The 55242-nt window shown below is 61.0% G+C and carries 58 protein-coding genes and 1 tRNA gene (2 of these 59 only partly in view); 20 read left to right on the top strand and 39 right to left on the bottom strand.

The genetic code is table 11. From position 1 onward, the window contains the following. From P2W41_RS17695 to P2W41_RS17685, 3 genes are all read right to left on the bottom strand, one after another. Window positions 1-1378: the 5' portion of a dipeptidase gene (locus P2W41_RS17695; protein ID WP_404933928.1), read on the bottom strand. 5 nt of this gene lie to the left of the window's left edge; only the first 1378 of its 1383 coding nucleotides appear in the window; its start codon is at window positions 1376-1378; the stop codon falls past the left edge of the window. Window positions 1379-1505: 127 nt separating this feature from the next. Then, a complete protein-coding gene (locus P2W41_RS17690) occupies window positions 1506-2498 on the bottom strand; it encodes a BMP family protein (protein ID WP_292898658.1) in 993 nt (330 codons plus the stop codon). Window positions 2499-2774: 276 nt separating this feature from the next. Continuing rightward, window positions 2775-3086: a hypothetical protein gene (locus P2W41_RS17685; RefSeq protein ID WP_292898660.1), complete on the bottom strand. Its 312-nt coding sequence runs from the start codon at window positions 3084-3086 to the stop codon at window positions 2775-2777. A gap of 230 nt (window positions 3087-3316) precedes the next feature. Here P2W41_RS17685 and P2W41_RS17680 point away from each other — a divergent pair. Next, window positions 3317-3406: transfer RNA gene (locus tag P2W41_RS17680), tRNA-Ser, on the top strand. Window positions 3407-3537: 131 nt separating this feature from the next. Here P2W41_RS17680 and P2W41_RS17675 read toward each other — a convergent pair. From P2W41_RS17675 to P2W41_RS17625, 11 genes are all read right to left on the bottom strand, one after another. Continuing rightward, a complete protein-coding gene (locus P2W41_RS17675) occupies window positions 3538-4458 on the bottom strand; it encodes a DNA adenine methylase (RefSeq protein WP_404933927.1) in 921 nt (306 codons plus the stop codon). A 233-nt stretch (window positions 4459-4691) separates the two neighbouring features. Further along, the gene (locus P2W41_RS17670; protein ID WP_404933926.1) at window positions 4692-5012 is read right to left on the bottom strand and encodes a helix-turn-helix domain-containing protein; all 321 of its coding nucleotides are present in this window, start codon (window positions 5010-5012) and stop codon (window positions 4692-4694) included. Between the two features lie 189 nt (window positions 5013-5201). Continuing rightward, complete coding sequence (locus P2W41_RS17665) at window positions 5202-6404, bottom strand: hypothetical protein (protein WP_404933925.1); 1203 nt, start codon at window positions 6402-6404, stop codon at window positions 5202-5204. Between the two features lie 44 nt (window positions 6405-6448). Then, window positions 6449-7462, bottom strand: coding sequence for a succinylglutamate desuccinylase/aspartoacylase family protein (locus tag P2W41_RS17660; RefSeq protein ID WP_292898666.1), 1014 nt, complete (start codon window positions 7460-7462; stop codon window positions 6449-6451). Window positions 7463-7516: 54 nt separating this feature from the next. Beyond that, complete coding sequence (locus tag P2W41_RS17655) at window positions 7517-7861, bottom strand: RidA family protein (RefSeq protein WP_292898668.1); 345 nt, start codon at window positions 7859-7861, stop codon at window positions 7517-7519. 44 nt (window positions 7862-7905) lie between these two features. Then, entirely contained in the window at window positions 7906-9219 is a 1314-nt protein-coding gene (locus P2W41_RS17650; protein WP_292898670.1) for an alanine racemase, read from the bottom strand. Continuing rightward, complete coding sequence (locus P2W41_RS17645) at window positions 9212-10168, bottom strand: amidohydrolase family protein (protein WP_404933924.1); 957 nt, start codon at window positions 10166-10168, stop codon at window positions 9212-9214. Before P2W41_RS17645 ends, P2W41_RS17650 begins: the two co-directional genes overlap by 8 nt. Further along, window positions 10165-11106, bottom strand: coding sequence for an ABC transporter permease (locus P2W41_RS17640; RefSeq protein WP_404933923.1), 942 nt, complete (start codon window positions 11104-11106; stop codon window positions 10165-10167). The genes P2W41_RS17645 and P2W41_RS17640 overlap by 4 nt, the downstream gene beginning before the upstream one ends. Then, window positions 11103-12068, bottom strand: a complete 966-nt coding sequence (locus tag P2W41_RS17635; RefSeq protein ID WP_404933922.1) for an ABC transporter permease — start codon at window positions 12066-12068, stop codon at window positions 11103-11105. The genes P2W41_RS17640 and P2W41_RS17635 overlap by 4 nt, the downstream gene beginning before the upstream one ends. After that, window positions 12065-13573, bottom strand: a complete 1509-nt coding sequence (locus P2W41_RS17630) for a sugar ABC transporter ATP-binding protein (protein ID WP_292898677.1) — start codon at window positions 13571-13573, stop codon at window positions 12065-12067. Before P2W41_RS17630 ends, P2W41_RS17635 begins: the two co-directional genes overlap by 4 nt. 27 nt (window positions 13574-13600) lie before the next feature. After that, a complete protein-coding gene (locus P2W41_RS17625) occupies window positions 13601-14638 on the bottom strand; it encodes an ABC transporter substrate-binding protein (RefSeq protein WP_292899994.1) in 1038 nt (345 codons plus the stop codon). Window positions 14639-14895: 257 nt separating this feature from the next. On the opposite strand from P2W41_RS17625, the gene P2W41_RS17620 reads away from it, so the two are divergent. Next, window positions 14896-15669: an IclR family transcriptional regulator gene (locus P2W41_RS17620; RefSeq protein WP_404933921.1), complete on the top strand. Its 774-nt coding sequence runs from the start codon at window positions 14896-14898 to the stop codon at window positions 15667-15669. 438 nt (window positions 15670-16107) lie between these two features. Here P2W41_RS17620 and P2W41_RS17615 read toward each other — a convergent pair whose 3' ends face one another. The 7 genes from P2W41_RS17615 to dctP form a co-directional block, all read right to left on the bottom strand. Continuing rightward, the gene (locus tag P2W41_RS17615; RefSeq protein WP_404933920.1) at window positions 16108-16617 is read right to left on the bottom strand and encodes a TetR/AcrR family transcriptional regulator; all 510 of its coding nucleotides are present in this window, start codon (window positions 16615-16617) and stop codon (window positions 16108-16110) included. Window positions 16618-16688: 71 nt separating this feature from the next. After that, window positions 16689-17225, bottom strand: a complete 537-nt coding sequence (locus tag P2W41_RS17610; protein WP_292898680.1) for a dihydrofolate reductase family protein — start codon at window positions 17223-17225, stop codon at window positions 16689-16691. Window positions 17226-17312: 87 nt separating this feature from the next. Beyond that, complete coding sequence (locus P2W41_RS17605; protein ID WP_404933919.1) at window positions 17313-18212, bottom strand: hydroxymethylglutaryl-CoA lyase; 900 nt, start codon at window positions 18210-18212, stop codon at window positions 17313-17315. Continuing rightward, window positions 18209-19486, bottom strand: a complete 1278-nt coding sequence (locus P2W41_RS17600; RefSeq protein ID WP_404933918.1) for a hydroxymethylglutaryl-CoA reductase, degradative — start codon at window positions 19484-19486, stop codon at window positions 18209-18211. The genes P2W41_RS17605 and P2W41_RS17600 overlap by 4 nt, the downstream gene beginning before the upstream one ends. 14 nt (window positions 19487-19500) lie before the next feature. Next, window positions 19501-20814 (bottom strand): TRAP transporter large permease subunit, encoded by a 1314-nt coding sequence (locus tag P2W41_RS17595; RefSeq protein WP_404933917.1) that lies wholly within the window; start codon window positions 20812-20814, stop codon window positions 19501-19503. Beyond that, window positions 20811-21314 (bottom strand): TRAP transporter small permease subunit, encoded by a 504-nt coding sequence (locus P2W41_RS17590; protein ID WP_292898683.1) that lies wholly within the window; start codon window positions 21312-21314, stop codon window positions 20811-20813. The genes P2W41_RS17595 and P2W41_RS17590 overlap by 4 nt, the downstream gene beginning before the upstream one ends. A gap of 63 nt (window positions 21315-21377) precedes the next feature. Next, window positions 21378-22412, bottom strand: a complete 1035-nt coding sequence (dctP, locus tag P2W41_RS17585) for a TRAP transporter substrate-binding protein DctP (RefSeq protein ID WP_404933916.1) — start codon at window positions 22410-22412, stop codon at window positions 21378-21380. A gap of 128 nt (window positions 22413-22540) precedes the next feature. On the opposite strand from dctP, the gene P2W41_RS17580 reads away from it, so the two are divergent. Continuing rightward, window positions 22541-23947, top strand: a complete 1407-nt coding sequence (locus P2W41_RS17580) for a PLP-dependent aminotransferase family protein (RefSeq protein ID WP_404933915.1) — start codon at window positions 22541-22543, stop codon at window positions 23945-23947. Window positions 23948-23987: 40 nt separating this feature from the next. Here the strand turns inward: P2W41_RS17580 and P2W41_RS17575 are convergent, their stop codons facing one another. The 3 genes from P2W41_RS17575 to P2W41_RS17565 all read right to left on the bottom strand — a co-directional run bounded on the left by P2W41_RS17575 (window position 23988) and on the right by P2W41_RS17565 (window position 27451). Next, window positions 23988-25085, bottom strand: coding sequence for a M24 family metallopeptidase (locus P2W41_RS17575; RefSeq protein WP_404933914.1), 1098 nt, complete (start codon window positions 25083-25085; stop codon window positions 23988-23990). 91 nt (window positions 25086-25176) lie between these two features. Beyond that, window positions 25177-26763: an ABC transporter substrate-binding protein gene (locus P2W41_RS17570; protein WP_404935015.1), complete on the bottom strand. Its 1587-nt coding sequence runs from the start codon at window positions 26761-26763 to the stop codon at window positions 25177-25179. A gap of 22 nt (window positions 26764-26785) precedes the next feature. Continuing rightward, window positions 26786-27451, bottom strand: coding sequence for a helix-turn-helix domain-containing protein (locus tag P2W41_RS17565; protein ID WP_292898691.1), 666 nt, complete (start codon window positions 27449-27451; stop codon window positions 26786-26788). Between the two features lie 233 nt (window positions 27452-27684). Between P2W41_RS17565 and P2W41_RS17560 the strand changes: the two genes are divergently transcribed. From P2W41_RS17560 to P2W41_RS17525, 8 genes are all read left to right on the top strand, one after another. Beyond that, a complete protein-coding gene (locus tag P2W41_RS17560; protein ID WP_404933913.1) occupies window positions 27685-28761 on the top strand; it encodes an ABC transporter permease in 1077 nt (358 codons plus the stop codon). Next, complete coding sequence (locus tag P2W41_RS17555) at window positions 28758-29654, top strand: ABC transporter permease (protein WP_404933912.1); 897 nt, start codon at window positions 28758-28760, stop codon at window positions 29652-29654. Before P2W41_RS17560 ends, P2W41_RS17555 begins: the two co-directional genes overlap by 4 nt. Beyond that, the gene (locus tag P2W41_RS17550) at window positions 29651-30496 is read left to right on the top strand and encodes an ABC transporter ATP-binding protein (protein ID WP_404933911.1); all 846 of its coding nucleotides are present in this window, start codon (window positions 29651-29653) and stop codon (window positions 30494-30496) included. The genes P2W41_RS17555 and P2W41_RS17550 overlap by 4 nt, the downstream gene beginning before the upstream one ends. Beyond that, window positions 30493-31245, top strand: a complete 753-nt coding sequence (locus tag P2W41_RS17545; RefSeq protein ID WP_404933910.1) for an ABC transporter ATP-binding protein — start codon at window positions 30493-30495, stop codon at window positions 31243-31245. The genes P2W41_RS17550 and P2W41_RS17545 overlap by 4 nt, the downstream gene beginning before the upstream one ends. Window positions 31246-31257: 12 nt before the next feature. Next, window positions 31258-31755 (top strand): GAF domain-containing protein, encoded by a 498-nt coding sequence (locus P2W41_RS17540; protein ID WP_223004620.1) that lies wholly within the window; start codon window positions 31258-31260, stop codon window positions 31753-31755. A 90-nt stretch (window positions 31756-31845) separates the two neighbouring features. Then, window positions 31846-33177 carry a histidinol dehydrogenase gene (gene hisD, locus P2W41_RS17535; RefSeq protein ID WP_404933909.1) on the top strand — a complete coding sequence of 444 codons (1332 nt, stop codon included), beginning with the start codon at window positions 31846-31848 and terminating at the stop codon, window positions 33175-33177. A gap of 169 nt (window positions 33178-33346) precedes the next feature. Next, entirely contained in the window at window positions 33347-34519 is a 1173-nt protein-coding gene (locus P2W41_RS17530) for a transporter substrate-binding domain-containing protein (protein ID WP_404933908.1), read from the top strand. Between the two features lie 93 nt (window positions 34520-34612). Further along, window positions 34613-35191 carry an AAA family ATPase gene (locus P2W41_RS17525; RefSeq protein WP_292898708.1) on the top strand — a complete coding sequence of 193 codons (579 nt, stop codon included), beginning with the start codon at window positions 34613-34615 and terminating at the stop codon, window positions 35189-35191. Here the strand turns inward: P2W41_RS17525 and P2W41_RS17520 are convergent. The 6 genes from P2W41_RS17520 to P2W41_RS17495 all read right to left on the bottom strand — a co-directional run bounded on the left by P2W41_RS17520 (window position 35148) and on the right by P2W41_RS17495 (window position 39351). After that, window positions 35148-35837 carry a class I SAM-dependent methyltransferase gene (locus P2W41_RS17520; RefSeq protein WP_292898710.1) on the bottom strand — a complete coding sequence of 230 codons (690 nt, stop codon included), beginning with the start codon at window positions 35835-35837 and terminating at the stop codon, window positions 35148-35150. The two genes, P2W41_RS17525 and P2W41_RS17520, sit on opposite strands and share 44 nt — an antisense overlap. Window positions 35838-35844: 7 nt before the next feature. Beyond that, window positions 35845-36732 (bottom strand): NAD(P)/FAD-dependent oxidoreductase, encoded by an 888-nt coding sequence (locus P2W41_RS17515; RefSeq protein ID WP_404933907.1) that lies wholly within the window; start codon window positions 36730-36732, stop codon window positions 35845-35847. Between the two features lie 3 nt (window positions 36733-36735). Then, a complete protein-coding gene (locus P2W41_RS17510; RefSeq protein WP_292898714.1) occupies window positions 36736-37179 on the bottom strand; it encodes an Rrf2 family transcriptional regulator in 444 nt (147 codons plus the stop codon). Window positions 37180-37278: 99 nt separating this feature from the next. After that, the gene (locus tag P2W41_RS17505; protein ID WP_292898716.1) at window positions 37279-37674 is read right to left on the bottom strand and encodes a Fur family transcriptional regulator; all 396 of its coding nucleotides are present in this window, start codon (window positions 37672-37674) and stop codon (window positions 37279-37281) included. Next, window positions 37671-38492: a zinc ABC transporter permease subunit ZnuB gene (znuB, locus tag P2W41_RS17500; RefSeq protein WP_404933906.1), complete on the bottom strand. Its 822-nt coding sequence runs from the start codon at window positions 38490-38492 to the stop codon at window positions 37671-37673. Before znuB ends, P2W41_RS17505 begins: the two co-directional genes overlap by 4 nt. Beyond that, complete coding sequence (locus P2W41_RS17495; RefSeq protein ID WP_292898720.1) at window positions 38485-39351, bottom strand: metal ABC transporter ATP-binding protein; 867 nt, start codon at window positions 39349-39351, stop codon at window positions 38485-38487. Before P2W41_RS17495 ends, znuB begins: the two co-directional genes overlap by 8 nt. Before the next feature lie 154 nt (window positions 39352-39505). Between P2W41_RS17495 and znuA the strand changes: the two genes are divergently transcribed. Both znuA and aztD read left to right on the top strand, forming a co-directional pair. Then, a complete protein-coding gene (znuA, locus tag P2W41_RS17490) occupies window positions 39506-40561 on the top strand; it encodes a zinc ABC transporter substrate-binding protein ZnuA (RefSeq protein WP_404933905.1) in 1056 nt (351 codons plus the stop codon). 174 nt (window positions 40562-40735) lie between these two features. Next, window positions 40736-41959 carry a zinc metallochaperone AztD gene (aztD, locus tag P2W41_RS17485; protein ID WP_404933904.1) on the top strand — a complete coding sequence of 408 codons (1224 nt, stop codon included), beginning with the start codon at window positions 40736-40738 and terminating at the stop codon, window positions 41957-41959. A gap of 71 nt (window positions 41960-42030) precedes the next feature. Here the strand turns inward: aztD and P2W41_RS17480 are convergent, their stop codons facing one another. Next, complete coding sequence (locus P2W41_RS17480) at window positions 42031-42228, bottom strand: CsbD family protein (RefSeq protein ID WP_229450304.1); 198 nt, start codon at window positions 42226-42228, stop codon at window positions 42031-42033. 166 nt (window positions 42229-42394) lie between these two features. Here P2W41_RS17480 and P2W41_RS17475 point away from each other — a divergent pair, with 166 nt between their 5' ends. Next, on the top strand, window positions 42395-43768 hold the full coding sequence (locus tag P2W41_RS17475) for a cytochrome P450 (protein WP_404933903.1): 1374 nt from the start codon (window positions 42395-42397) through the stop codon (window positions 43766-43768). A 709-nt stretch (window positions 43769-44477) separates the two neighbouring features. Here P2W41_RS17475 and P2W41_RS17470 read toward each other — a convergent pair. Then, window positions 44478-44846, bottom strand: a complete 369-nt coding sequence (locus P2W41_RS17470) for a YraN family protein (protein ID WP_292898730.1) — start codon at window positions 44844-44846, stop codon at window positions 44478-44480. Beyond that, window positions 44836-45744, bottom strand: coding sequence for a 16S rRNA (cytidine(1402)-2'-O)-methyltransferase (gene rsmI / locus P2W41_RS17465; RefSeq protein ID WP_404933902.1), 909 nt, complete (start codon window positions 45742-45744; stop codon window positions 44836-44838). Before rsmI ends, P2W41_RS17470 begins: the two co-directional genes overlap by 11 nt. Before the next feature lie 88 nt (window positions 45745-45832). Here rsmI and P2W41_RS17460 point away from each other — a divergent pair, with 88 nt between their 5' ends. Beyond that, entirely contained in the window at window positions 45833-47050 is a 1218-nt protein-coding gene (locus P2W41_RS17460) for a penicillin-binding protein activator (protein ID WP_404933901.1), read from the top strand. A 3-nt stretch (window positions 47051-47053) separates the two neighbouring features. Here P2W41_RS17460 and hemW read toward each other — a convergent pair whose 3' ends face one another. From hemW to rph, 4 genes are read right to left on the bottom strand one after another with little or no spacing between them, the layout of a single operon-like run. Next, entirely contained in the window at window positions 47054-48217 is a 1164-nt protein-coding gene (hemW, locus tag P2W41_RS17455) for a radical SAM family heme chaperone HemW (RefSeq protein WP_292898736.1), read from the bottom strand. Next, window positions 48214-48861, bottom strand: a complete 648-nt coding sequence (gene rdgB, locus P2W41_RS17450) for an RdgB/HAM1 family non-canonical purine NTP pyrophosphatase (RefSeq protein WP_292898738.1) — start codon at window positions 48859-48861, stop codon at window positions 48214-48216. The genes hemW and rdgB overlap by 4 nt, the downstream gene beginning before the upstream one ends. Next, window positions 48858-49271: a VOC family protein gene (locus P2W41_RS17445; protein ID WP_404933900.1), complete on the bottom strand. Its 414-nt coding sequence runs from the start codon at window positions 49269-49271 to the stop codon at window positions 48858-48860. Before P2W41_RS17445 ends, rdgB begins: the two co-directional genes overlap by 4 nt. A gap of 18 nt (window positions 49272-49289) precedes the next feature. Continuing rightward, complete coding sequence (rph, locus tag P2W41_RS17440) at window positions 49290-50006, bottom strand: ribonuclease PH (protein WP_404935014.1); 717 nt, start codon at window positions 50004-50006, stop codon at window positions 49290-49292. 176 nt (window positions 50007-50182) lie between these two features. Between rph and hrcA the strand changes: the two genes are divergently transcribed. The 4 genes from hrcA to P2W41_RS17420 all read left to right on the top strand — a co-directional run bounded on the left by hrcA (window position 50183) and on the right by P2W41_RS17420 (window position 53054). Further along, window positions 50183-51268, top strand: a complete 1086-nt coding sequence (gene hrcA, locus P2W41_RS17435; RefSeq protein WP_292898742.1) for a heat-inducible transcriptional repressor HrcA — start codon at window positions 50183-50185, stop codon at window positions 51266-51268. Window positions 51269-51287: 19 nt separating this feature from the next. After that, window positions 51288-51578 carry a putative quinol monooxygenase gene (locus P2W41_RS17430; protein ID WP_292898744.1) on the top strand — a complete coding sequence of 97 codons (291 nt, stop codon included), beginning with the start codon at window positions 51288-51290 and terminating at the stop codon, window positions 51576-51578. A gap of 84 nt (window positions 51579-51662) precedes the next feature. Next, on the top strand, window positions 51663-52322 hold the full coding sequence (grpE, locus tag P2W41_RS17425) for a nucleotide exchange factor GrpE (RefSeq protein ID WP_292898746.1): 660 nt from the start codon (window positions 51663-51665) through the stop codon (window positions 52320-52322). A gap of 99 nt (window positions 52323-52421) precedes the next feature. Then, a complete protein-coding gene (locus P2W41_RS17420; RefSeq protein ID WP_292898748.1) occupies window positions 52422-53054 on the top strand; it encodes a trimeric intracellular cation channel family protein in 633 nt (210 codons plus the stop codon). On the opposite strand, the gene P2W41_RS17415 is transcribed toward P2W41_RS17420, so the two are convergent. After that, window positions 53046-54038 carry an adenosine kinase gene (locus P2W41_RS17415; RefSeq protein WP_292898750.1) on the bottom strand — a complete coding sequence of 331 codons (993 nt, stop codon included), beginning with the start codon at window positions 54036-54038 and terminating at the stop codon, window positions 53046-53048. The two genes, P2W41_RS17420 and P2W41_RS17415, sit on opposite strands and share 9 nt — an antisense overlap. 169 nt (window positions 54039-54207) lie before the next feature. On the opposite strand from P2W41_RS17415, the gene P2W41_RS17410 reads away from it, so the two are divergent. Beyond that, window positions 54208-54942, top strand: coding sequence for a sulfate transporter family protein (locus P2W41_RS17410; protein WP_404933899.1), 735 nt, complete (start codon window positions 54208-54210; stop codon window positions 54940-54942). Window positions 54943-54958: 16 nt separating this feature from the next. Here P2W41_RS17410 and nth read toward each other — a convergent pair whose 3' ends face one another. Beyond that, a protein-coding gene (gene nth, locus P2W41_RS17405) for an endonuclease III (RefSeq protein WP_404933898.1) crosses the window boundary here: on the bottom strand, window positions 54959-55242 show its final stretch. The gene runs 457 nt beyond the window's last position; 284 of the gene's 741 nt are visible here — the last part of the coding sequence; the start codon falls outside the window, past its right edge; it ends in the stop codon at window positions 54959-54961.

The following is a 55242-nucleotide window of genomic DNA, read 5'->3' as shown; positions in this document are numbered from 1 at the left end:
GCTTGCTCAGGGCGTCGAGAATGCGGACCCAGGAGCGCTGGCCGCGATGGAACGAATTCAAATCGTATTTCTCATTCGGCGAATGGATGCGGTCATCCTGAAGCCCGAAGCCGACCAGAAGCGTTTCCATATCGAGCATGCGGCGGAACTCGCCGGCAATCGGGATGGAGCCGCCCATGGCGATTGCCACTGCGGGCTTTGGCCATTCGTCGCTCAGCGCACCCTGCGCCTTCGTCACCAGCGGCATGTCATAGTCGAGCTGGAAGGCGGGCGAGCCGCCATGCGGATGAAATTCCACGCGGCAGTCGGCCGGCAGTCGCTCTTCGACAAAAGCGCGGAAGGCGGCGCGGATCTTGACCGGATCCTGCCTGTGAACCAGCCGGAACGAGACCTTGGCGGAAGCCTCAGCCGGAATGACAGTCTTGAAGCCTTCGCCGGTATAGCCGCCGGTAATGCCGTTCACTTCCGCCGTCGGACGGGCCCAGACAAGCTCCAGCGCCGAGCGGTCTTTTTCGCCAAAAAGCTTCGACAGGCCGATCGGACCGAGAAAGTTTTCGGTCGTCTCACCAAGACCTTCCCAGCTCTTCAGGATTTCCGCCGGTGTTTCCTCCACACCTTCATAGAAACCGGGCACGGTCACACGCCCGTTCTCATCATGCAGGTCGCCCAGAATGCGGGCGAGAACCGTGATCGGATTGGCCGCCGCTCCGCCGAAAAAGCCCGAATGCAGGTCGCGGTCCGCCGCCTTGATGGTGATTTCCTCGCCGACAAGCCCGCGCAGGCCGACACAGACGGCAGGTGTTTCCGGGTCCCACATGGCCGTGTCGCACACCAGCGCGTATTCGGCGGAAAGCTCTTCGCGGTTTTCTTCCAGGAAAGGACGCAGTGAAGGCGAGCCGGATTCTTCTTCGCCCTCGAACAGAATGGTGATCCTGCAGGGCAGCTTGCCATGCACCGCCTTATAGGCGCGGCAGGCTTCCACAAAGGTCATGAGCTGGCCCTTGTCGTCCGAAGAGCCACGCCCGACGATGGCCTTGCGACCGGGCTCGATCTCCTTGATCGCGGGATCGAACGGGTCGTTCTCCCAAAGGTTCAGCGGATCGACCGGCTGCACGTCGTAGTGTCCGTAGAAGAGCACGTGCGGGCCGTCGCCATCGTGATGCGCCACCACCATAGGATGGCCTGCCGTATCACGCACGCTTGCCTCGAAGCCGATTGTCTTCAGGTCTTCCACCAGCCACTCGGCCGCCTTCCGGCATTCGCCGGCGAAGGCCGGGTCGGTAGAGATCGATTTGATCTTCAGAAGGCGGAAAAGCCGCTCCAGACTCTGATCGATGGAACGATCGAGCTGATCGAGAACCGGGGCGATATCGGACATGGAAAGCTCCTGAAGACTGTTCGGAGAAGATGTTGAAGCGACCTAACACATACCGGCTGGGATGAGGAATGGAAAAAGGGCCGCACAGGCGGCCCTTTGGAACGGTTCTGACGAAAGCGGCTCTGCCTCAGTAAGGGCAGGCGTTGTCGCTGAGGTAGTCATGCACCTCGATTTCGCCGTCGATGATTTTCTGTTTGGCTTCTTCGACCGCCGTTTTCATCTCGGCGGTGATCAAAGCCTCATTGTGCTCGTCCACTGCGTAGCCAACGCCATCCTCGGCCAGTCCCAAATTCTGCAGGCCATAGGAAAATTCACCGTTCTTGGCGTCCATGAAGGCATTGTAGACGGCGACGTCCACCTGCTTGACCATGGAGGTCAGAACATGGCCGGGATGCAGGCCGTTCTGGTTGGAATCGACGCCAATGCCGAGCTTGCCGGCATCCGCAGCCGCCTGGAGCACGCCAACACCGGTGCCGCCTGCCGCATGATAGATCACGTCCGCACCCTGGTCGATCTGCGTGCGGGTGATCTCGCCGCCTTTTGTCGGGTCGTTCCATGCGGACGGCGTGTCGCCCGTGTAGTTGCGGATCACCTTCGCGTCGGAGCGGGCAGCCTTGGCGCCGCCGACATAGCCGCATTCGAACTTGCCGATGAGCGGAACCTGCATGCCGCCGACGAAGCCGACCGTGCCGGTCTCCGAGGCGAGTGCGGCCAGCATGCCGACGAGATAGGAGCCTTCCTGCTCCTTGAAGGTCACGGAGCGCACATTGGGTGCGTCGACCGCGTCATCGATGATGGTGAAATCGGTGTCGGGATATTCCGGGGCGACCTTCTTCAGGTAGTCGACCCAGGTGAAGCCGGCCATGACGATGGGGTTGCGCCCGTTCTCGGCAAAACGGCGAAGGGCCTGCTCGCGCTGGGCATCGTTGGAGATTTCGAATTCGACATATTCGATCCCGGTTTCTTCCTTGAACCGCTCGGCGCCGTTATAGGCTGCCTCGTTGAAGGATTTGTCGAACTTGCCACCCAGATCGTAGATGAGAGCCGGAGCGATGTCTTCCGCGAATGCGTTGGCGGATAGTGCGGTGGCGGCCAGTAGGCCGAGAACAATACGCTTCATGTGATCCACACCCTGTCGGTTGTCTTGCGTTTCTGTCTGCGCCGCATGAACGGGCAGCCTCAAATGGCAGATCCGCTCAAGCGCTCCTGCGAGCGTCCCGCAACGGCCGTGGACCATCGGGAACGGCATGGAGAAAGTCTTCCGCTCTCCCCTTATGGGCACTCTTGCACGGCTGAAATGAAAATTCACGCGGAATTTTGACCGTTCGGAAAAACGACTTGAGATGGTCTTGCAGGCTGCGCTGCAACCGAAGCAGTGTCAGGCTCTTTGCTGCATTCAGACAAGAACAGTCCGTCGTCGCCGGTAGCCGGCGATGTAGAAAATGAGGGAAAGAGCGAAGAAGACCAGCCAGCCCGGAAAGGTCAGGATCTGAACGATCAAGGGATCCCAGATGAAGGGAAGTGTGTAGCGTTGGATAATCGCCTGCGACAGATTGAGGGTGTCGGGTGATGCTGCGTACCAGCTTTCGCCCAGTGGAGTGAACGTCAGGGCGTCAGCCGCGATGGAGCGTGTCGCGTCGATCACGGCCATGACGACGGCGATTGCAAGAGCAACAAGAGCCAGTATCCGAAAGAACAGACGAAACATTCAGGCCTCACCTCTGTGCCGCTGCCGGCATGGATCGCCAAACAAAAAAACGAACCGTGCGAGACATAGGCCCGGCGGCCAGACTTGGCAATCGCCTTACAGAAAGTTGAGCGTATTGGAGGGCTGTGCGCAGGAAAGTGCGGCAAATTGCAAAACTGTCACAGACTGGACTTGGCATTCTCGATCAGATCGACTAGATGACCCTCGCGCGGAAGATAAAGCTGCGCCGTGGAGAGGTGGCCGAGTGGTTGAAGGCGCACGCCTGGAACGCGTGTATACGGGAAACCGTATCGAGGGTTCGAATCCCTCTCTCTCCGCCATTTCGTACCGGTCCATTCTTGTCACATGGTTTACTGTAGCCGGTCGCCGCTTTTTGGATTTTTGTCAGCGCTTTTTAGACCAGCCACAACTCTTTGAAGCCCCCTCAAAGGGTGTTTGAAGGGGCTTCTGATCAACCTTGATCTTCGGCCGAGTAAATAATCAGTTCCTTCGCCCTCGTACCGTTGCCGGCTGAGATGGAATAGGTCAGCTCGGCGCCCTCCATATCAAACCCTGAGAACAGTTCCCGGATCTGCGGCACATCGTTGATCGAGAGGATGAACCGTCCCTTAAGCTGGCCGAGCCGATCGGCCATGAGGGCGAACTGGTCGCGGTCGAACAGGGCGCGGCCGTAGTCGCCCTCCGAGCCGTAATAAGGCGGGTCGAGATAGAAGAGCGTATCCGGCCGATCATAGCGCTCGATGAAGTCCAGCCAGTCCAGGTTCTCGATGATCACGCCCGCAAGGCGCTCATGCGCCTCCTCCAGCATGGGAGCGAGCCGCGTGAGGTTGAAGCGCGACGGGCCGTCCCGGTTCACGCCAAAATTCTGCCCGGCCACCTTGCCACCGAACGCCAGGCGCTGGAGGTAGAGAAAGCGGCCGGCGCGCTCCAGATCGGTCAGCGTTGCGGGGTCGCTCGCCTTCAGACGTTCGAACTCGCGGCGTGAGGTGATCTGGAAGCGAAGCGTGTCCATGAACTGCGGATAGTGGCGCTGAAGGATGCGGAAGAGATTCACCACTTCGCCATTGCGGTCGTTGATGATCTCGGCGTGGGGCATCAGCTTCCTGCGGAAGAAGACGCCGCCCATACCGACGAACGGCTCCGCGTAAAGTGAATGAGGCGTAGCGGCGATGCGCTCGCACAGACGGCGGGCGAGAGCGTATTTGCCTCCGATGTAGCCGGCGACGGGCCGGACGGGAGCGACGGTTATGCTTATATGCTGTCGGGCGGGATTGGTTGGGCGACTTGACCCGCTGCCGGGGCTTTCCGGCCCCGTTTCACGATGAAGAGTTGATTTCGACTTGTGTCCCCTGGAATTGAAGAGATGGGACATGAGATGTGCGTCCGACGTTCACCTTGACATGCTTCTGCATGTCGAATTTCCATTGCGTTTTAGACATTGCCGAGACCGGCTCGTTCCGAGAGGACCGGTGTTTGGCGCTGACGTCGTGCAAGCGGCTGACCGCGGGCGCGGACATGTCTCGTAAGAGTGCGTTCTCGCGTTGCCGGTACGCATGACCGGATAGCAAAGGCCAGAGCAGCCTGGCGAACCGCCAGCGCCACGCATCACGCGGTTTCCTTCCGTTGGGCGGATGAAGGCTTGCCGCGCGAAGACGCATATTCAGCTTTGAGGATGCGGTTGCGGGCTTTCGGGTACCGATCCGCAGAGACGTTTTCGACGGGCTGGCCGATGAAATCGGCAATTGCCCTTTCGGCTCTCTCGTTCGGCCGCGTCCAGATATTCTTGACGCTGGAAGCGGCAAGCCCATAGTGCGTCGCTAGGGCGGCGAGTGTCATGCCCTCTCGTCGTAGATGGGCAAGGATTGAATGACGGTCCCAAGCGGGATTGGTCATCGGCTTTTCCTCAAGAAGCGTGCGCTGCAACATCAATTTGATTTGGTTGCTATCCGGGGTGATGGAGAGTTGCTAAGCAACGCAGTAAGCCTGCAACCACACTCGCTGGACGATTGGATTATTTAAAGACGGGCCTCGGTCGTTACCTCGACCTACGAGACTGCTCAGATCCCAATCTCTCCAGAAAATGTAGCGGTGGAGGCTTCCCGCCTGTACAATGTCCTAGTTACGATCAATCCCTTGCGAAACGCGATCCCGTGCAAAGCGCACCCAATCGAGCCGCTTTTCCGGAACAAGGCCGTAATTGTAGAAGTTCACTGCATTAGCGCCTGCGGTAATAGCCGCATCGACCCGCGCTGCAAGGGCCGCAGCGTTCTCCATCTCGGGGTAGTAAAGACGCAAGCCGACACCCAGGAAACTGTCGGTGGGTACGACGCTGCGCGCATTCTCGAAAAGCGTCCTCACTGTTTCGGACGCCATGGAATAGCAGCACAGAATGACCCCATCGCAAGCGCGAACTGCATCATGCAGGTCGACGCCACCAAGCCATCCATCGGCCAGATCGATCAGCAGAACACGCGTTTCCGGATGCGTGGCCTCCCGGATTTCGGCAATCAGTGAGGTTACGGGTTCGCTACGCCAGTCGAGGAAGGCCCGGAGATCGGCATGAGCGTTGAATGCATCCAGACCAAGCTCGGGAAAATCAGGAAACTGCTTTTCGGGAATCTCACGCGCGCACATCTCGGCTATGAAGCCGGCGACTGTTCCACGTGCGGCCTCGACATTGATCCCTGCCGACTGTGCTCGTGCCGTGCAATGCCGGCAGAAACACAGCGACAGCAGGAAGTCGTCCTCCGGATTGAGGCCGACACCATCCTTCTCGTGGTGATACTCGTGCGCGAACCCCATGAAGTTCGGGCTCTCAAGTTCGATCATGTCCGGCCGATACCGCGCGCTGACGTCCCGGACGAGCGTCGTTACATAGGTACGCGCCGCCGGGCTGGAAGGGCAAAGATTGTAGTAGTTCGGGTTCCCGAAGGCATTGCGGGTAACATGCTCGGGATGCGCCGTGCCCAGGCGCGTGTTGTGCAGACAGACTGTCCAGCACGAAACCTTGACGCCTGTTTGCTCGCGCGCGCCGATAAGTGCACTGAGGATGTCGCCCCTCTCGGCAACATTCCGCGCCACGAGCGGTCTGATCTCCATGTCGGCCCATAACGCCTCGTTCGGCTCGAAGTAGATTGTCCCATCCTCGGGAAAATAGGCCTTCTGGTGCGGACTGCGCGGCTGGAGAAAACGGCCGGCATGATAGGAGGTTGCAAGGCTGATCGTGTTAAGCCCTGCGCGGTCCCGCAGATCAGCAATGGTGCGCTCTACCCCCTGATCCTGAACGTCCCACGGATAGGTCCACATCGAAAGGTGCATTGTCGATCCTCCATATGTTTCGGTAGTGACTGCCCAAAGCGTGTTCAGGACTCCAGCGTCTCGGCTACCTGCATCAGGCAATCGCCTGCCTGACTGTCGCAATGAAGGCGATGGGAGATGACGACGCCCGCCTCGGCGAAATGCAACGCTTCCTCGGCCATGTCTATCCGTTCGAGGTCGTGGTACCAGCCGGCGAGATCGCCCGCTGCAACGCGCGCGCCGAGTCGGACGGCGGGTTCGAACCAACCGCGGCGCGTGGCATGGATGCCCTGACTGTGACGTGACAGCGAAAGAAACTGGAGCGGAGGGGTTTTGTCTTCAAGCGGGGTGGAAAGCACCGGAGCGGAGACTAGGCCGAGCGCAAGAAGGAGGCGGTCGATTGCTCCAGCGGTAAAGGCCATGCTCTCGGGCGTGACCGTGCCGCCACCACCGAACTCACCGGAGAGGCCGATCGCCCCTGCTCGACCCGCCGCGCCCATCGAGGTTGGCGCGGCTTGCCCGTTGTCGGCGACGAAGGCGTGGGCGGCCCCCATCCTTCGCATGAGATCGAGCGAACGCTCGAAACGCTTGGTCTCTGCCTGCCGCTCCATCAGGAGGCACGGCAGATGCGCCATGGACGTTCCGCCAGAGTGCAGATCGAATACCACGTCGTGACGCGGGAACAGTTCGTGCTCGAGAAAATGAGCGATCCGCTCGGTCGGCGTTCCCGCTGGATCGCCTGGAAACGCGCGGTTGAGGTTCCCCCCGTCGAGTGGCGAGCAGCGGCGTGCAGCCATGACCGCCGGCCGGTTCACAACCGGCAGCACGGTCACGGTTCCGCTGATTTCAAGCGTCTGCAATCGACGCATGAGCCGGGCAAGCTGAAGTTCGCCCTCATACTCGTCGCCATGATTGCCGGCCATCAGGAGCAGACTCGCACCCTCTCCCCTGCGCACCCGCAGATAGGGAACGCGGATCTGGTAGTAGGGCGACCGGTCCACCGAGTAGGGAACCGACAGAAAGCCAGGCTGGACGCCCTCGGCCTCAAAATCGATGGAATGAAAAACGCCCGTATGCATGGCTGGTCTCCGGTCGCCAGATCTGAAGCCGGCGCGCGAGCCGCCGGCCGGTTGTTAAACTGCGGCGACAGCCGTCATTTCGACGCGCAGGTCAGGGTCGGCAAGACGTGCCTCCACGCAGGCGCGGGCCGGCGGGTTCTCAGGGTTGATCCAGGCATCATAGACGCTGTTCATCGCATCGAAATCAATAATCGAAGGCAGGAACACATTGACGGCCAGAAGCCTGGAGCGGTCGGTGCCGGCTTCAGCCAGAAGCGCATCCAGCTTCCGCAGAACATCTGCTGTCTGATCCTCGATGCTCGCCTTTCGGTTATCGGGCACTTGCCCTGCAATGTGGACTAGACCGCCATAGACGACGGCCTGGCTCATTCGAGATCCTTTCTGGTAGCGCATGATCATTCTTTTAAAATTCCTTCTTTGCTTGGGTAAGGGTTTGAACCGTTTCAGCCGAAGTTGGTGAGATAGGCCGCAACCACGCAATGATCGTCGTCTAGACCGTACACGATTGCGTGCCGGTCAAGGCAGGTGCAGGGATGCGAGATGCCGAACTCCACCACATCACCGACACGCAGATCGACGCCACCTCCCAGAGAAACGAAGGCATGCTGATCGTTGAGCGCGGTGACGTGAACCGTGTCGGCGAGCGCCGTATTTGTACCGTCGCGATAGAACGCCAGCGGGCGCGGCAGGCCCTGATCGGCCGCCACATCGCGCAGGCCCATTCCGCAAACGGCAAGCCCTGGCTCTGGCCGCGAAAGAACCTCGGCCCAGACGCGAAGCGCGGGGCGAAAACCGCTGGTCGCCGAAACCGCTTTGCCGCCAATCACGAAACCGGAACGGTCATCGAGACCGGTGAGGCCGCGTTCATAAATACCGTGATCATGAAAGAAGATTGCGCCGCTGCGCAAGACCAGAACCGCGTTTGGGTCTGCAACGATCGCCGATTTCAGGCCGCGAACCACCATGTCGAAGTAAACCGATCCGCCGGCGGTGACGATCATCGGGCGCTCCGGTCCGAGCCGCTGGCGCAGGGCAGAAATGAGCGTTGCCGAGCGTTCGACCAGAGTCGAAATGCGCAGCGCCGTCTCAGCCGCATCGGGCGTTGCAGCAACGCCTTCATAAGCCGCGACGCCGGCAAGCCGGAAGGTAGCGGTTTCGCGTTCGAGAATGGCGTCTGCAAGCTGCAGCGCGGCCTCGCTGGAGCGGAGTCCGCCGCGGGCAGCGCCCAGCTCGACCAGAAGTCCAAGCGGCGGAAGATCAGTTGAAGTCGACCACGCAGAAGAGAGCGCCTCCATCATCTCTAATGAATCGACGAAGATCGAAACGTCAGCATCGGGATAGGCGGAAAGCAGGTAGGCGAGCCGTCTCGCCGCGGCCCGGCCACCGATCTCGTTTGCAAGGATCAGGCGGCGGAAGCCCCCCTTGAGCATGACCGAGGTCTGACGAATGTCGGCGACCGTGACACCCGATGCCCCGGCTTCAACGAGACGGGCGGCGATGGTCGGCGACATCGGCGTCTTGGCATGCGGTGCGATCTCGACCCCCTGTTCGCGCACATAGGTCATCATCAGATCAACATTGCTGGCGAAAGCCGCTTCATCGAGCGAGATCAATGGCAATGACATGTCGCCATCGAAGGGTTTCCAGCCCTGTCCGGCGATGGCGCTGAGACGAAGACCGGGATGGCCTGCGGGATAGCCGCGAACGCGGTCATCGATGACGGGATCGCTCGCATTGGTGAGCGTGGCGTCAGACATGGGTAGGGTCCTGTGAAGTCTGTGAAGGCGACAGGTGGAGGTGATAGATGCGGTTTGCCGTCGAGAAAAACAGGGCCTCCTGCTCATCTGGCGAAAGGCTGGCGGCAATGGTTCTGAACGCGTCGTAAAGCGCATTGAAGTCCGCATGCAGACCCGCAACGGGAAAATCGCTGGCGAACATGGCCCGCTTCGGCCCGAAACAGGCGATACAGTGGTCGATCACCAGACGCAGACTTTCGACCGTCCAATCGTGATCATAGGCCACGGGGTTGGAGATCTTGATTACGATGTTCGGCGCGGCAGAAAGCTCTGTAAGCCCGTCGCGCCAGAGCATCATGCCTTCTTCGCTGCGATCCACCGGACTACCGCAATGGTTGAGCACGAATCGGGTGTCGGGATAATCAGCGATCAGGCGCAGGGCCTCCTTCATCTGCCATGGGAAAAGCAGAAGATCGAAACTGAGGCCGAGCTCGGTTGCTCTGGAAAGCCCTTCGCGCCAGCGCCGGTCGCTCATAATGCCTTCTCGGGAGGCAAAGCTTTTTTTCGGATCGGGATGCCAGCTCACGATATCGCGAATGCCGACCACAGCCTGGTTTTCGGCCTCCCGTTCAAGCAGGTCCGGTGCTTCCTTCGCCGACAGCGGCACGCGCGCCACATAGCGGGCAGCGACACCGAGACGCCTGTCGAGACTGTCGAGCCAAGAGGTTTCCTCAAGCGGAAAGTCATCCGACCAGCCGGCCTCGACATGAACGGAGGCAACGATGTTCTGCCCAGCCGCGTCGCGCAGGTACTCGCGTACGCCGTAATTGCGCCGGATCGGCGCTATGTTGCCGAACACCATTTCGTTCTCGCCGGCCTCCGGCGGCGCAAGCCATGGATGCCGGCCGAGCGACAGATCCCACAGATGGTGGTGCGGATCGATTATCGGCCCCCCGTAACCACAACTCATCGCCGCGCCTCACGACCCGAGATCAACAGCAGGCCCAGAATGAGCGAACCGAACATGATCGACCGCCAGCCGGGCGAAGCATTTACGACGGTGATTAGCGCTGTGGTGGTCACCAGAAGGATCGCGCCGGGTATGGTCCCCGCATAGGTACCGCGGCCGCCGAGAATAGACGTGCCTCCAAGAACGACAGCGGCAATGGACGTCAACAGATAGGGGTCGCCAATGCCCACATAGCCCTGACGGTTCATGCCCAGGATGAGTATACCGGCGAGCCCGGCAAAGAAACCCGACAGAGCAAATACGAGCAATGTGTTGCGCCCGACGCTGACGCCCGAAAGCCGTGCGGCGAGCGGATTCGCGCCCAGCGCCAGAAAACGCGCACCGACAGGCATGCGATGGATGATGATCAGCATCACGATCGATACGACCACCCACAGGAGCACGCCTGCGGGAACTTCGAAAGGACGTGCCTGTCCCAGCCAGATAACGGCGGCATTGGTTACCGATACCGCGCTGCCGCCAGCGATAATGACGAGCATGCCCTGCAGAAAGGTCGCCATCGCCAGAGTCATTATGATTGGCGGCACCTTGAGATAGGCCGCGCCCGCACCATTCAGCAGACCGATGCCCGTGGCGATACCCAGGGTGAGAACGATGCCGACAAGCCCGGTCGGATCCGCCTCCGGTGAAATAAGTGGCAGCAGAATGGCCGTCACAGTGATGATCGCACCGACCGAGAGGTCGATACCCCCCATGAGGATCACGAGCGTCTGGCCGGCGGCAACGATGCCGATCACCGCGGAAAGCTCCAGGAGATAGCGCAGATGGCCATAGGCACCGAAGCCGCGCAGCGTGAGGCCGGCTATGATCCAGACGAGGACGACGAGGATCAGTGTGAGAAGCGGCGGGTTGCGGAGCGCTGCTTTGATGGCGTTCAAGGCTTCGCCCTCCACTGACTGGTCAATTGCGGAACCGCAACCGCGCCGACTATGATGAGGCCCTGCGCGACATACTGGGCGACGGGCGGAAAGCCAAGAAAGAACATGACATTGATCATGACCGAGAGGAGCAGGCTCCCACAGATAACGCCACGCATCGTGCCTCTTCCACCCAGAAACGCGACACCGCCAAGCACGGCGCCCGCAATGGAAGTGAGCGTGAAGGGTGTGCCGATCACCGGATCGCCCGAGCCGGTTTGCGCCGCCACAAACAGGCCGGCCAGAGCCGCCAGCAGACCCGACAGCGCAAATGCGAAAACCTTGACGCGCTCGACGGGAACGCCTGAACGATACGCCCCGACGGGATTGTTTCCCGCAGCATAGATTCCAATGCCGAGCGGTGTCGCGAGGTAGACTTTCCAACCGATGAGGAACAGGACCAGAAGACCAAAGGCGACCGGCGTATGCCCGGCAAGCAGATCGGAAAACCAGTCGGGGATGTAGCCGCCCGGACGCGGCAGGAGAAGCAACGCGATACCCGTGATGATGAACGAGCCCGCCAGCGTGACGATGATGGCGGGCAGGCGCAGATAGGCGACGATGCCGCCTGTCGCGGCACCTATAAAGAGGCCGGCGGCCGAAACCGCCAGCAAACCGCCAAGAACGCCCAACGGCCCGCCCATCGTGACCGCGGCAATGACAGCGCCAAGGCTGACCAGCGGACCGATCGCCAGAGAGATGCCACCATTCAGCATCATCAGCGCCTGCGCCATTGTCACCAGTGCGAGCGGGAACCAGTTCTGCGTGAACTTGGAAAAGCCGCCAATGGTGAAAAGACCAGGAAACAGGATCGCGTACACCACCAGGAACGCAGCAACGACCAGATAGAGACCCGTAAGGCCGCGATTCCGCCGCCGTTGGACGGCGGTATAGAGATTTGCTGGAACCCGCGTGACAGTCATGCCGCTGCTCCTTTTGCCGAGAGGCCCATGGCAGCGCCGACGATCGCTTCTTCGGAGATTTCGGAGCGTGGCAGCATGGTCGCGAGCCGCCCTTCGCGGAACACGGCCACACGATCGCAAAGGTGTACAAGTTCGGGCGTGTCCGAACTCAGGAGAATGACCAGCTTTCCTTCACGGGCGAAGGATTGCAGCATCAGGTAAATCTCACGCTTCGTCTCGATGTCGACGCCGCGGGTCGGATCGTTGAGCAACAGCACAGACGGATCGAGCGGCAGCCATTTGGCCAGCGCCACCTTCTGCTGATTACCGCCTGAAAGCGCCTGGACGGGCCGGCCCACATCGCCCTTGATGGTAAGGCGTCTGGTGAGATCGGCGACCCGTTTGCGCTCGGCAGCGCGATCACGCAGACCGTGCTTCACAAGATCCCCGAGCGAGGGGAGAAGCAGGTTGGATGCGATCGAATGAGGCAGCACCAGCCCCTCATGTTTCCGATCAGCAGGCACATATGCCAGACCGGCTCCGTTTGCTGCCTCGACGTTCTTGAGTGGCCTGTGGCGACCCGCGATCTGCGCCGTTTCGGCGGAAGCGGGTATTGCGCCGTAAAGACCAAGCAGGAAATCTTCCTGCCCTTGCCCCACCAGGCCGCCAATGCCCACGATCTCACCGGCGCAGGCCCGGAAATTCACATCCCGCGCCATGCCGGCAGAGAAACCTTCGAGGCCAATCAGTTCGTTTCCAACAGGATTGTCCTGCCAGGCCGGAAAAAGATCGCCCGCATCGCGCCCCACCATCAGACGCACAAGGCCTTCGTCATTGACGCCCGCGAGGGGCTGGTCTGCGGTGACCACCCCGTCCTTCAGAACGGTCACATGGGAGCAGAGCGCCTGCACTTCGTTGAGGCGGTGGGAAATATAGAGAAGCGCTATCCCTTCATCACGCAACTTGCGGATCAGGCCCGCCAGAATACCTGCTTCATGGGCGGACAGCGACGACGTCGGCTCGTCCAGGATCAGCACGCGTGGTTTGCGGAAGAGCGCCTTAGCAATCTCAACCATCTGACGGCGGCCAAGCGAAAGATCGCCGACGGGCATATCGAGCGGCTCGGTCAGGCCGACCCGCTCGCAGACTTCCGCCACAGCGGTCGAAAGCGCCCGGTAATCGATAAGTCCGAAGCGTCGCGGCAAGGCCCCCAGGCCGATATTCTCGGCGATGGAAAGTTCGGCTGCGAGACTGAGCTCCTGTTGAACGACTGCAATCCCCGCCTCGCGCGCTGCGGCAGGGGAGAAGCGCAAGACCGGCTGGCCATCCACGACAACATTGCCCTTGTCGGGTTGCAACGCACCCGAAAGCAGATTGATGAGCGTCGATTTCCCAGCACCGTTCTCCCCCAGAAGGGCGTGAACACGTCCTGGCTCAAGGGCGATGTCAACGCCCTTGAGCACCGGATTGCCGAAAAATCCCTTGAACACCCGCCTGGCTTCAAGCAGGGGCTTGGTTTTCGTCATCGGGAACTGACCTTTTCTCTTCGTGTTCTACTGAGCAAGAAGCTCGTCGAAGAGTGCGCGGTCGTAATCGGAGTAGATGTATCCGTCGGCCGGGAACTGCTCGGCGCGCGCCAGGTAGCTGTCGATGGTGTCGTCGCTGATGACGGGCAGCGGGACCTTCACGAAAGCGGGAACATCCTTGCCTTCAAGTGCCTGCACTGCCGTGTAGACCGACAACGCACCTAGCCAGTTAGGCTGCATAGTTGCCCAGCCCTTCAAGCCCTTCTCATTCCAGAGCTCAAGAAACTGGCGTGCGTTCTCGCCTGTGGTTGGTACCTGTTCGCGGCCCTGACGATCGAAGGCGAGAATGGAACCAGCCGAAAGTGCACCGCCTAGCGAAAGAACGCCATCAATCTCCGGATTGGCGAACAACAGGCTGGTCATCGCCTCCTGCGCAGGGGCAACATTGTACTCGGTGTTCGTCTCGGTGAGTATTTCGATGCCGGGATTGGCGTCCAGAACCGGTTGCGCACCCTTGCGGCGATCATCGCTTACCGAAATGCCGGCGGGACCATTCATGACGATGACCTTGCCCTCACCGCCAAGCTGATCAACCATCCACTGTGCGGCGGAAGCACCCCATTCGCTGGAATCCGTATTGATCTTCGCGGTCACTTTGTCGGTATTGACCAGACTGTCGAAATTGACGACCGCTATGCCCTTGTCACAGGCATCCGAGATCACACGGTCAAGCGCATTGGATGAGCCAGCGATAACAATGACGGCGTCAACATCGGCATCGATCATCGACTGGATGTGCTGAATCTGCGTCTGTGCATTGCCCTGGGCGTCGGTGATCATGAGCTCGTCGACTAACCCTTCCTTCTTCAACCTCTCCACCTCGGCAGCAATCGTGCCTTCGGTCTGTTTCATCCAGGTCGGTACAGAATAGATGTTCGCCCAGCCGATCGTGTACGGCGCCTCGCGATCGCCCTTGATGCAATTGGCAGCCGCCGAAGCAGTGCCGCTCCCCGCGGCCAGCATGGCCACAACCCCTGCGCTCACCATCAGGCTGCGGTGGCGCATTGAACCTAGAAATTTCATGATTTCCTCCCTCAACACAATTGCGATGCGACAGAGGTTGTCGCTCTTGCATGTCCATTATAACGAACATATGATCCTTATAACGGATATGGATCCTATCAACTTTTCTCCATCCCGCAAGCCGCCATTGCCGGATTACCCAAATCACGGCGGTCGGCGAAATTGAAGGTGGTGGAGATTGACAGGGCGCGGGCAGTTCAGAAGAAGAAGAACGTTGCCCGAAGTTATGGAGCAGGTCCTTGGAAGCAGCCGAAACGAATTTGACCGCCAAGCGCGCTCGCGGACTCGACCGTGCATTTGAGATTCTCGAGTTTCTCCGCAATCAGAAGAATCCGATGCGTCCCAATGAGATCGCCAGCCAGATTGGCGCGCCGCGCTCTTCGGTGTACGAGCTCGTCAACCTGCTGCTGCGCAATCAGATTCTTGAGTTTGCCGACGGCGATGGACGCGTCTATCTGGGCCGCAAACTCTATTTTCTGGGCGCAGCCTATGAGAAGCAGTTCGATTTCACGCGGGAATGCGAGAACGCACTTGAAACAATCGCACGTGAAACGCGTGAAACGGCTCAGTTCTGCATGTTGGACGGTAACAAATACACAGTGGTGCGCATGAAAGAGGGAGCACGACCATTCCGCATTTCTTCCGATGTTGGGCAGTCCGTCCCTATACCATGGACTGCATCGGGGCGCTTGCTGGTGGGGCATATGTCGGATCAGGAGATCCTCGATCTCATTCCTTCACAGGACTTCCAGTTGCCAAATGGCGAGTGGCTCGATCCCAAAGAGTTCCTGCGCGAGGTTCGGGACGCTACTCAACAGGGCGAGTTCACGTTCGACAGTATTGTCGACAGTTTCACCCATTGCTTCGCGGTGCCGGTCGTGAATGCGGAGCACCGGTGCGTGGCGACGCTCTGTCTCGTCTCTCCGCGGGAGGACGGATTAGCAAACAGGGAAAAATACCTGCAATGCCTGAAGAAAGCAGCATCTGCACTGGGTTTCCCAGCCCCTCCTTGACGTGGTGTCGCCATGAGACGCTCGCTCTGTGTTTCTGGAGGTGTCGCAGTACTCAGTGCAATATTGATGTTCATGACCCGACGGCGACGTTCTCGAGCCAGTCAACCTGACGATCTCGTCGACACCGTCAAAAGCATGAATTCCGTACCGATCTAGCGATGAACTTCTACCGGCGAGTCTCAGGACTAAGGCACGACGGGATCGCAGCCCGGACGGCCAACCTGCCACAACTTCTATGTCGCACGGGAGCGTGAAGGCGTATACCGGGATCGACGTTGCTGACGAAACGAAAGCCCGAAGGGTAGCCACTCATTCGGTGGAGAACGTTTGATCCCGGTTCCACCCCCTCCGCCATTTGCCGCCGAATCCAAGCTGTCGACCAATATTGATTGGTAAGCCGCGACGCTCCTTGCAGCCGGCGTCTCCGGAGCGGGCGCGCTAGGCGGGATCACCTTTCAGAGATTTCTCAAATGCCGCCAGAAGTTCGGAAAGTCCGCATTCGAAGTCGTCGAGCATGGCTTCATTTGAGCGCTGATGCCCTGCGTTTCCATCTCGGCTGGCCACCGCGAGAGCCGCACCATGCGTATAGTCGACGAGTATGTGCGTCCAAAGCAGGGCGTTGTTGTGTCTGCTCAACAATCGGGTCAGTTCATCGGTGATCCGCCGGGCGTGTTCCGGAAAAATGGCCGGCTGGGCAAATATCGCCAGGGTCAGTGCCGGATAATGGACAACCTTGGAGTAGTAAGCCGTGAGAAGAGCTTGCGCGCGCGCAAGCGCTTCACCCTTCTCAGGTGCGGCCACGTCCGCATAAGCACGCTCTGCCAGAGCCCTGATAAGTCCATCCCGATCTTTGAAGTGGTGATATATGGTCATGGGATTGATGCCCATGCGCGTTGCCAGAGCACGCATTGTCAAGCCGGTGAGGCCCTCGGCATGGAGTATTTCCAAGGCTTCCGAGAGAATGCGATCAGGAGAAACAGTCCTTCCGTCGGCGGGTGGCCGACCGCGCCGCCTTGCGATCACTTGATGACCTCATAGTGAGACTGAACCAGTCCGGAAGGGAAAGACCTTGTACCCTTGTGTGCGAGGGCCACATCGCGGGGACCACCGCCAAACAGAGGCCGTCCCTTACCCAGAAGGATCGGCACGCGCGTGATCACCATGTCGCTGATCATGTCGCGTTCGAGAAAGGATTGAATGACCTGCCCGCCATCCACATAGGCGCGGCGTACACCCTCGGACGTCAGCATCGCCATCGCTTCCTCAGGGGATTTGTCCGAAAAGCGCACCTTTCCGCTGAGTTCATGCGGCATGTCTTGTGGCGCAAGCCGTCTCGAAAGAACCAGCACCGGACGGTTGTAAAGCCACGCGCCCATGCTTCGGACTGCTTCATAGGTGCCACGCCCCATCACGATGACGTCGATGTCTTTTATGAAGTCGTCATAGCCATGATCTTCGTTAGCCTGGTCGTGCTTGAGCAGCCAGTCGATATCCCCGTTTTCACGGGCAATAAAGCCGTCGAGGCTGGTGGCAATGAATACGTGACCAGTGACCATTCGAAAACTCCATAATTATACGGTGTATAAATAAAGGAAGTTCCATATGTGTCAATCAGCCCGCCTGGATCTGCTCTCCCGTTCAACTCAGGAATCGGCAGAGCGCAGCGCCTTGTAGACTCTGCTTGTTGGGGCAATGCCCATCGTGTTCGCGCAGAAAGCGACGGCATCCAGCAGCGGATCGAGCGCGATGCCGGTTTTTATGCCCTGGCCATTCAGAAGATAAACCACATCCTCTGTCGCCACATTGCCTGCAGCGCCGGGCGCGAACGGGCAGCCGCCAAGGCCCCCCGCCGCCGCGTCCACGGTGCGGATGCCCAGCCTCACCGCCTCCCAGACATTGGCGATACCCATGCCGTAGGTGTCGTGGAAATGCGCTGCCATCTCGTTTATCGGAACGTCGCTTGCCACCGCTTCAACCACGGCGGCGATGCGCGCAGGCGTCGCCTTTCCCAGTGTTTCGCCGAGAGCGATTTCCTGGCAACCCATGTCGCGCAGCGCTTTGGCCACCGGCGCAACGGCCGTGGGGTCCACCGGGCCGGCATAGGGACAATCGGTGATGGTGGAGACGTAGCCGCGGACGAAGACACCCGCATCGCGCGCCCGCGCGACGATGGGTGCGAAGCGTTCGAGGGAGGCGGTCACGGCAGAACCGATGTTCTTCTCGGCGAAAGCATCGCTCGCCGCGGTAAAAACGGCGATGGCACGCGCGCCTTCTGAAAGAGCCTGTTCGAGCCCGCGTTCATTTGCCACCAGCACCATGTCGCCGGCGTGTCGTGAAGCGCTCACGGCCTGCATGACCTCCGCCGAGTCCGCCATGCGTGGCACACGCTTTGGCGAAACGAACGCGCCCACTTCCATCCGTGTCACGCCGGCGCTGCGCAGCCGCTCGACCAGTTCGATGCGGTGGGCGGTTTCGATATGCTCGTTGCGCGCCTGCAATCCGTCGCGGGGAGCCACCTCGACGATGGAGACCTGTGTGCTCACCGTTCGCCCCGAATGCGGTTGAGGATCTCTTCGGCCAGATCCTGCCGCACCTTGCCGAGGGCTTTGAGTTCACTTGCCACCAGATCGATCTCGTCACCGACCGCACCGACCATCAGGGCAACATTCTGCGCATGCAGCGCCATATGGCCCTTTTGAATGCCGGTCGTGGCAAGCGCGCGCATAGCGGCAAAATTCTGAGCAAGACCGATGGAAACGATGATGCGTGCGAGTGCGTCGGCGGTTTCGACGCCCAGCAGTTTCAGATGGGCCTGTGCGGTCGGGTGCACCTTGGTGGCGCCGCCGATCAGGCCGACCGCCATCGGCATTTCCAGTATGCCGACCAGGTTGCCGTCCTTGTCCTTTTCCCAGCGCGACATGGAGCGATAGCGGCCCTCGCGTGCGGCATATGCATGTGCGCCGGCCTCGATCGCGCGGGTGTCGTTGCCGGTCGCCAGCACGACAGCGCTGACGCCGTTCATAATGCCCTTGTTGTGGGTCGCCGCGCGGTAGGGGTCCGCATCGGCAAAACGATAGGCGGAAAGCATATCGTCGCGCACCTGCGTGCCGCCGATCTCGTCGAGTGTCCACACCGCGCGTGCACGCGCTACGCGACGGTCTGCCAGATTGGTAAGAATGCGCAGCAACGTCCGGGCGCCGGTCCATTCGGCGAGCCTTGGGGCAAGCGCCTCGGCCATGCTGTTGACCGCATTGGCGCCCATCGCGTCGCGCGTGTCGACGATGATGTGCACGATGGTCATAGGCCCTTCGTCGCTGTCGATGACGCGCACGTCGATGTCGCGGAAACCACCGCCGAATTTGACGAGAAGCGGATCGGTTTCGTTGCAGATCGCCCGGATTTCATTGATCTTCTCATACACCTTGAGACGGACATTCTCGGGGTCGCTTGCACCGAGAAGCTGGATCTGCGCGGCCATGACGGGTCCGCTGCCCGATGTGAAGAAGCCGCCGGTGGAACGGCATCGCTTGGCCGCGTTGCAGACGGCGGCCACGACGGAGGATTCTTCTGTCGCCATCGGCACCAGAACTTCGCGCCCGTCAACGATCATGTTGGTGGCGATGCCCACCGGGATGGCCATGGTGGTGATGGCGTTTTCGACGAGACGATCAGCAAGCTCGATTTGTCCCTCGGCTGCTGCCGCGAGGTTCGATAAGGCCTCGTTGCCGAGCTGCGCCTGCCGCGCAACGGCCTGAAGCCGCTCCGCAGGTGTCATCTTGTGAAGGCCTTCAATACGGGACGATTGGACGTCGCTCATCATGTGTCCTGTGGTTACTGAATCATGGTTTTGGGAAGCCAGAGCACAAGCTCCGGGAACAGTGCGCAGATCAGGATGCCGAACGCCTGAAGCAGCATGAACGGGATGATGGCCCGATAGACCGTCCCCATGCCGATCCCGGCCGGCAAAACGCCTTTCATGTAGAAGAGCGTGTAGCCGAAGGGCGGCGAGATATAGGCCATCTGCGCGGAAACGAGGAACAGAATGCCGAACCAGAGCCGGTCGAAATCCAGAAAGTCGATGACCGGCAGGAAGACGGGTACGCAAAGGAGGATGATGCCGATCTCGTCAAGGAACATGCCGAGAAAGAACAGGATCGCCAGCATGACGGCCAGAACGATCCAGCGATTGGCCTCCATGTCCTGAATGAAGCCGAGCAGGAAGTCGGCACCGCCGGTGCCGGTGAAGATCGCGACAAAGGCCCGCGCGCCGATGGTGATCCAGAGGATCATGGTCGTGACCTTGACCACATCCATGCCGACCCCGCGCAGCAGTTCCCAGCCGAAACGGCGCTCGATCAGGGCGGAAACGAAGGCCAGCGCCACACCCACGGCGGCAGCTTCGGTCGGTGTCGCAATGCCCATATAGATGGTGCCCAATACGCCGACGATGATCAGCATTGGCAGGATGAGCGACTTCAGCGCCGCGATGCGCATCGCCCAGGTGATGTCTTCATTCTCTTCCGGGCGCGGCGCAATAGCCGGGTTGAGTGCGGCCCGTAGCACGATATAGCCGATATAGAGCGAGGCGAGCAGAAGGCCGGGCACCACGCCGGCGATGAACATCTGGCCGATCGAGGCTTGTGCGGTGACGGCATAGACGATCGTAATGACGGAAGGTGGAATAAGGATACCGAGTGTGCCGCCGGCGCAGATCGTTCCGATGGCAAGTTCCGGCTGGTAATTGCGCTTGAGCATGGAGGGCAGGGCGAGCATGCCCATGGCGGCCACGGCCGCGCCGACAATGCCGGTCATCGCCGCGATGATCGTGCAGATGGCGATGGTGCCGACGGCAAGCCCGCCGGGCAGGCGGCGCGACCACAACTCCATTGCCTTGTACAGACTTTCGATCACGCCGGAACGCTGCAGCACACTGGCCATCATGACGTAGAGCGGAATGGCGAGCAGCGATTCCGACTGCATCGTGTCGAAGAGGTTGAGGACGGTAACAGAGAGGGCTGCCGGTCCCCAAAGGGTGATCGTGAAGACAAGGGCGAGCGCGCCCAGCGTGAAGGCGAGCGGAAGGCCGGTCAGAAGAAGCCCGACCAGGCTTGCGAACATGATGACCAGAACGAGTTCGGAGCTCATGGGCGCGCCTCCGCGCGTGCATCATTGCGCAGGGCCGACACTGCCTCGACCAGCGCCTGTGCGCACAGCATGACAAACGCGAAGGGCACGACAAATTTCAGCCACCAGATGGGTGGGTTCCATGCAGAAAAGCTTGTCTCTCCAAGCGACCAGGCGTTTATTGCCAGTGGCCAGCTCACGGCCGCGAAAACTGCCGCGAAAATGGCGATCACGAGAAAGGCGAAGACATCGAGCATGCGGCGCGCCGGTGCGGGAGCCTTCTCGCTCACAATGTCGACCGCCACATGGCCGCGCAGATGCAGAAGGTAAGGTCCGGCCAGCATGAAATGGGGGCCGAAGACAAGCGTGCTCGCTTCCATGGCCCAGACGGTGGGCGCATCAAAAGCATAGCGCGCGATCACCTCGTAGAGGAGCATCGGCACGACCGCGAAGATGATCACCGCGGCGACAACGAAAAGAACCCGGTTCACACCGGTGACAAAGGCGCAAACTGCCTGCATGGAACTGATATTCAGCCTGGGGTTGGTAGCGGGCGGCGTTTTGGCCGCCCGCCTGATACAAGGTCAGATGAGACCGAGCGACTGCATGAAGCCGATCTGGCTGTCGACGATCTTTGTCGCCAGCGGATCTTCCTTCGTCGCAGCTTTCCAGGAAACAACCGCCTTGGAACGGGCCTCGGCCACATCCGCCGGATCGAGATAGATCACCTCGACCCCCTGTTCGCGGTATTTGTCGAGCACCTGGCTGTTCTGCACGATGATGCGCTGGCGCAGGGACCCGGAAATCTCGCGGGCCGCGACGGCGAGAGCCGCCTTGTAGTTGTCCGGCAATGCGTCATATGCCGCCGAATTCGCGACGTAGCTGGTCGCCGTGGTCGGCTGGTGGACACCGGGTAGAATGATGAATTTCGCGACTTCTGCGAGACCGGCCTCATAGTTGGCCGTGAGGTCGCCGCGGTCGGCGAAGTCGATCAGGCCCTTTTCGAGGCCGGAATAGACTTCCGCCGTCGCCATCGGCGTCACCGCCACACCGAGATCCCCCATCACGGCGGAGGCGAGGCCGACAAAACGGCCCTTCTTGCCGGCCATGTCTGCAATGCTCTCGATCTTGACGGTCGAATGCATCGGCTCTTCGCCATAGACAGTTGGCGCGACGTAGGTAAGACCGGCCTTGCCATAGGCTTCACGGGCCATGTCCAGGCCGCCCAGTTCATAGAACCAGGCTTCATACTGGTCGGGGTCCGGGAATCCGAACGGGATGGTCGAGGTAAAGGCAAAGGACGGAATTTTTCCGGCTTCATAGCCGTCAAAAGTCTTCATCATCTGAAATGCGCCGCTGCGGACCGCATCGAAGGCCTGATTGGCCGGCACGAGTTGCCCTGCCGAGAACAGCTTGATGTCGAACTTTCCTCCGGTAAGTTCGGCAACACGCTCGACGAACTTCTTCTCGAACTCAAAGGGTGTGGTTCCGCCGTCCCACAGTGCTTGCATGCGCCATTGCACGGTCTCCTCTGAGCGTGCCACTGCCGGCATTGCCAGCGTTGCTGCGCCACCCAATGCAGAAGCCGTCAAAAAACGGCGCCTCTTCAAATCTGTCATTGCTTCCTCCCAAGACAGCAAGTTTGATCGTAAACCCAAATTGTCATAAAATTAATTGGGACAATCAAGGGACAGTTTGGCCCAAATTGGCGATGACTGTCCCGGGAATGTAAATGGGACAATACGCGATGACCGCAGCCGATACACGCCTCTCCCGTGTCGATCGAATTGTCCAGCAGGTGAGCGGGCTGCTCGCCGCCGGTGCCTATAAGTCGGGTGAGCGGTTGCCCTCCGTGCGCCAGGCTGCCCGGGAGCATGGCGTTTCCAAGAACACCATGGCGGAAGCCTATGACAGGCTCGTTGCACGGGGGCTTCTTGAGGCGCGTCCGGGGTCTGGCTATTACGTTGTCCAGTTTCAGCTCGACCGGCCTTCGCCTCCCGCCCCGCATGTTGCTGCGGCGGTGGACGTGGTTTCTCTCCTGCGGGAGCAGCTTGACCAGCACTATGAGGTGCGGCCGGGTGATGGCAGGCCGCCGGCATCGTGGATGGAGGGCGCGGAACTCAAACGATACTTTTCCAGCTTCAGGACGGCAGACGTCGACACGGTGGATTTCGGTTATGGCAGTTCCTGGGGGTATGCGCCCCTGCGCGAACGTCTGCGTGTCTTGCTTCTGGAGCGGTCGATCACCGCCCAGCCCGACGGGCTTCTCCTCACGCACGGGATCAATCACGGGGTCGACCTGATCATCCGGCATCTCATTGAGCCGGGCGATACGGTGTTTGTCGATGATCCGGGCTATTACCCGCTTTTTGCAAAGTTGACGCTCGCCAAGGCAAAGATCATCGGCATCTCCCGTGGTCATGACGGGCCGGATCTGGAGGACCTGGCAGCGAAGCTGGCGCTTCACAGACCAAAGGTGTTTTTCACCCAGTCGCTGGCGCACAACCCCACCGGCAGCACCTTGTCCCCGGCGGTTTCGTTCGGCCTCATGCAACTTGCCGAGCGCTGGGGGTTTTTGCTCGTGGAGAACGACGCTCTGGCCGATATTCTGCCCGCGACACTGCCGCGCCTCGCATCCCTCGATCAGCTTAACCGGGTTCTGTATGTCGGCACCTTCTCGAAAACGCTTTCAGCCAGTCTGCGTTGCGGCTTCGTCGCCGGCCATCCCGCGATCATTGGCGCTCTTGGTAATCTGAAAATGCTGACCACGGTGGCCACCTCCGACTATGTCGAGCGTTTCGTGTTTCATCTCATCCAGGGTGGTCAGTATCTGCGACATCTGCGAAAGCTCAAATCCCGCGTCGAGGAAGCACACAAGACCTCGCTTGCGCGGCTCGAGGCGCTGGGCCTGACGGTACGCAAGAGCGTTTCGCCGGGTTTTTATCTCTGGGTGGAGTTTCCCGATTCAATTGACGAGATGGCGCTGTGCCGCGCGGCTTCGGAAGAAAGCATTTTCCTTGCGCCCGGCAGCGTCTTCCGTCCGGGAAGGCCGGCGAATGGCAAGGCGGCGATCCGGGTGAATGTTGCCTATGGCGCGCATCCGCGCTTCCTTGCCTTTCTGGCGGAGCAATTGAGAAACGCGCCCCGGGGCTAGAGGCGCGTCAGGTAGAGTGGCAGGGGGCTGTCCCGCGGAGCTAACCCCGGATCTGCACCGTCCGTGGCATGTCCGAGAGGATCTCCGCACCGTCGGCACGCAGGATGACGATCTCTTCCAGCCTGAGCCCGAATTTTCCGGGCAGGTAGATACCGGGCTCGATGGAAAACACCATGCCTTCGTCCAGAATGGTCCCGGAGGTGGCGGTCAGGTAGGGCGGCTCGTGAATGTCGATGCCAAGCCCGTGGCCGGTGCGGTGGGTGAAGTATTCGCCATAGCCGGCTTCCGTGATCACATCGCGCGCGGCCTTGTCGATGGCCTTTGCGGTGACGCCGGGCTTGGCTGCATTCAATGCTGCGGTGACCGCCCGCTCCACGATGGCATGGACCTTCTCAAACTCCGCATCGGGCTTTCCATAGAAGCCAACGCGCGTCATGTCGGAGGGGTAGCCGTCCAGCCGTCCGCCGGTGTCGATCAGAACTGCGTCGCCTTCCTTCAGCTTCGTCTCGCCGGTGTGGTGATGCGGAAAGGCGCCATTGCCGCCAAAGCAGACGCTGGTGAACACCGGCACCGCACCCGCCGCCTTGTAGACGTCGCGGATCGCGGCGGCCACTTCCAGCTCTGTGATGCCCGGCTTCAGCGCATCGAAACCGGCCATGGCGGCCCTGTCGTTCAGCACCGCGCTTGCCTTCAGGCGTTTGTACTCGTCTTCGTCCTTGCGGGCGCGCAGATGGCCGACCGTGTCGTCGGTGAAACGGCGCTTTGCGCCCGGCAGCGCGTCGAGCAGAAGCAGCGCGAAATCGGCGCGCATCGTCTCGTCGATCACGACGCTCGGGGCTTCCGGCAGGTTCGATGCCTTCAGAAGCTCCGCAAGCGCGGCGTCCGGGCCGTCATCGTCGCGCCAGGGGAAGAATGGCAGGTCGGTCTTCTGGCGCGAGCTGTCGACATTGAGCGCGGGCATCAGGAAGCCGGCATGATCCTTCGAGACCAGCAGCATGACGGGGCGTTCGTCACCATGCGGATCGAGGCCCGCCACATACATCATGTGGCTAGACGGGCCGATGGCGACGAGGTCGGTGCCGGTTTCGCGCATGCGTTCGCGCAGGGCCTCAAGCCGCCGGTTGGAGGTGGTGGACATGGACAAACTCCAGAAATGAGAGAGAGAGGCGCTTTGAAAAGAAAAGAGGCCGCCACGACTGGCGGGGCGGCCTCGGATGCTATGGCGTTTGTCAGTCTTTCGTGACGAGCCGGTAGTAGACGAAGTCGGAGGTGGCGCCGTTGACATAGCCGTTCACCTTCTTGTCCATCGCCACCTGGTAGGCGGCCTGGAACATGATGATGATCGGTGACTTGGCCTGCACGTCCTTCTGCAACTCGACGTACATCGCATTGCGCTTGTCGGCGTCGGATTCTGCCAGAGCGGCAGCGGTCCGGTCATTCATCTCCGTCGGCACGGCCCAGGCGTTCCGCCACGTGGTGGTGGCCTGGTAGTTGTCGTCGGAATTGTCGCGGTTATAGGCGAATGCCTTCGCGTTGGAGTGCGGATCCATGAAGTCCGGCCCCCAGTAGAGCAGCATCGCCTCGTGGCTGCGCTCACGGTACTTGGTGATGACCTGCGAGCCCGTGCCGGGAATGATGTCGAAATTGATGCCGGCTTCCGCAAAGCTCGCCTGCAATGACTGCGCCATGTCGGTGAACGGCGTCGAGTTGATGACGTCGAGCGTCACGTTGATCGGCGTTTCCACGCCGGCATCGGCGAGGATCTGCTTCGCCTTCTCCGGATCGTAGGTGTAGGGCGTTTCGTCATAGGAGCCGGGGAAGCCCTTCGGCCAGAAGGCCTGGTGGATCTCCATCTGTCCCTTGAGGAAGCTTTCCGTCATGCCCTCATAGTTGACGAGGTAGCGTGCGGCCTCCCAGACCGCTTCGGGCTGCAGAGCTTCCGTCTTCTGGTTGAAGGAGACGAAATGCACGGCGGCCTGCGGATAGGTCTCGACCTTGATGTTTTCGGCGCTGATGCCGTTGATCTGGTCCGGCGTCAGGTTGCGGGCCATGTCCACATCGCCCGACTGAAGCAGAAGCTGCTGGGTTGCTGCTTCCGCCACGTGACGGATGATGACGTTCTCGACCTTCGGCGCACCCTTGAAGTAGTCGGCATTGGCGCCCATGCGTACCAGCTCGCCGGGGCGATAGGCCGTCAGCTTGAACGGGCCGGAACCGGCGGAGTTCGAATTGAGCCACTTGTTGCCCATGTCGCCGTTTTCTTCATGCTCCATGACCGTCTTTTCATCGACGATGGAAGCCGGGCGGGCGGCCAGCACGTTGAGCACGAAGGCAGGCGAGAAGTCGCCCTCATATTTCACGACAACCCTGTTTCCGTCGACGGTGACCATCTGGTCCACATTCTCCGCCGTCCAGCCGAGCTGGGCGAGAATGAAGGCCGGCGTCAGGTTGAGCTTGATGACGCGGGCAAAGGAAAACGCCACGTCTTCCGCGCGCACCGGGTTGCCCGAATGGAAGGTCGCTCCGTCACGCATGGTGAAGGTGATCGTCTTTGCTTCCGCATCGGCATCCCACTCGGCTGCAAGGCCGGGAGCGAGCACCGTCGGGTCTTCGGCGTCATACTGCACGAGGCGGTCATAAATGTTGGTGACCAGCTCGCCCGACGAGAACTCGTAGGCCTGTGCCGGATCGATGGCGACGATGTCGTCGATGTTCTGTGCAACGACCAGAACGTTGTCCGGCGTGGCAGCGAGCACATGCTGCGAAAGCGGCATGGTGAGGGCGGCGGCAAGGAGCGCCGTCTTGAAGAGCTTCATCATGTTCTCCTCCTTTTCTGGATCAGGAATTGCTCTTGGTTTTTCTTGGTGGTTTGCCGGAGGCCTTGTCCGGCGAAACCAGTTCGATGCGGTTGTTGGCCTGGCCATTGGCGCTGAACACGGTCAGCGTACCGGTCCACAAAAGACGGGCCGGCATATCGGTGGTGTTCTTCCAGGCATGCGGGGTGTTGCCGCGATAGTGCAGGCTGTCCCCGGCCTTCATCACCATTTCCTCTCCGTCGAGATACTGGGTGATGGTGCCTTCGAGAATGTAGATCAGCTCTTCGCCTTCATGGCTCACCGTCTCTGACGAATAGCCCGGCGGCACTGTCAGCACGAAGGAGGAAAGCTGGCTTCCGGGAAACTCTGTCCCGAGCCGCTCATAGATGATCGAGGAGCCGGCAATTGAGAATTGCTGGCGGCTTTCAGCCCGCGTCAGCCCGTCCTCGGCGCGGGGCTGGGCGACGAAATAATCGAGCCCGACGCCCAGCGCGCGGGCAATGCCGGCCAGCGAACCGAGCGTCGGCGTGGCGTTGTCGCGCTCCACTTGGCTCAGATACCCAACGGAGAGGCCTGAAGCCTTGCCGAGCTGTTGCAGGGTGAGGCCGAGCTGCCGGCGGCGGGCGCGTATCAGCACACCAATTCTGGTGTCTACATCGGGCGTGGCACGGGCCGGCTGCGTACTCAAAGATTTTTCCCCCACAAAAATTTTTTTGATGTAACCAGATTTTTTTGTATGATCCAAGCTCTTTTTTGGAGGTATTGCAGGGCGCGAGACGAGCTTTGGCGCCGCAAAACCGCATGAAATCAGAGTGTTGGCTTCTTGGTGGTGCGTGCGCCGGCTTGCAGGTCAGCCAGGGGAGAGGGGCGCGCTTTTGGGGCATCCATTCAACGAAGCAGCAGCCAGAGAGCGAAAAAGCCATGGCGTTTGAACCATCCGCAGGGGCTGCCACCGCCCGCATGGGCATGCTGGCCGGCCGTGCCTTCGAGGGCGTTGCGAGCGTTCTGCGTTTCGCCATCGTCGTCGCCGGCACTTTTCTCGGCCTTCTGGCCATCACCTTCTTCATCGGTCGTGTCGTGCCGATCGATCCCGTGCTTTCGGTCGTTGGCGACCGGGCGACACAGGAAGTCTATGAGGCGGCGCGTCAGGCCATGGGCCTCGACCGCCCGCTCATCGTGCAGTTCTTTTCCTATGTGGGCGACGTTCTGACGGGCGATCTCGGCATGTCGATCTCCACCGGGCGTCCGGTGGTCGACGATCTGGCACGCGTTTTCCCCGCGACGCTGGAAATGGCCACCATCGGCATCATCATCGGTGTCGTGCTGGGCGTGCCCATGGGCGTTGTCGCCGCCACGCATCAGGGCAGCTGGATCGACCAGGTCATCCGCGTGCTCGGCCTGCTCGGCTATTCGGTGCCTGCCTTCTGGCTCGGCCTTGTGGGTCTCGCCGTCTTCTATGCGGGTCTCGGCTGGGTTGCCGGTCCCGGCCGCGTCGATATCTTCTATGACGGCCTGCTCGATCCCGTGACCGGGCTCTATCTCATCGACAGCGTGATCGCCGGCGAGTGGGATATTTTCTGGAACGCGCTCGACCACCTGATGTTGCCGGCATCGATCCTCGGCTTCTTCTCTTTGGCCTATATCGCCCGCATGACGCGCTCCTTCATGCTCGACCAGCTCGGGCAGGAATATGTGACGACCGCGCGGGTCAAAGGCGTGTCCGAGCGCCGCGTCATCTGGCGGCATGCGTTCTATCCGATACGCATCCAGCTCATCACCGTGATCGGCCTGTCCTATGCAGCACTCCTGGAAGGATCGGTCATGATCGAGACCGTGTTCTCGTGGCCGGGCATCGGCAATTATCTCACGACCGCGCTTCTGACCGCCGACATGAACGCCGTTCTCGGTGCGACGCTGGTGATTGGCGCTGTCTTCATCATGATCAACAAGATTTCCGATGTGCTTTACCGCATCCTCGACCCGAGGGCACGCCGATGATTGACTGGCTTCTCGACGATTCGCCCGCCTCGCGCCTGCAGGCCAATATGGGCCGCGCATGGCGCGTCTGGACCGCACTGTTGCGCAATCCGCTCGCCGTTGTCGGCGCGCTGATCGTGCTGGTGCTGGTCGTCATGGCGGTCTTCGCACCGCTGATTGCGCCCTACTCCCCCGTTGGGCAGGATCTCGCAAACCGCCTCATGCCGCCCTCCGCCGAACACTGGATGGGCACGGATGAGCTTGGCCGCGACATCTATTCGCGCGTCGTCTACGGTGCGCGCATTACGCTTCTGATCGTCACCATGGTGGCCGTCATCGCCGCCCCCATCGGCCTCGTGGTCGGTGCGGTGTCCGGCTATTTCGGTGGCTGGGTCGACCGCGTCCTGATGGGCGTGACCGATATCTTCCTGTCGATGCCGAAGCTCATTCTGGCGCTTGCCTTCGTGGCAGCACTCGGGCCGGGCATCGAAAACGCCATCATCGCCATCGCCATCACCGCATGGCCGGTTTATGCGCGCATCGCTCGCGCCGAGACGATCACCTTCCGGGATTCGGAATTCATCTCGGCGGTCAGGCTGCAGGGCGCTTCTGCAACGCGGGTCATCCTGCGTCACGTTCTGCCGCTCTGCGCGTCCTCGACCATTGTGCGCGTCACACTCGACATGGCGGGCATCATCCTCACCGCCGCCGGCCTCGGCTTCCTTGGCCTCGGCGCGCAGCCGCCTTTGCCTGAATGGGGCGCGATGATCTCGCGCGGGCGCAACTTCATCCTCGATCAGTGGTGGGTCGCCACCATGCCCGGCTTTGCGATCATCCTTGTCAGCCTCGGCTTCTGCTTCCTGGGCGATGGTCTGCGTGACGTGCTCGATCCCAAGCAGGGAGAAGAGCAATGAGTGCACCGCTGCTTGAAATCGAAAACCTGACCGTCACCTTCCCCACATCCCGCGGACCGGTCGACGTGGTGAAGGGCATTTCCTTCTCGCTTGGCCGTGAGCGTCTGGGCATCGTCGGCGAATCCGGTTCCGGCAAGTCGATGACGGGTCGCTCCATCCTGCGGCTCATTCGCAAGCCGGGTCGTGTGACGGCGGACCGGATGACCTTCGACGGCATCGACCTTCTGTCGCAGAGCGAACGGCAGATGCGCGAGCTTCGCGGCGCGCGCATCTCCATGGTGATGCAGGACCCGAAATTCTCGCTGAACCCGGTGATGACCATTGGCGAGCAGATCGGCGAGGCGCTGCTGACCCACAAGAAGCTGCCGCGCGGCGAGATGAAGGCGCGGGTGCTTTCCATGCTGGAAGCCGTGCGCATCAACGAGCCGGAGCGTGTGGCGAACCTCTATCCGCACGAGGTTTCGGGCGGCATGGGCCAACGCGTCATGATCGCCATGATGCTGATCCCGGAGCCCGACCTTCTGATCGCCGACGAGCCGACTTCGGCGCTCGACGTTTCGGTGCAGGCGCAGGTGCTCGACATCATCGATGATCTCGTCACCGGCAAGGGCATGGGGCTGATCCTCATCAGCCACGATTTGAACCTCGTCTCGCGTTATTGCGACCGCATCCTCGTGATGAACAGCGGCGAGATCGTTGAATCGTGCAAGGCCAGCGACCTCAACAAGGCGACGCACCCCTATACAAGGGGGCTTCTTGCGGCCATGCCGCGCATGGACGAGGACCGCGACGAACTGCCGGTGCTCGACCGCAGCACCTGGACCACGGGAGCGGGCACATGAAGAACGCCGCCATTCATCTCGAAAACCTGTCGATCAGCTACGGCAAGACGCCGGTGGTGTTCGATGTCGATTTCTCGGTGGCCGAGGGCGAGAGCTTTGCGCTGGTGGGCGAGTCGGGCTCCGGAAAGTCAACCATCCTGCGCGCGATCAGCGGCCTTGCACCCGACTGGACCGGCAGGATCTCCGTGCTCGGAAAGCCGCGCGGCCATGCGCCGGACCGCGAATTCGCAAAAGTCTGCCAGATGGTGTTTCAGGATCCGTACGGATCGCTGCATCCGCGCAAGACGGTGGATGACTGCCTGGCCGAACCGCTTGCCGTGCACGGCATCGGCGGACGCGACACGCGCGTGAAGGACATGCTCGACGCGGTCGGTCTCGACCAGCGTTTCCGCTTCCGCTTTCCGCACCAGCTTTCAGGCGGCCAGCGGCAGCGCGTGGCGATTGCCCGTGCGCTGATGCTGGAACCGCGCGTGATGCTGCTCGACGAGCCCACCTCGGCGCTCGACGTCTCGGTGCAGGCGGAAATCCTCAACCTCCTGAAGAAGCTTCGCCGCGAGCAGGGGCTCACCTATCTGATGGTGACCCACAATCTGCCCGTGGTCTCCTTCCTTTGCGACCGGATGGCGGTCATGCGCCATGGCCGTGTTGTCGAGATCGCCACCGTCGACGCGCTGAAGACGGGTCGGCTTTCCGATCCCTATTCGCGCGAACTCTACGCCGCCAGCGGCGGCACGCTCCAACCCGCATAACAGAGACTGAAAATGACCGACTACACAGGCCCGCTGGCCGAGTTCGACCGTGCGCTTTCACGCGCCACGACCCCGGATGCACCCTTCGATGCGCTTCTGGAGCTGACGCGTGCCGTGGTCGGCACGAAGCTGTTCACCTTCATGACCGCCGACATGAAGACGGAAACGGCAAGCCGTTCCTACACCTCGCATCCGGAAGAATATCCCGTCTCCGGCACCAAGCCGATCCACTATGACCGCTGGTTCGAGACCGTGCACAAAAAGCGCGAGTGCTTCGTCGCCAACACGCTGGCCGACATCGACACCGTGTTCCCCGACGCCACGCTGATCGGCAAGCTCGGCTGCGGTTCGGTCATCAACCTGCCGGTGGTGCTGGGCGATACGCTGGTCGGCACCGTCAACATGCTCGATGTCGAGCACCACTACACGCCCGAGCGTGTGGCGCTGGCGAAGGCCTGGCTCTCGGTGCCGGCAAAGGCAGCCTATCTCGCCAGCCGGGCATTGGGCTAAGCCGTTTCCCACCTTTGCCTCGGGAGAAAATAGGGTATACGTGCCGCGGGCGGCGAAGCCGCCTGTCGCACAACCCGAGGAAGAGCAAAGATGTCGAACCGCGTTGCCTGGCATGAATTGTCCAAACTGTCCGCTGACGAGCGTAGGACGCTGCTGACGCGAACGGAAGACGATCTCACCCATTTCCTCGAAAATGTCGCCCCGATCATCGACGCGGTTCGAGAAGAGGGCGATGCGGCTCTTTCCCGTTTTGCGCGCCTGTTCGACAAGGCACAGGTGGAGCCTCACGAGATCGCGGCGACGGAAGACGATTTCGATGCCGCCTTCAGGGCGCTCGATCCAGAAATGATCGAGACGCTGGAATTCTGCGCCGACAATATCCGCCGTTTCCACGAGGCACAGCGGCCGCAGGAAATGTGGATGAAGGAAATCCGCCCCGGCGTTCTGGTCGGAGAACGGGCCACGCCCATCGACAGCGTTGCGCTTTATTCGCCGCGCGGCAAGGGCACCTTCCCTTCGATGACGCTCATGACGGCGATCCCCGCCGTGGTGGCCGGAGTGCCCCTGCCCATCGTGCTCACACCGCCCGGACCCGATGGCAAGGTGGATGCCGCAACGCTGGTTGCCGCGCGCATTGCCGGCGTCAGGCACGTCTACAAGGCCGGTGGTGGCCAGGCCGTCGCCGCCGCCGCCTATGGCACGGCTACGGTGCCGCGTTGCGCCAGGTTCGAGGGGCCGGGCAGCCCGTGGATCGCCGCTGCCAAGCGTCTGCTGCAAGGCCAGATCGCCTCGCGCCTTCCCGCTGGTCCTACAGAAAGCATCGTGCTTGCCGACGAGACAGCTGATCCCGAAATCGCAGCGCTCGATCTCTTGGTCGAGGCCGAACACGGCAGTGACAGCTCCAATTTCCTGGTCACCTGGTCGCGCGACGTGGCGGAAAAGGTGCGCGATGCGCTGCCGAAATACTGGGCCGAGATGAATGCCGAGCGCGTGCGCTATTCTTCCGATGTTCTGGGTGGAACGAGCGGTGGCATCGTGCTCGCGGACACGCCCGAACAGGCGTTCGACTTCATTAATGACTACGCACCGGAGCATTTGCAGATCCTCTCGAAGACGCCGTTCGAATATCTGTCCCGGGTCCGCAACGCGTCCGAAATCCTGCTTGGTGAATATGCACCGGGCTCCATGGCCAATTACGCGATGGGCCCCAACGCGGTTCTGCCCACCTCCGGCATGGCGCGTGCGCACTCGCCGCTTGGCGTTCATGATTTTATGAAAACGGCGTCCATTGGCCATGTGACGGCGGAAGGTTATGCCGAATTCGCCCCCCACACCCTGCGCTTTGCCCGCTATGAAGGTTTCGACGCGCATGGAAACGCGGTGACCAGGCTCAGGAACAATCACGTGGAGAAGAAGGGGTAGAGCAGGTGCTTCGGCAGCGAAGCTGTTGGCTGAACCGGCTTCGGAACGCTTCTGTGGACGTCATGATCTGCCCCGGCCCGGCAACAAACGGCAAAAACCGATTGTAAAGGTCTCCGGGGCATCCTCACGGCATCCCGTGGATTAACACCGGTACAAACAGGAGGGGTTGATGTATTGGAGGGGCGGCCATCCGTTTCAATACTGCGCAGTTGACGAGGCGGTCAGAACGTCGCTTCGCAAAGCGCTATGGCTGGTCCGGTATTGCCTGCTCCCGGTTCTGCTGTTGGTGCAGCCTGTTGTTGCGCAGGAGCCTGCCCCGGAAATCGTCCCCCAAGCTGAGATCGCCCCCCAAACTCAGATAGGCATCTTTCAAAGTCCTCCCTTTGTATCCGGCACAGCCGGCCATTATGAGGGGATGGCGATTGAACTCTGGGAAATTGTGTCTGCGGAACTTGGGCTGACGCCACGTTACACAGCCTATCCAACCCTGCGCGAACTGGTTACGGCGGTCAGTAGTGGTGAGGTCGATGCTGCGGTCACCAATCTCACCATTACCCGGCGGCGTGCCGAGGCAGTTTCATTCAGCCAGCCCTGGTATGATTCGGGGATGCGCATCATGGTTCCCGACGAGGGAACGTCCAGCTTTGGAAGCGTCGTGTCGGGTTTGCGCAATGCGGGCCATCTACGTGCCTACGCATGGCTGGCGTTGGTGATCGTGGTGTCCACCATTCTGTTGACCCTGTTCGACCGCCGTTTCGACAAGGATTTCCCGCGTCGATGGCGGGAAGGGATCGCAGAGAGTTTCCATCATGTGATGTCCATTGCCACCACGGGCAAGGCTTCACGAAAAAACCTGTTTGGTTGGGTGGGGCGGATCTGGTCCGCTCTCTGGCTGGTCTGCGGCGTGGCGGTTGTTGCATATATTACATCGTCCGTAACGAGCGTCATGACCGCCGTTTCTCTCGAACAGCAGATTGATTCTCTGGCCGATCTTCCCGGGAAAACCACAGGTGTCATTGCCGATAGCTCGGCTGAGGACTATCTCGCCGAACTCGGCATTGCGACACGACCCTATAAAGACCTCGACGCAGCGGTTGCGGCGATGAAAAGCGGCCGTGTGGATGCGATCGTCGGCGATGCTCCCGTGCTGGAATATCATGCGCACCACAATCCGGACGACCAAATGACGGTGGTGGGCAGTCTCTTCCACCCCGACAAATATGGCTTCGCTTTCCCCCACGATAGCGCATTGGCGCGGGAGGTGACGCTCAAGATACTCGCATTACGGGAAAGCGGAGAATTGGAAGAACTGCGCCTCAAATATTTCGGCAGCACTCCCTAGGTCGGCCGGGCCTTATTGTGCGCATCCAACGGGGTTGACATTGCCAGGAGCAAGGCGCATTTCAGCCGCCCCTCGCAACTCACCGGTGATCCCATGCAGCCTCTTGCTTCGCTCGGCGAGCGGATTGTCATTCTCGGCCCGTCCAACGCTGGAAAATCAACGCTGGCTGTCGCCCTGTCCGCAAAACTCGGTTTGCCGGCGGTTCATCTGGATCAGTTGCAACATCTGCCCGGCACCGACTGGCAACCGCGGTCGGAGGCCGAGTTCAAGGCTCTGCATGATGCAGCAATCGAAAAAGACCAATGGGTGATGGAGGGCAATTATTCCCGCCTCATGCCGCAGCGGCTGGCCCGTGCCACCGGCATCATTCTCATCACATCCAGTCCGTGGCTGCGCATCGGTCGATATCTGAAGCGCACCCTGATCAACCGGGCTGATCGCGCCGGGCATCTTGAAGGTGCCCGGGACAGCATCAAGTGGGAGATGATCCACTGGATCCTCGTCAAAACCCGCGGCAGCGACAAAAAATATGCGGAAACTGTCCGTGCCTCGGCTCTTCCGGCAATTGAATGCCACACGGCCCATGCACTGAACGAACTTTACCGCGTCTGGGGACTGTCTTCTTCGGTCATGAAACCGGAAGCGCGCGGCATACCCAACCCCGGAAGCTAAAGGCCGCATAGAACAGCTCCACATCTCCAAAGCCCGCTTCCTGAAGCAGGGCTTCGTCTTCTTCGGGTGGCAATGCCGGCAAGCTTTTTCGCATGGCTTCGATCTGCGCCATGACCCGGTTTGACGCTTCCCCCGATGCGGCGTGAAAGCGGGCATTGCGCCTTAGCCATCGTTCGCCGGCAGATGTATCGATGGGAAAGGAGTGATGCGCCACGACAAGAGGTGCTCCGGGTTTGAGCCGGTGGTGCAGTGCCCGTAACGTGTCGAGCCGGGCTGCGCGCGGCAGGAAGTGAAGGGTTAGGAAACAGGAAGCCCCGTCGAAACGCTTCTCGGGTGCATCCTCGATGTAGCCGTGGTGGAAGGTCACCCGCTTTTGGAGATCGCCAAGCGTGGTATGGGCCAGCGCCAGCATATCGGCGGAGGGGTCAATTCCATCGAAGCGCCAGCCGGGATAAGCGCGAGCGAAGTTGCGTAACTCCAGCCCGCCACCCGCGCCGAGGACGAGAACCCGTCCGTACTGAGGAACGTTCTCCGCCAGAAGAATGCCTGCCATGCGGTGCATGTCGGCGAGGCCCGGCACCTGCCGCGTCACGCGCTCCTCATACCCTTCCACCGGAGTAGTGGCTGTCATGCGTGAAGGAGGCATGTATGTCCTATCCGGGCCAGACCAGCGAGCGGTGAACCTGTGCGCCGGCCATCGCGCCGTCCGCCACGGCAAGCGATACGGAATGCGGCGCCAGCGCGACATCGCCACAGGCAAAGACGCCGGGAATGCTGGTTTCCTTGGATGCATCCGTTTTGATTTGCGTCCCCATGGGCGTCTCCTGAAGCGCGCAGCCGAGCGCCACCGGAAGGTCGCTTGCAGGTTCCACACGCGGCGCGACAAAGAGCCCGGAGAAGGAGAGCATTCGCCCATCCGCAAGCTCCACATCCGCTTCCGCGGTAATACGTGCAATGCTGGCAGTTTCGATGTTGATACCACGCTTGATGAGCCGATCCCGTGTCTCCGGGTCCAGTGTCAGCGCTTCGTTGGGCAGGAAGGTGACATCCCCCCATTCGGTCAGAAGCTCTGCCTGATGGGCAGACATCGCCCCGCTGCCGATCACGCCGATACGGCCCCGGTTCAACTCATAGCCATGGCAATAGGGGCAATGGAAAATGCTCCGGCCCCAGCGCTCCGCGATACCTTCGATGGCCGGCAGATGATCCCGCACACCTGTTGCAAGGATCACGCGGCGGCCGGGGTGGTGCGCTCCATCAGCACATTCGACCACGAAATGGTCGCGTTCTCCGGAAACGGCAGTAGCGTTTCCGGTTACAACGCTGATTGTGGAATAGGCTTCAAGCTGCCGCCTGGCTTCGAGTGCGATCTCCGCCGCGCCGGCACCGTCGCGGCTCAGGAAACCGTGGGAGTGGTTGGCGGTTCTGTTTCGTCTTTGGCCCGCATCCACGATCAGAACCCTGCGTCGTGCTCTTGCAAGCTGAAGTGCTGCAGCCATGCCTGCATAGCTGCCGCCGATGATGATGACATCCTGATCCATCGTCTAGCGTCCTTGTTTTCGGTGCTCGGCGTATCGGCGCGAGAAATCGGCGGCGAGATCGGCGAGCGAAATTTCTGAAAAGCGTTCCAGAAGCAGCGCTTCTGCCTTGATGAACGTGTCGTCGAGTGCTGCGTTGACTGCCTGTTCCACCAGGCATTCGGGCGTCTCGTTGCGGTTTCCAATCGCAAAGAATGCCGGTTCGCCAAGGGCTGAATGAAGCTGGCGCAGCGTCACGGTGCTAAGATCGACCGCAATACGCCATCCGCCAGCATGCCCGCGATCCGACGTCACGATCCCTGCTTCGCGCAGAAGCCCCATTGTACGCCGCACCACGACGGGATTGGTGCGCAGACACTCGGCAAGCTTGTCGGATGTCATCGGCCCGTCCTCTTCGGCCATGTGAAGAAGCGCGTGCAGAACAGAGGAAAGGCGGCTGTCTCGTTTCATGTAACTTATGTAGTTACGATTCGAGGCGCGCGTCAAGAAGCGGGATCTGAAATACGTTTAGAAAATGTTTGAAGACGTGAGCAGCTTGTGTGACGGAGATCAGGCCTTGCCCACACACCCGCCACAATTTCCGCGGATCTCGATCGTCGTCTTGGCCGGTCTGAAACTGTGCGCGCGCGTCCAGCCGTCGAGCCGGTCCTTCACCACCTCGTCGGAGAATTCTTCCACCTTGCCGCAGGTCTCGCAGATGGCGAAGGCGATCAGTTCCTGCTGATGGCAGTTCGGGTGTGCACAGGCGACAAAGGCGTTGAGACTTTCGAGCCGGTGCACCAGTCCCATCTCCGTCAGCTTGTCGAGCGCGCGATAGACCTGCAGCGGCGCGCGCAGCCCGTCATCGCGCAGCCGGTCGAGGATCGTGTAGGCACTGAGCGGCGCCTCGGCGCCCGACAGCGTCTTCATCACCAGCGTCTGGTTACGGGTCAGATCGGCACTCATGGTTTGGTCTCCGCAGAGGGCGTTTCCGTTTTCAACACGGGCGAGGGCGCGAGGCTGAGCACAAAGAGCACGAGCGCCGCCACCACGATGGACGGACCCGAAGGTGTATCGAATTGCAGCGAGGCCGTCAGCCCGCCGGCCACCGAAATTGCGCCGATCAACGCGGCAAGCGCGGCCATGATTTCGGGACCGCCCGCAAAGCGGCGCGCAGCTGCGGCCGGGATGATCAGCAATGCCGTGATGAGAAGAATGCCCACCAGCTTCATGGCAATGGCAATCACGGCTGCCATCAGCAGCATGAAGATGAGTCGCGAGCGTTCTGGCCGTAGCCCTTCGGCCTGAGCGATATCGGGATTGACGGTCGCAGCCAGCAATGGTCGCCAAAGCCAGACGAGCAGGGCAAGAACGATGGCGCCGCCGCCATAGATGATCGCGATATCCGTCTTCGATACGGCGAGGATGTCGCCGAACAGGAACCCCATAAGGTCCACCCGCACCCAGGTCATGAAAGCGACCATGACAAGACCGAGCGCAAGGGTTGAATGCGACAGGATGCCGAGCAGAGCGTCCGTGGAAAGCGCGCGACGGCGTTCCAAAAGGATAAGCGCCAGCGAGGCAAGTGCAGCCACCAGAAAGACGCCGACCATGAGATTGATCTCCATCACCAGCGAGAGCGCCACGCCCAGCAGCGCGGAATGCGCCATGGTGTCGCCGAAATAGGCCATGCGCCGCCAAACGACGAAACAGCCGAGCGGACCCGTGACAAGGGCAAGCCCGACACCGGCTACAAGCGCACGGATGAAGAAATCGTCAAGCATCACGGCCTCCATTTGCCGGCGTCTCGGCGGCCTCATGGTCGTGGTGGTGACCGTCATCCTTGTGGCAGTGCGCGGTTATCGTCCCATCGGCATGGCGCACACGGCCATCGGCCAGATGCGTGTGGTCATGATGGTGGCGATAGAGCGCCAGCGATTCTGCCGCGCGTGTGCCGAACAGTTTTCTATATTCGGGACTGTCCATCACGCTTTGCGGTTCCCCGCGGCAACACACATGGCCGTTAAGGCAGATCACCGTATCGGTGTCGGCCATCACGATGTGAAGATCGTGCGAAATCATCAATATGCCGCAACCGGTCCGGTCCCTGATGTCGCGGATCAGTTCGTAGAGCGCCACTTCCCCGGTAAAATCCACGCCCTGTACCGGCTCATCGAGTACCAGAAGATCAGGCTTGCGCAGCATGGCCCGCGCCAAAAGCGCACGCTGGAACTCGCCGCCCGAAAGCGCCGCCGCCTGACGTCCCGCCAGATGCGCCACACCTGCTGCCTCGAGGGCCGTAGTAATCTCGCTGCGGCTTGCCGGTGCCGTCAGTGTCATCAGCCGCTCCACGCTGAGGGGCAGCGTCCAGTCGAGCGCCACTTTCTGCGGCACGTAGCCGATAGTCAGGCCTTCCGCGCGATGCACATGGCCTTCGCTCGGTTCGATAATGCCGATTGCCGTCCTGGCCGTCGTGCTTTTCCCGGATCCGTTGGGACCGATGAGCGTGACGATTTCGCCACGGCGGACCGCAAGGTCAACGCCGCGTACCAGCCAGCGCCCACCGCGGTTGACGCCGGCATTGTGCATCTCCACCAGCGTATCGCTGGATGGTTGAGCGCGTGGTTTTGATTTTTCCAGCATGTGATTTTTTCCGACTTGTCAGCGGATATGGCACACGTTATAGCGTAACGCAAGGATATGTAATGTCATAACATTCAAACCAATCCGGACCCGATGGTCTGAGTGTTGTGGCTGCGCATCCAGCTGTTCGTTCGACATCTGACAGGAGCCAGCCATGAGATCGTTTCGCCTCTTATTCGCCGCCGCTGCATCCTCCCTCGCGCTGCTGGCGCCAGCCGGCGTTGGTGGCGCTGCAGCGGCCGACCAGGCAGTGGTGGCTTCCATCAAGCCGGTGCACTCCCTGCTGGCCGGCGTGATGGAGGGCGTCGGCGATCCGCAGCTCATCCTGCAGGGTGCGGGCTCGCCGCACACCTATTCCATGCGCCCGTCCCAGGCGCGCATGCTCGCTGGAGCTGATGTCGTTTTCTGGGTTGGGCCCAACATGGAAGTTTTTCTGGCGAAACCTCTTGAAACCCTGGCCAGCGGGGCAAAGCTGGTGACGCTCTCCGAAAGCGAAGGCATCACACTGCTCGACATGCGCGAGGGTGGTGCGTTCGAGGCGCATACCCATGGCGATGAAGGCGATCATGAAGATCATGAGGCGCATCACGACCACAAAGATGGCGATGATCATGAGAAGGATGAGAAGGAGCACGCCCATGAGGGCGGGGCTCAGGATCACGGAGCACATGAAGGCCACGATCACCATGACCATGGTCCGGACGCGCATATCTGGCTTGATCCCGAAAATGCAAAAGTCATCGTCAATGCCATTGCCGAGACGCTGAGCGAAACCGATGCAGAGAATGCATCGACCTACGCAGCCAACGCGGCGAAGCTGAACGAGCGCATCGACGCGTTGAGCGCCGAGATTGCGGAAGAACTCGAGCCTGTCAGGGATCGCCCCTTCATCGTTTTCCACGATGCCTATCAGTATTTCGAGAAGCGCTTCGGTCTCGCCGCTGCCGGTTCCATCACCGTCAGCCCGGAAGTGATCCCCGGAGCGCAGCGCGTCGATGAGATCCGCACAAAGGTAGGCGAGCTCGACGCCGCCTGCGTTTTCGCCGAGCCCCAGTTCGAGCCGCGTCTTGTAGAGGTTGTCACCGAAGGCACCAACGCCAGATCCGGTGTTCTCGATCCGCTTGGCGCCGAGGTCGCCGATGGCCCGGATCTCTACTTCGAGCTGCTGCGCGGCATGGCGGCGTCTTTCAAGAACTGCCTCGCCAGATAAACGGTAAGCCAGCGACCCGCGAGCTAAGCCGCAGTGCGTCTCTGGCGCGGGCTCCAGAGCTGTTGTCAGTCTGCCCGCCAAGCACGCTGACCTGGCTGCCACGGCAGGCCTTCTAGACAAGACCAGTACTCTCACAACCAAAACTGTAATGTTATAACAAAAAGGAGAATTGGAATGCGACCGTTCAGTTACCTCATGAAAACGGGCGCGCTCGCCCTTGGCACGGCGCTCGTCGCATTGCAGCCCCTTCACGCAGATGAAAAGGAAGTCTGGCGGCTTTTCATCGCCGACCACAGCGAACCGGTCTTGCGCGCACTCGACGCGGAGAAGGGCGCGGTGCTTGAAACCTTCCCGCTCGAGTCTCCCGCGCGCCTCTATGCCACTGAAAGCAATGAAACCGTTTTCGCCGTCCAGCGCGACGCCAACACGATTACCGCCTTTTCCACTGGCATTCACTTCGATGATCATGGGGATCATGCGGATATGGAGGTCACCGAGCCCAAGGCGCTGGAAGGCTCCGTAGATGGCGATCGGCCAGTGCATTTCGTGGCGCATCATGGCGAGATAGCACTCTTCTTCGACGGCGAGGGGGTTGCGCGGCTGGTTTCGGAAAAATCCATCTCGGAGGGAAAACCCGATATCCGGGAAATCAGGACTCCGGCCCCCCATCATGGTGTCGTGATCCCGTTTGGTGCCCATGCCATTGCCACCGTGCCCAACAGCAAGGATCCGAGCGAACTACCCGATAGTGTTCAGGTTGTTGATGCAAAGGGCACAGCCATCGGCGATCCCGCTGCCTGCCCCGGTCTGCACGGTGAGGCCACCTCCGGCAACATCACGGCAATCGCCTGCGACACCGGTCTTCTTCTCATCACGGGCGGCCGCAACGATGTCCCGAAAATCCGCCACATGGCCTATTCCGATGGTCTGCCGGATGATCTCAAGGTCTCCACGCTCGCCGGTGGCAAGGCGTTGCAGTACTTTCTCGGAAACTTCGGCAAATCCAACCTCGTGTTGATCGACCCGGAAGACGAAGATGCCTTCCGCCTGATCGAGCTGCCGGTTCGGGCTGTCCACTTCGTGGTTGATCCAGTAAGGCCCAAATTCGCCTATGTCTTCACAGAGGATGGCAAGCTCAACCGCATCAATGTCCTGTCCGGCAAGATCGACCAGTCGCTTGAGCTGACGGCGCCCTATTCCATGGACGGGCACTGGTCCGACCCGCGCCCGCGCATTGCCGTCACCCATGACGAGATCATGGTCACCGACCCGCTCAAGAGCGTTGTCCATGCCATCGATGCGGCAAGTTTCGAGAAGGCCCGCGACATCGCGGTGGAAGGCATGCCCTACAATATCGTCGCGGTTGGCGGTTCTGGCGAAAGCCACGAAAATCACTGATTGTGGCCAGCCTCTCAAAAACAAGCCCCGCTGTTTCCGGCGGGGCTTTTCGTATTCATGCCAGGGTTCGATCAGTGGCGTGAAAGCCAGTCGTCGATCTCGCGCTCGGCCTCTTCCTCGGCCTTGCCATAGCGTTCCTGCAGCTTGCCGGCGAGCTCTTTTCGGTTGCCGCGAACGACATCCAGGTCATCATTGGTGAGCTTGCCCCACTGCTGCTGGACCTTGCCCTTGAACTGTTCCCAATTGCCTTCGATCTGATTCCAATTCATGTCGGTATTCCTTCCGCATTTGAAAGGAGTGCACTCCGGTTGAGGTCATCGGCCTAGGTGCCTCGATAATGCATGAGCAATGATGTGGTTCCCGCCTTGTTTTCGCCATCAGCGGATTTGAACGTCGGGTTTCCCGCGCCTAGATTAAGCGGGAAAGGAAAACCTCATGGAAAGCCAGCCTGCGCCTTTCGTGCCTCCGGCGCCGCGCCCGCGCACCAGCCCGCCTTCCACATTCGAGATGATGCGCATTGTCTATCGCAATCCGCTCGAACTGTGGGGTGAGCCCTCCTACAACGAACCGTGGATTTCCATCGACAACACGATCGGCGGCCCGCTCGTCATCGCAAATGATCCGGGCCTTATCCGCCATGTCCTGGTCGACAATGCGAAAAACTACAAGATGGCCCGCGTGCGCCAGAAGATCCTGCGGCCCATCCTGCGTGACGGGCTCCTGACGGCGGAGGGCGCGGTCTGGCGCCGTTCGCGCAAGGCCATGGCGCCGGTCTTCACTCCGCGCCATATTGCCGGCTTCGCCAGACCGATGCTTGAGCGCACGCAAGCCTTCGTCGCGCGATACGAAAACGTGAACCAACCCGTCGATGTCTCCCGCGACATGACGCTGCTCACCTTTGACATTCTTGCCGAAACGCTCTTTTCCGGAGAGATCGCCGGCGAGCCCGGCAGTTTCGCGCATCAGGTGGATCGTCTGTTCGAGACAATGGGCCGTGTCGACCCCCTCGATCTTCTGGGCGCACCCGATTGGCTCCCGCGCATCACGCGCCTTATGGGCCGCAATTCGCTAAAGTTCTTCCGCGACATCGTTGCCGAGACGATGGCCATGCGCCGGAAAAAGATGGCATCCGGCCACGACGTGCCGGAAGATTTCCTCACGCTCCTCCTGCGCGCCGAAGGGCCGGCAGGCCTCACCCGCGCGGAGATAGAGGACAACATCATCACCTTCATCGGTGCCGGCCACGAGACCACGGCGCGTGCGCTGGGCTGGACGATCTATTGCCTCGCCTCAGCCCCATGGGAGCGTGAAAAGGTGGAGGCAGAGATCGACGCGGCGCTGGTCCACGAACCCGACCCGGTGAGATGGCTCGACGCCATGCCCTTAACCCGTGCCGCTTTCGAGGAGGCGATGCGGCTTTATCCGCCAGCACCCTCCATCAACCGCGAGGCGCTGTCCGAAGATCGCTATCAGGATTTCACCATCGTCAGGGGCGCGCAGGTGCTCGTCATGCCCTGGACGGTGCATCGCCACCGGCTTCTGTGGGACGAGCCGGACGCCTTCATGCCCTCGCGTTTCCACCCTGAAAACCGCGAAAAGCTCGACCGGTATCAGTATCTGCCCTTCGGTGCCGGCCCGCGCGTCTGCATCGGCGCTACCTTTGCCATGCAGGAGGCGGTCATCGCGCTCGCGGTCCTCCTCTCTCGCTTCCGCTTTGAGACCTTGCCGGAAACGAACCCCTGGCCGGTTCAGAAGCTCACCACCCAGCCGCAGGGTGGCCTGCCCATGCGCGTCTCCTACCGCTCCTGAATCCGTTCAGTAAAATCGCACCAGTGTCGAAGACCCTTGCCGCCACATCTCACCCGGTTCCTTCGTTATCCTCGGACCTGATCCGAGGATCCATGCCGGGACGCCGGGGATAAACTTCGGCCCGTCCCGGGCACGTACATTTTTTCTAACCCGCACCCCGTCACCACCGCAACGTCATGGCTCCCATGGTCAAACGACGGGACGACGAGGCGAATGAAGCGCTGTCCCTACTCGCTATTCGCTACTCCCTATTCGCTCTTTTCTCCCCACCCTCAAAACCTCCGCTACACTTCCCCCATCGCCCCTGTCGGGAACCGGGTCCGGAGCCGGGGATCAGGAGGGGCGACGGCAGCCTCCCCCTCGGGTTCGGTGACCCGAGGCCTGTGAGGGCCCGCGAAAGGCCGGCGGCCGGCATCATGTCGGTTGCGGAAAAGCCGCTAGGGCACGGATCGCCCGAGTGACCGGCCGGCAGACGGGACAGCGGCCGGCGGGGCGCGCTTTTCGCGCCACTTATTTCACAACAGAGAGGCACGAAAAACGCGCCCCGTTTCCCGAACGAGCCAAACCCCGGCGGCAACCCCGCGCGGCAACGAAGGAGCCTGCCCAGAAATGCCCGCGCCACACCACCCCGTCATCCCAGCCTGTCATCCCGGAAGCCGCAGGCTATCCGGGACCCATTGGCAGAATGCGCAGGAACATGGCCCGGTGTTCAACCACGCCCCTGGAAGAAATTCTCCACATGCACCGGCCATCGGCGGGGGAGGATGGCGACAAGATCGAAGCGCAGCGAGAGCCGTGCGTGATCGGGTTGGCGGGCAAGCCACAGGTCAGCCGCGCGTTCGATACGGCTCTGCGCATGATAGGCCACCGCATCCATCGCCGCTTCCACAGTCGGGCGCGCCTTCACCTCGACAATCGCCACCAGATCGCCGCGCCGGGCGATCAGGTCGATCTCGCCAAGCTTTGTGCGATACCGCCGGGCCAGAATGCGATAGCCCTTCAGCCGCAGCGCCATGGCCGCCAGCCACTCGCCGCGATGGCCGAGGCGATAGGCTTTCTGCCGCGCCTCAGCCGGCATCACTCTTTGCCTTCAGATCGAGAAGCCGCTGATAGAGCTCGGACTTGCGTCCGCCCGTCATGCGTGCGGCTTCACCCGCCGCCTTGGAGGCGGACATCTCATCGGAGAGCGCTATGAGTAGCCGGTCCACATCTTCCGCGCTTGTCTTTTCTTCGCTTTCCGGCGGCGCAACGCACACCACCACTTCGCCCTTGGGCGCACCGGTATCGGCATAATGCGCGGCCAGATCCGAAAGCGCGCCGCGCCGCAATTCCTCGAATGTCTTGGTAAGTTCGCGAGCCACACAGGCCTGCCGCTTCCCGCCAAGCACCTCTGCCATCGCGGCAAGACTGTCATCGAGGCGGCGCGGCGATTCGAAGAAAACCAGCGTCGCCGGGGTCTGGCGAAATGTTTCGAGCCGCGCGCGGCGCTGCCCGTCCTTCACGGGAAGAAAACCGGCAAACAGAAATGCATCCGTCGGCAGCCCGGAGGCCGAGAGCGCGGCAAGAACCGCAGAGGGGCCGGGAATGGGCACAACGCGCAGGCCCTTTTCGATTGCTTGGTCCACAAGACGATACCCGGGATCCGAGACGAGCGGCGTGCCGGCGTCGGAGATGAGCGCAACGCTCTGCCCCGCTTCGAGCGCCGCCAGCAGGCGCGGGCCGGCTTTTTCCGCATTGTGTTCGTGATAGGCGGTGAGGCTCTGGCCAATGCCGTAGCGGGCAAGAAGCACGCGCGAAACGCGGGTGTCCTCGCAGGCAACGAGATCCGCCCCGGCAAGCACTTCGAGCGCGCGCAGCGTGATATCGCCCAGATTGCCGATGGGGGTTGCCACCAGATAAAGCGCCGGCTCCAGCGGCCCGGCGCCAATACGGGCATTGCCGACGACGAAACTTTTCTCTCCGCGCGGGTTTTCCATAACTCTTTGATCCTTATTCGCTCATCTCTTTGACATGGAGGCATGTGGGTTGCAAAGTCGCGCGCTGAATTTGGGACGGATGCGACGCATGAAATTATCGACATCGCCCGGTGGCAGAACCGGGATCATCTCACTGGCGCTGGCCGGCCTTCTGGCGCTCGGTGGCTGCGTGGGGGCTGACGTGCCCTATGGCATGCCGCAGCCCGTCGACCAGTCCATCGCCACACGACCCATTGCGGAAACTGCGCCGCGTGTAGCGGCCACAGGTGAGGTGATCGGTACAGGTGAAACGCGTGTGGCGCTGCTCCTGCCGCTGACCGGCGAAGGCAATGCCAGCCGCATCGCGGCCGAGCTCAAGAACGCCGCGCTGCTTGCCATGGACGATGCTGGCTTGAACGCGCTGGAAATGGTCGTCAAGGACACGGGTGGAACCACGGAGGGCGCTGCAGTCGCAGCAGGACAGGCATCCGCCGAAGGTGCTGCCGCAGTGCTAGGCCCGCTCTTTTCGGCCAACGTGCGCGCTGCTGCGCAGGCGCTGGGCACGTCGCAGACACCGATGATCGCGTTTTCCTCCGACCGTGCGGCGGCGTCGCCTGGCGTCTATCTCAACTCCTTCCTGCCGCAGGGCGTGGTCCAGCGCACGCTTTCCTACGCCGCCCGGCAGGGGGTGCGCACCGTGGTTGCTATCCTGCCTGATGGGGCTGCCGGCGATATCGCCGAAGCCGAAGCGCGTCGCACCATGCTTTCCATGGGGGGCGAAGTGACTGCAGTGGCCCGCTACGCTTATGACAACATGTCGGTTTACGAAGCCGTGCAGCGCGTCGCCGATGCAGTGCGGGGGGCTGATGCGGTGTTCATCCCCGATGGCGGCACGAGCCCGGCGACCATCGTCTCGACGATGACGGAAGCGGGCATCGACATTTCCGGCAAGAAGCTGCTGGGCACGGGGCAGTGGGCGAGCGCCAATCTGGCAGATCCTGCGCTTCAGGGCGCGTGGTTCGCCGACACGGACCAGGGTCGCGTCAGCACTTACAAGCAGCGCTATCAGGCACGGTTCGGCGCCGAGCCGTCCCTGACTTCAGCGCTTGCTTATGACTCGGTTGTGCTCGTCGCCAACATCGCCAGGGGCGGCGGCGGAATCCCGCGACATGCCTTGGAAACGCCAGTCGGGTTCAATGGCTATACGGGCCTGTTCCGCTTTCTGGCCGACGGCACGACCGAGCGCGGATACGCGATCTATGAAGTGCGTGGCGGCAAGGCCGAAATCATTGACGCAGCCCCGTCACGATTTGGTGGAGGCAGTTAGGTCCTACCGAGCCAGATCGGCGACCACGGCATCCAGCACGATCATGCCTTTCGGCGTCGCGCGCAGCCGGGTGTTGCCAACGGGCTCGACAAGGCCTTCTTCCTGCAGGACCGCAATGCGGGCGTTGGAAAGGGCCTTGCCTGAAAGCGCTTCATAGCGCGGCAGGTCGATGCCTTCGACGAGCCGAAGCCCCATCAAAAGGAACTCATCGGCTTCCTCGTCGCGGGTCAGAACCTCACCGCCGATCACGCCATGGTTCTGCGTCTCGACGCGTTCGAGCCATGTCTCAGGCATCTTCTCGGTGAACGTCACATGGCGACGGCCATCCTCGATGAACCGCCCATGGGCTCCGGGGCCGGCGCCGACATATTCGCCATAACGCCAATAGACGAGATTATGCCGGCTCTCCGCACCCGGTCGGGCGTGATTGGAGATCTCGTAGGCGGGGAGACCGTGCGCCGTCGTCACCTCCTGCGTGATTTCGTAGAGACGCGCGGCATGATCTCCATCCGGCATGGCGAGCTTGCCGGCCTCATGGAGAAGCTGGAAACGTGTGCCTTCCTCGATGGTGAGCTGGTAGAGCGAGAGATGATCTGCTGCATGCCCGATGGCCTGTTCAAGCTCGCTGGCCCAGGCTTCCTCGCTCTGGTGCGGACGGGCATAGATCAGGTCGAAAGAGAGACGCGGGAAGATTTCTCGGGCAAGTCCGATCGCCTTCAGCGCTTCGTCAACATTGTGCAGACGACCGAGAAATCTTAGATCCGGGTCGTTGAGCGCCTGAACGCCGAGCGATACACGGTTGACGCCGGCCGCGCGATAGCCGCGGAAGCGGTCTGCTTCCACCGAACTCGGATTGGCCTCCAGCGTCACTTCGATCCCGTCCGCAACGCTCCAGTTGACCGCAACGGCATCGAGCAGCGCGCCGACTGTTTCGGGCTCCATCAAAGAGGGGGTTCCACCACCCAGAAAAATACTGGTGACCGTACGCGGGCCGGTGCGGGCGCGCATGGTTGCCAGTTCGCGCCGAAAGGCGGCGGCAAAGCGCTCCTGGTCCACCGGCTGGTGGCGTACATGGCTGTTGAAGTCACAATATGGGCACTTGGCTGCACAGAACGGCCAGTGCAGATAGACGCCGAACCCCGGAATGTTGTCAGGCGCGGAAATCACGCAGCGCCCAGTCTGGCGCGGGCGAATTTCTGGAAAGCGCGGGCGCGATGAGAGAGGGCATGGTCTTCGCCCGGCTTCCAGCCATGCTTTTGCTCAGCCGTCATCTCGCCAAAAGTGATGTCATAGCCGAGCGGTTGAAATACGGGGTCATAGCCGAAACCATCCGCGCCGCGAGGCGGCCAGACCAGATGGCCTTCTGCTTCACCGCGATAATACTCGGTCTCCCCGTCAGGGAAGCAAAGGCAAAGCGTCGCGACAAAGCGGCCGGTGCGTTTCTCCGGTGTGTTGGCCCCGTTCTCCGAAAGCAGCTTCTCGGTCTTCTCCATCGCCATCATGAAGTCGCGGCTGCCGTCGTCCTTCGTGGCCCAGTCGGCGGTGTAGACGCCGGGCGCGCCATCCAGCGCATCGACGCACAGGCCGGAATCGTCGGAAAGCGCCGGCAGGCCCGTTGCCTGGGCGGCAGCCAGCGCCTTGATGCGGGCGTTCTGTTCAAATGTCGTGCCGGTTTCTTCCGGCTCAGGCAAACCGAGTTCAGCAGCGGAACGCACCGTATAGCCGAATGGAGCCAGGAGGTCTGAGAACTCCCGCAGCTTGCCCTTGTTGTGGCTGGCGAGCACAAAGGTCTTGTTTTCGATCGGTCTCAAGTCAATCCCCAGATACGTGGCTCGGCGAATTCGAGCGAATTACCGAAAGGGTCGCGAAAATAGATGGAGCGGCCGCCGTTCGGCCATTCAAAATCCGCTTCGATGGCAATACCAGCCGCGTCGAGATGTGCCTTCCAGCGACCGATCTCTTGGGCGGTTGCAGCAAAACAGAGATGCCCCGGCCCCTTCGCTCCGTGCGGCGGAACGGGAAGCCGTGCGTCGGGAGGGGGCGGCTCGGCCGTTGTTGCGGGATCAAACAGCAAAAGCACTGCCTGCCCGCAGCGGAAGAACACATGCCGACCCTCGATTTTCGCGATCCTCTCAAGCCCGAGCGTCTCGCCGTAGAAGCGCTCGGCTTGGTCAAGATCGCTCACATAGAGCGCGGCTTCGAGAATTGCCGAGGGTCGCATGGTCCGCTTTGCGTCGGTTCAGGGGATGGCCATCTTCTGCATGTCTATGAGCTTGGTGATACCCTTGCGGGCAAGCCCCATCAAGGCCGCGAACTCTTCCTCGGAGAAAGGTTCGCCTTCCGCAGTGCCCTGAATTTCGACAATGCCGCCCTTGCCGGTCAACACGAAATTGGCATCGGTCTCTGCGGCCGAGTCCTCGGCATAGTCGAGATCGAGGACCGGGGTCCCCTGGTAGATGCCACAGGAAATGGCGGCGACGTGATCTTTCAGAACCTTGTCGCGGCTCACCATCTGGCGCGCCTCCATCCATGAAAGGCAGTCCGAAAGAGCGATGAAACCACCCGTGATGGCTGCCGTGCGTGTCCCGCCATCGGCCTGGATAACATCACAGTCGATGGTGATCTGCTTTTCGCCCAGGGCCTGCAGGTCGACTACCGAGCGCAGCGAGCGGCCGATCAGGCGCTGGATTTCCAGTGTACGGCCGCCCTGCTTTCCGGAGGAGGCTTCACGGCGCATGCGGTCGCCGGTGGAGCGCGGCAGCATACCGTATTCCGCCGTCACCCAGCCCTGGCCGGAATTGCGCAGCCATGGCGGCACACGCTCCTCAAGGCTTGCGGTGCAAAGCACGTGGGTATCGCCGAAGCGCACCAGACACGACCCCTCCGCATGCTTTGAAAAGCCGCGCTCGAAACTGACAGCGCGCATTTCATCGGGTTCGCGTTTGGAAGGGCGCATGAGCAATTTCTCCAGTGTCATTCAATGTTTCCGGCCAGTCTTGCCGGCTTGTAGCTTTCCGCATTCATGAACGCAAAGGAATTCCGGAAAACGAGGGGAAACCGCCCATATGGCCACCAACAACACTGTTGTTTTCCCGCCGGCGGCGCTTATATTCAGGTGATCAGAGGTCGCGAATGACGAAACCGGTCTTGGACAGAGAATTTCAGGAACACGCGCTGCAATCGCTGGATAGTCGTTCCCGCGAGATTTTTCGGGTCATCGTCGAAACCTATCTGAGAGATGGTGAGCCACTCGGCTCGCGCAATCTTTCGCGTATTCTGTCGACACAGCTTTCCCCGGCCACAATCCGAAATGTGATGAGCGACCTGGAGCATCTGGGGCTCATCTATGCGCCGCATGTTTCTGCCGGCCGCATGCCCACTCAACAGGGGCTGCGGTTTTTCGTCGATGCATTCATGGAAATCGGTGATCTTTCCGACAATGAACGCCGGATCATCGAAACCCAGGTGAAGGCGTCGAGCAGTGGCCATTCGCTGGACCATATGCTGACAGAGGCAAGCCAGCTTCTCTCAGGCCTTTCAAGGGGTGCCGGCGTGGTCCTTGCAACCAAGTCCGAGGCAGCGCTCAAGCACATCGAATTCGTCCAACTGGAACCGCGCAAGGGGCTGGCTATTCTTGTTTCGCAGAACGGTGACGTGGAAAACCGCGTGATCGACCTGCCCGAAGGCGTCACCATATCGCAACTGCATGAAGCCTCGAATTTCCTGAATGCGCATATCCGTGGGCGCACACTGGCCGAAACGCGTGCCGAGCTTTCGCGTTTGCAGGAGCAAACGCGTGCCGCGCTCGACACGCTATCGCAGGAACTCGTGGAGCAGGGGCTCGCCGTCTGGGCGGGTGCAGAAAGCGGCCAGCCGGCACGGTTGATCGTACGGGGGCGGGCCAATCTGCTTGAGAACCTCACGGCGGAGGCTGATCTGGAGCTCCTGCGGCGCCTGTTTGAAGATCTGGAGACCAAGGAAGGTCTGATTCAGCTTCTCGACATGGCAGAAGAAGGCTCTGGGGTGCGTATCTTCATCGGTTCGGAGAACAGGCTTTTCTCCTTGTCCGGTTCTTCATTGGTCGTGGCCCCCTATCGCGACCAGGAATCGCGCGTGATCGGCGCGCTGGGCGTAATCGGTCCGACGCGGCTGAACTATGCGCGCATCGTGCCAATGGTGGATTATACTGCGCAGATTGTCGGGCGTTTGCTTCGATAATTTTTCAATGGGGGGATCAATGTTTGGCCTTATCGGCAAGATGCGAGCGCATCCGGGCAAACGCGACGCGCTGCTCAACATACTCTCGAAAGGCACCAGGTCCATGCCGGGTTGCCTGAGCTATGTGATTGCTCTCGATCCGGAGGATGCGGAGGCGATCTGGATCACAGAAGTCTGGGACAGTGAGGAAAGCCATAAGAGGTCTCTCACCCTGCCATCGGTTCAGGCGGCGATCGCTGAAGCCCGGCCCCTTATCGCCGGTTTCGACAGCAGCGTGCGAACCGAGCCGGTGTATGGGATCGGAAACTGAAACCGTCTCCCCTTGATTTTGCCGTCGCGAACCTCGATATCGGGCGCAACATCCGAAGAATTCTAAAACCATAGACGGACTGACATGACCAATCAGGCTAAGGACAACGAACAGGCCAGAACCGAAGCGGCAGAGGACCCGAACGTGAAGGCGTTTGAGGAAAATGCCGGCGAAGAGCCGATCTCGGAAGAAGACGTCCTTGTACGACTGGCCAAGGAGAATGAAGAGCTGAAGGAGCGCGCCCTTCGCCTCGCGGCGGAAATGGAGAACCTGCGCAAGCGCACGGCGCGCGATGTTGCCGAGGCGCGCAGCTATTCCATCGCCGGCTTTGCACGGGACATGCTTACGGTTTCGGACAACCTGCGCCGCGCGCTCGAGGCAGTTCCCGCGGAAGCCCGCGCTGCTGGAGATAGCGGGCTTGCGTCCCTCATGGAGGGTGTCGAAATGACAGAGCGCGCCATGCTGTCCACGCTCGAGCGTCATGGCGTTAAGCAGATCGACCCCAAGGGCGAGCGCTTCGATCCGCATTTCCATCAGGCAATGTTCGAGGTGCCGGATCCCGAAACCCCGGAGAACACTGTCGTTCAGGTGGTGCAGCAGGGCTATGTGATCGGTGAGCGCGTTCTGCGTCCGGCGATGGTTGGTGTTGCCAAAGGCGGTCCCAAGGCCGGTGCGGTCCAAAACGGCGAAAATGCCAGCGCCGAACCCGGTCCGCCCAATCCGCAGGCCGAGCGCGACGCCTGATCTCCGTTCCGCTGCATCCGATGTGCGGCAAGCGGCAGTGAGGCAACGGCTCACTTCCTATTCAGGGGGCCTTCGGCTATCCAGAACGTGGAGGGCCCCATGGACCTGATTCAGCTTCTCGATTATGCCGGTGTGGCCGTGTTCGCGGCCACCGGGGCGCTTGCGGCCTCGCGCAAGGAACTCGACCTTATTGGCTTCATTTTCCTTGCCGGCGTGACAGGCACCGGCGGCGGCACGCTGCGCGATCTGGTGCTTGATGTACCTGTCTTCTGGGTGGAAAATCACACATACATCATCGTCTGCGCCGTGGTTGCGGTCCTCGTTTTCTTTGCCGCGCCGCTGGTGGAGTATCGCTACAGGCTGCTTCTGTGGCTGGATGCGGCGGGACTTGCGGCATATTCGGTGTTGGGCGCTGCCAAGGGGCTGGAGGCATCCGGATCGGCCATTGTCGCGTTGGTTACAGGCGTTCTGACCGCGACTTTTGGCGGTGTTCTGCGGGACGTGCTGGCTGGGGAGCCCTCGGTGCTGCTCAGGCCCGAGGTTTATGTGACCGCGGCACTCGTCGGCGCAGGCGTATTTACCGTGGCCGACTTTGCCGGAATTGAGGGTGCAATGGCAGCGCTGATCGCCGTTACTGCCGCATTTCTGGTGCGCGGCGGGGCCCTCCGCTTCGGATGGACCATTCCGCGCTACCGATCCCGTCCCGGCCGACCGCCAGAAGAGCTAGAGTAGACCGGCCTGCTGCGCTTCGTAGCGCAGATCCTTCTGCGGGCGCGGGCCGATCTGCTGGATGACGAGGCCGGCTGCGAAAGAGCCGAGACGGCCGCAATCGGCGAGGCTGTGGCCGTTGGTGTATCCGTAGAGGAAGCCTGCTGCGTAGAGATCACCTGCACCTGTGGTGTCCACCAACTCATCGATCTTCGTCGCTTCGACAGGGATGGTCTCGTTATCCGTTACGACAACCGAGCCCTTCTCGGAGCGGGTGACGATTGCAAGGCGGGTATCCTTGCGGATGGCCTCCACCGCACTGTCAAATGACGAGGTCTGATAAAGAGACAGCAACTCGTGTTCATTGGCGAATACGATGTTGACCCTGCCCGAACGCATCAGCTCCAGGAACTCGTCGCGGTAGCGATCGACGCAGAATGGGTCGGACAAAGACATCGCCACTTCGCGGCCCGCTGCATGCGCCGCATCGGCGGTCATCCGAATCGCTTCCTTGGCCCGCGGCGGATCCCAAAGATAGCCTTCGAAATACGTGACCCTGGAGCCCTTCGCCTTGTCTTCCTCCACGTCTTCCGGGCCAAGCTCCACGCATGCGCCGAGATAGGTGTTCATGGAGCGCTCACCGTCGGGCGTGACGAAGATCATAGACCGCGCAGTTGGCGGATGACCTTCAAGCGGTCTGGTATCGAAGGCGACACCCTGAGCGCGGATGTCGTGGGCGTAAATCTCGCCAAGGGTGTCGTTTGAAACCTTGCCGAAGAACGCGGCTTTTCCGCCGAGGCTGGCGATGCCGGCTGCCGTGTTGCCTGCGCTGCCGCCGGACGCCTCGATGGCCTGCCCCATACGCTCGTAGAGCAGGGTGGCGCGATCGACATCGATCAGGTTCATCGCACCACGGATGATATTGTTCTCCTCCAGAAACGCTTCGTCGCAGCGGGCGATGATGTCGACAATGGCGTTGCCGATGCACAGCACGTCATATTCGCTCAAGTTCAGATCTCCAGATATGCAAGGGAAGCGTTGTTGGCTTTAGGCTTCGGGCGGTTTACCGGTTTGAGCACGATTTGCAAGCCATTGGTGTGAAGGGTTTCGCTTGCGTCGACCCGAAAGGGTTCCTATCTCGAATGGGAAATCAAAACTCGAAAGGCCCTGACCTTCAATGATCTTCGACGCGGCCCGCGCCGCAATCAGCCGTCTGTTTTCCAGTGAATTCCGCAGCGTTTTTATCAAGACACTGGGTCTGACGTTGCTGGTCCTTGTGGGCTTGTGGCTGGGAGCCAAGGAACTCTTCGAATATATCGCGCTGCCATGGCTTGATGCTTTCTTTCCTGATCTTCCTTCCTGGCTCGGTTGGATGAGTTTCGTCGCGCTGATCGCTGCCGGTCTGGGGCTGGCCGCCGGTCTGGCGCTTCTGATCGGGCCCGTGACCGCTGTGATCGCGGGTCTATTTCTCGACGATGTGGCTGAAGTTGTCGAAAAGGAAGATTATCCGCAGGATCCGCCGGGCAAGGCGCTGCCGCTGGGCGCTGCGATCGCCACATCGATCAAGTTTTTCGGTATTGTGATTCTCGGAAACATCGTCGCGCTGTTCCTGCTGCTAGTGCCGGGCATCAACATCCTCGCCTTCTTCCTCGTTAACGGTTATCTGCTCGGTCGGGAGTTCTTTGAGTTCGCTGCCATGCGGTTCCGTAGCGAACCTGAGGCGAAGGCGCTGCGCCGCCGCCATGCAGGCACGGTCTTTTTGGCCGGTCTGGTGATCGCGGGTTTTCTGGCAGTGCCGATTCTCAATCTGCTAACGCCGCTTTTCGCAGCCGCCATGATGGTTCATCTGCACAAGATGATTTCAATGGAAGACGCAGCGCGCGCTGCGCAGGGTGTAGAGCAGCGCGGATAGTCTGGACCGATGCGCCTCAGGCCTGCGGCGCCAATTCGACCAGCGGCGCCGGTATGTCGGTCACCTTCTCCTCCGATTTGCAAATGTCCGCGATCACACAGGCCGCGCAATCGGGTTTGCGCGCCTTGCAGACATAGCGCCCGTGCAGGATCAACCAGTGGTGAGCGTGACGCATGAACTCGTCCGGGATGATGTTCACCAAGGTATCCTCCACCTGTTCCGGGGTCTTGCCGGGAGCAAGCCCGATACGATTGCCGATACGCAGAATATGAGTGTCGACAGCCATGGTCGGCTGGCCGA

It is taken from the genome of Nitratireductor sp. L15S-10, from assembly GCF_045011005.1.
Lineage (GTDB): Bacteria > Pseudomonadota > Alphaproteobacteria > Rhizobiales > Rhizobiaceae > Nitratireductor.
The sequence above is the reverse complement of the archived record's forward strand: the minus strand, read 5'-3'. Positions and strand labels throughout refer to the sequence as shown.

Bases quoted from the DNA above. Each gene is read 5' to 3' on its own strand.
- P2W41_RS17690 (WP_292898658.1), bottom strand. From the start codon at position 2,498: ATGAAGCGTATTGTTCTCGGCCTACTGGCCGCCACCGCACTATCCGCC.
- P2W41_RS17685 (WP_292898660.1), bottom strand. From the start codon at position 3,086: ATGTTTCGTCTGTTCTTTCGGATACTGGCTCTTGTTGCTCTTGCAATC.
- P2W41_RS17675 (WP_404933927.1), bottom strand. From the start codon at position 4,458: ATGTCCCATCTCTTCAATTCCAGGGGACACAAGTCGAAATCAACTCTT.
- P2W41_RS17670 (WP_404933926.1), bottom strand. From the start codon at position 5,012: ATGTTGCAGCGCACGCTTCTTGAGGAAAAGCCGATGACCAATCCCGCT.
- P2W41_RS17665 (WP_404933925.1), bottom strand. From the start codon at position 6,404: ATGCACCTTTCGATGTGGACCTATCCGTGGGACGTTCAGGATCAGGGG.
- P2W41_RS17660 (WP_292898666.1), bottom strand. From the start codon at position 7,462: ATGCATACGGGCGTTTTTCATTCCATCGATTTTGAGGCCGAGGGCGTC.
- P2W41_RS17655 (WP_292898668.1), bottom strand. From the start codon at position 7,861: ATGATCATGCGCTACCAGAAAGGATCTCGAATGAGCCAGGCCGTCGTC.
- P2W41_RS17650 (WP_292898670.1), bottom strand. From the start codon at position 9,219: ATGTCTGACGCCACGCTCACCAATGCGAGCGATCCCGTCATCGATGAC.
- P2W41_RS17645 (WP_404933924.1), bottom strand. From the start codon at position 10,168: ATGAGTTGTGGTTACGGGGGGCCGATAATCGATCCGCACCACCATCTG.
- P2W41_RS17635 (WP_404933922.1), bottom strand. From the start codon at position 12,068: ATGACTGTCACGCGGGTTCCAGCAAATCTCTATACCGCCGTCCAACGG.
- P2W41_RS17630 (WP_292898677.1), bottom strand. From the start codon at position 13,573: ATGACGAAAACCAAGCCCCTGCTTGAAGCCAGGCGGGTGTTCAAGGGA.
- P2W41_RS17625 (WP_292899994.1), bottom strand. From the start codon at position 14,638: ATGCGCCACCGCAGCCTGATGGTGAGCGCAGGGGTTGTGGCCATGCTG.
- P2W41_RS17610 (WP_292898680.1), bottom strand. From the start codon at position 17,225: ATGGTCACTGGTCACGTATTCATTGCCACCAGCCTCGACGGCTTTATT.
- P2W41_RS17600 (WP_404933918.1), bottom strand. From the start codon at position 19,486: ATGAGCGACGTCCAATCGTCCCGTATTGAAGGCCTTCACAAGATGACA.
- P2W41_RS17595 (WP_404933917.1), bottom strand. From the start codon at position 20,814: ATGAGCTCCGAACTCGTTCTGGTCATCATGTTCGCAAGCCTGGTCGGG.
- P2W41_RS17590 (WP_292898683.1), bottom strand. From the start codon at position 21,314: ATGCAGGCAGTTTGCGCCTTTGTCACCGGTGTGAACCGGGTTCTTTTC.
- dctP (WP_404933916.1), bottom strand. From the start codon at position 22,412: ATGACAGATTTGAAGAGGCGCCGTTTTTTGACGGCTTCTGCATTGGGT.
- P2W41_RS17580 (WP_404933915.1), top strand. From the start codon at position 22,541: ATGACCGCAGCCGATACACGCCTCTCCCGTGTCGATCGAATTGTCCAG.
- P2W41_RS17575 (WP_404933914.1), bottom strand. From the start codon at position 25,085: ATGTCCACCACCTCCAACCGGCGGCTTGAGGCCCTGCGCGAACGCATG.
- P2W41_RS17570 (WP_404935015.1), bottom strand. From the start codon at position 26,763: ATGAAGCTCTTCAAGACGGCGCTCCTTGCCGCCGCCCTCACCATGCCG.
- P2W41_RS17560 (WP_404933913.1), top strand. From the start codon at position 27,685: ATGGCGTTTGAACCATCCGCAGGGGCTGCCACCGCCCGCATGGGCATG.
- P2W41_RS17555 (WP_404933912.1), top strand. From the start codon at position 28,758: ATGATTGACTGGCTTCTCGACGATTCGCCCGCCTCGCGCCTGCAGGCC.
- P2W41_RS17550 (WP_404933911.1), top strand. From the start codon at position 29,651: ATGAGTGCACCGCTGCTTGAAATCGAAAACCTGACCGTCACCTTCCCC.
- P2W41_RS17545 (WP_404933910.1), top strand. From the start codon at position 30,493: ATGAAGAACGCCGCCATTCATCTCGAAAACCTGTCGATCAGCTACGGC.
- P2W41_RS17540 (WP_223004620.1), top strand. From the start codon at position 31,258: ATGACCGACTACACAGGCCCGCTGGCCGAGTTCGACCGTGCGCTTTCA.
- hisD (WP_404933909.1), top strand. From the start codon at position 31,846: ATGTCGAACCGCGTTGCCTGGCATGAATTGTCCAAACTGTCCGCTGAC.
- P2W41_RS17530 (WP_404933908.1), top strand. From the start codon at position 33,347: ATGTATTGGAGGGGCGGCCATCCGTTTCAATACTGCGCAGTTGACGAG.
- P2W41_RS17525 (WP_292898708.1), top strand. From the start codon at position 34,613: ATGCAGCCTCTTGCTTCGCTCGGCGAGCGGATTGTCATTCTCGGCCCG.
- P2W41_RS17520 (WP_292898710.1), bottom strand. From the start codon at position 35,837: ATGCCTCCTTCACGCATGACAGCCACTACTCCGGTGGAAGGGTATGAG.
- P2W41_RS17515 (WP_404933907.1), bottom strand. From the start codon at position 36,732: ATGGATCAGGATGTCATCATCATCGGCGGCAGCTATGCAGGCATGGCT.
- P2W41_RS17510 (WP_292898714.1), bottom strand. From the start codon at position 37,179: ATGAAACGAGACAGCCGCCTTTCCTCTGTTCTGCACGCGCTTCTTCAC.
- P2W41_RS17505 (WP_292898716.1), bottom strand. From the start codon at position 37,674: ATGAGTGCCGATCTGACCCGTAACCAGACGCTGGTGATGAAGACGCTG.
- znuB (WP_404933906.1), bottom strand. From the start codon at position 38,492: ATGCTTGACGATTTCTTCATCCGTGCGCTTGTAGCCGGTGTCGGGCTT.
- P2W41_RS17495 (WP_292898720.1), bottom strand. From the start codon at position 39,351: ATGCTGGAAAAATCAAAACCACGCGCTCAACCATCCAGCGATACGCTG.
- znuA (WP_404933905.1), top strand. From the start codon at position 39,506: ATGAGATCGTTTCGCCTCTTATTCGCCGCCGCTGCATCCTCCCTCGCG.
- aztD (WP_404933904.1), top strand. From the start codon at position 40,736: ATGCGACCGTTCAGTTACCTCATGAAAACGGGCGCGCTCGCCCTTGGC.
- P2W41_RS17480 (WP_229450304.1), bottom strand. From the start codon at position 42,228: ATGAATTGGAATCAGATCGAAGGCAATTGGGAACAGTTCAAGGGCAAG.
- P2W41_RS17475 (WP_404933903.1), top strand. From the start codon at position 42,395: ATGGAAAGCCAGCCTGCGCCTTTCGTGCCTCCGGCGCCGCGCCCGCGC.
- P2W41_RS17470 (WP_292898730.1), bottom strand. From the start codon at position 44,846: ATGCCGGCTGAGGCGCGGCAGAAAGCCTATCGCCTCGGCCATCGCGGC.
- rsmI (WP_404933902.1), bottom strand. From the start codon at position 45,744: ATGGAAAACCCGCGCGGAGAGAAAAGTTTCGTCGTCGGCAATGCCCGT.
- P2W41_RS17460 (WP_404933901.1), top strand. From the start codon at position 45,833: ATGAAATTATCGACATCGCCCGGTGGCAGAACCGGGATCATCTCACTG.
- P2W41_RS17445 (WP_404933900.1), bottom strand. From the start codon at position 49,271: ATGCGACCCTCGGCAATTCTCGAAGCCGCGCTCTATGTGAGCGATCTT.
- rph (WP_404935014.1), bottom strand. From the start codon at position 50,006: ATGCGCCCTTCCAAACGCGAACCCGATGAAATGCGCGCTGTCAGTTTC.
- hrcA (WP_292898742.1), top strand. From the start codon at position 50,183: ATGACGAAACCGGTCTTGGACAGAGAATTTCAGGAACACGCGCTGCAA.
- P2W41_RS17430 (WP_292898744.1), top strand. From the start codon at position 51,288: ATGTTTGGCCTTATCGGCAAGATGCGAGCGCATCCGGGCAAACGCGAC.
- grpE (WP_292898746.1), top strand. From the start codon at position 51,663: ATGACCAATCAGGCTAAGGACAACGAACAGGCCAGAACCGAAGCGGCA.
- P2W41_RS17420 (WP_292898748.1), top strand. From the start codon at position 52,422: ATGGACCTGATTCAGCTTCTCGATTATGCCGGTGTGGCCGTGTTCGCG.
- P2W41_RS17410 (WP_404933899.1), top strand. From the start codon at position 54,208: ATGATCTTCGACGCGGCCCGCGCCGCAATCAGCCGTCTGTTTTCCAGT.